Raw genomic sequence first — 57,671 nt, forward strand, 5'->3', positions numbered from 1 at the left:
TTCCCGCCGGTGGCTCCCGTGGTGCATCACGCCGATGTGCAGAAGTGGGAGAGGCGGGCTTTGGACGATGAAATCGACTGGCAGCGGGACAAGAACCGATTCGTCGAGGATGTCGGCGACGGCGAACTGCCGGTGACCTCTGAAAACGGCGCCCGGCTCCTCGCCGGGCCACTGGTCAACCAGTTCGTCTCCCTGACCAGGGCGTTGCTGGATTCCGGTTCGATCGCGGCGGTACTCGAACGGGTGGTCTTCGCGACGCGTGATCTGGTGCCGGGTGCGGATCTGGTCAGCGTCACCCTCCTCGATCCCGACGGCGGGTTCCACACGCCGATGGGGACCGACGAGATCGCCGGCGAACTGGACCAGTTGCAGTATCAGTACGGCGAGGGTGCCTGTGTCGAAGCGGCGCGGGTTTCGGGACCGGCGGCCGCCTTCAGCGACAACCTCGCGGAAGACGCCCGATGGCCGCGTTTCGGCCCGGCCGCCGCGGCGCTCGGGTTCCACTCGCTGGTGTCGACGGCCTTGTTGCCGGAAGCGTCGAGTTCGCAGGTGTCCGGCGCTTTGAACGTCTACTCGCGCCGTCCGCACGGCATCGCCAGGGCCGACCGCGACGTGCTGCTGCTTCTGGCGACGCACGCGTCGCTGGCTTTGGCGACGACGCACGCCGTCACGCGCGGGCAGCTCCAGGAGGAGCAGCTCCAGCAGGCGCTGGACAGCAGGGACGCGATCGGTCAGGCCAAGGGCATCCTCATGGCACGGCGCGGGATCGACGCCGCGGAGGCGTTCGAGGTGCTGCGGCATACGTCGCAGAACATGAACGTCAAACTCCGGGAACTGGCGGAGATGCTGTCCAAACGGCATACGGAACTGCAATTGCCCGACTGAGCGGACGGCCGCCACTACGATCGCGATCATGGGTTTCGGCGAGCTGGAGTTGTCGCGGACGTTCGAGTGGCGGGGCCGTTCGGTGGCGTGGGAGCGTCTCGGCGAAGGCGCCCCGGTGGTGCTGTGTCACGGGACACCGTGGTCGGCGCAACTGTGGGCGCCTTTCGCGCGAGCGCTCAGCGAGGAGTTCGCCGTCCACGTGTGGGACATGCCGGGATACGGTCGTTCGTCGAAGGAGCCCGGCCACGCCGTCGATCTCGGCACGCAGGGCGAGCTTTTCGTCGACCTGCTCACGTATTGGGGGCTGACCGCCCCGCACGTGATCGCCCACGACTACGGCGGAGCCGTTTCGTTGCGTGCGAAGCTGCTGCACGGCGCGGAGTACGCCTCGCTCGCACTGGTGGACGTCGTCGCGCTGCGGCCGTGGGGTTCGGAGTTCTTCCGGCTCGTCGCCGAGAACGCCGAGGTCTTCCAGGCGCAGCCCCCGACGGTGCACAGGGGTGCGCTCGAGTCCTACATCGGGACTGCCTCCCATCGTGGTCTCACCGGCGCGCAACTGGCCACGCTGACCGGACCTTGGCTGGACGAGAAGGGGCAACGCGCCTTCTACCGGCAGATCGCCGAGGCGGACGTCCGGTTCACCGACGAGATCCAGGACCGCTACCCGGAACTCGAGCTGCCGGTGAAGGTGATCTGGGGCGCGGACGACACGTGGATCCCGGTGGATCGCGCGGAGCAGCTCGCCGACGCGATTCCCGGTGCCCTCCTGGACGTCATCTCCGATGCCGGGCATCTGATCCAGTACGACGCGCCGGTCGAACTGGCCTTTTCCCTGCATCGGTGGCTCACCGCGGAGGTGGGCCGGTGGGGACCAGCCGGGAGCGGACGCTGAAAGGCGCCGCCAAGATCAACATCGTCGCATTCGGATATCAGAAGTCGTCTACGTGATATCCGGCGACGTAGGCGCTCGAAAGCAGGGCGCCGTGACATTCCGCGGTCGACGGGCCGAAACCGATCGGCACCCAATGGCCGACGGTGTACCAAAAGGAGGATCCGGACGCGCAGTGGGCGACCACCCGGTACGTTTCCGAGTGTCTCGGCAGCGAGAAGCAGGTCATCGAAATACCTTCGCCGAAGAGGATTCCGTAGCGATTGCTGTCGCATCCGTAGGGCGGGAACTGGCCTTCGGTCGCCGCGGCGGCCGGCGAGGCGGCCAGGAATCCGGCCACCGAAAAGGCGGCCATGACTAAAGCGGCGATTTTCTTCTTCATTGTTTCTCCCGCGTCTTGTTCCCAGTGGAAAGGCCAGATTAGCCGCACGGAAGAATTGTCGTGAATTCATCGGGCAGGTGAAACGAGAACGCGTGCGGTGAACCGCGTTGCTCCGAAAGGGCGTCGCCACCCCTCTTCTGAGTTCCCGGCTCCCCTTTTGGCCTAGCGCCGCCGGTACTGTGCCGGAGACGTGCTGGTGGACCGGTCCTCATAGGATCCGGCCTTGCCGCGGTCGACGTGGAACGTCGTCAGCGTGCTCACCGGGGAACGCGGATCGCGCCGGTCGCCGATCACCCGCATGTGCGTGCTCCAGCGGCGTGGTGTGACCTCGTAGACGTCGTAGCCGTACCGGTCGCCTTCGAAGTACTTGAGGTGCGGGTTCGCCGCGCCCATCTTCGGTCCGTTCGTGGCGTTCCACTCGGGGGAGTAGGCGCCGGAGGTGACCGAATGCGCGGTGAACTCCGTGCCGATGACCGGCGTGGCAGGGTCCGCGAAGTCCGGGCGGATGTCGTCGACGAACGCGGAATGCCAGTCGCCGGTGATCACCACCAGGTCTTCGAGGCCGCTCTGTGCCACGTGGGTCAGCACCTCCTTGCGTTCGGCGAGGAAGCCGTCCCACTGGTCCGTGAACATGTAGCCGCCGCCGGGTTTCGCCAGCTGGCTCAGCATGATCGAGTTCACCCAGCAGTGCCAGGCCTCGCCCGCCCCGGTCACCTGGTCCTTGAGCCACGCCTTCTGGTCCGCGCCGAGGATCGTGCCGTCGGGCAGGTTCTGCGCCGAGCGGTACTGCCGCAGGTCCAAAATGGACAGGTCGAGGAGGTCGCCCCAGCGGCGCTGCCGGTGGATCCTCGGCGTCGAGGGGTGGTCCGGGCGCACCGGCATATGCTCGAACCAGGCCTGATACGCCGCCGAGCGTCGCGCCCGTAACGACGGGGTGGTGCCGCTGTAGTCGTTGACGACCTCGTGATCGTCCCAGGTGATGAACCAGGGGTGGGCCGCGTGGGCGTCCCGCAACGAGGGGTCGGATTTGTAGAGCGCGTGCCGCCGCCGGTACGCCGGCAGGGTCAGCACCTCGGGACCCTCGTGGTCGCGCAGCGGGTTGCCGCCGACCTGACCGTGCTCGTAGACGTAGTCGCCGAGGTGGACGACGAAGTCCAGCTCCTCCCGCGCGATCCCGGCGTGCGCCGCGTAGAACCCGTCGTGGAACGCCTGGCAGTTCGCCGAGGCGAACCGCACCCGCCGGACCGGCCCGACCGGTGCGGTGCGGGTGCGGCCGATCCGGCTGACCTTGCCGAGCGCGGTGAAGCGGTAGTAGTACTGCGAGCCCGGCTCCAGCCCGGACACCGGCACGTGCACGCTGTGCCCGAGCCCGGCGGTGGCGGCCGCCGTCCCGCGCGCCACGCGGCGGCGGAACCCGCGGTCGGTGGCCACCTCCCAGCCGACCTCGACGGTGTCGTCGAGCGGCTGCTCGAACTCCATCGGTTTCGGCGCGAGCCTGGTCCAGAGCGCGACGCCGTACGGGACCGGGTCGCCGGACGCGACGCCGAGCGTGAACGGCGCCTCGTCCCAGGTCGCGCCCAGCGCGACGGCGGCCTCCTCGGCCTGCGCGACCGTCATCCGCGAACTCAACGGCCAGGCCAGCCCCAGCGCACCGGCGGTGGCGGCGCCTCGCAACAGGTCCCGGCGGTTGACGGACATCGGTGGTCTCCTCGGCGCTCGGCGGATCGCTCTCCGACACCGAACACCGTCGAGATGACCGGAGACCGACGCGGGGGAGAACATCAGATGGTGATGACGACCTTGCCGCTCGTATGCCCTTCGCGCACGTAGCGGACGGCTTCGGGCGCCTCGGCCAGCGAATAGGAACGGTCGATCACCGGCGTGACCTTCCCAGCCTCGATGAGCGCGCGCAGCGTCTGCAGATCGTCCTGGTTCTCCGTGGAAATCAGGCCGCGGAGCTTCTGCTTCACGAACGGCCCGAGCACCAGCGCCCGCAGAGTGCGGCCCACCGCGCCGATCCATTTCCCTTCGGTCTCCCCGCCGACGAGGACGAGAGTGCCTCGCGGAGTCAGGGACTTCCGCAGCGAGGTCAGCGACCGGTTGCCGGCGGTGTCGACGATGAGGTCGTAGCCGCCGCCGAAGTCCTCGCGGGTGTAGTCGAAGACCTGGGCCGCGCCGAGCGAGCGCACCAGATCGACCTTGCCCGTGCCGCATACGCCGTCCACCTCGGCGCCGAACGCCTTGGCGATCTGCACCGCGAAGGTGCCCACGCCGCCGCCCGCGCCGATGACCAGGACCTTCTGCCGGGGCGCGACCCGGCCCCGGTCCCGGAGTGCCTGGAGCGCGGTGAAAGCCGAGATGGGGACGGCGGCCGCTTCGTCGAAGCCGAGCCGCTCCGGTTTCCGGGCGATGCTGTCCACTGTGGTCAGTGCGTACTCGGCGAAGGAACCCTGACAGGTACCGAAAACCTCGTCGCCGGGCTGGAATCTTGTCACTTCGCCGCCGACGGCGTGCACGACACCGGCGAAGTCCATCCCGCGAACGCGGGCCTTCGGTCTCCGTACCCCGAAACCCATCAGCCGCACCAGATACGGCGAGCCTTCCATGAGGTGCCAGACGCCAGGATCGACGCCCGCCGCCCGGATTCGCACGACCACACCGTCCGATCCTGTTTCGGGTTCGGGCAGGTCGGCGGGCTTCAGGACGTCGGCGGTGCCGTACTCGTTCTGGACGATCGCCTTCACGGCGGCCTCATTTCCTAGTCTGGGTACTGGAAAACATCGTCGAGCCCGACGCCGAACGCCCGGGCTATCTGGAACGCCATCTCCAGCGACGGCGAGTAGCGGCCTTGCTCGATCGCGATGACCGTCTGGCGCGTCACGCCGATCCGGTTCGCGAGTTCGGCCTGGGTCATCTCGCCCTTGGCGAACCGCAGGGCGCGGATGGAGTTCGTGACTTTGGTCGGTTTCACCACGTCTGGAATCCCTCGCGGTACGCGGCGATCTTCGCGAGCGAGCCGAGCAGGGACGAGCACACGAAGGCGAGGTAGACGGTGTTGGCGATCCAGAAGTGGTCCAGTTCCGCCATCGCCATGACGAGCGCCGCGACGCCGCCGATCACGACGAACGACTGTCCGATGTGGTCACTGAACCGGCCTATCTCACGGTCTCGCTGGTCTTTGCGGTCGTCGTCACGCGGCGCGGCGATCGTCACGGCGATGTTCAGCACGATCGTGGCCGCGATGGCCGCCCCGATCGTCCACAGCAGCGTCGCCACGTAGGGGACGTCGACGAGCGGGCCGGAGCCCGCTCGGCTGAGGACGACGATCAGATACGCCACGTAAGCGCACATCGTGACCACCGCGGTGATCCACGCGCGTTTCTCTTCCAGTGCCACGAAACCAAGGTAAAGAGTTCTAGACATCATGTCAAACATTCTTGACTTCGACACCGAGAACTAGTTCGTGATACAAATAGTGCGTACTACGAACTTAAGGAGTGGTGATGGCGCTGTTCGGATTCGGCCTCGAGACCGGCGTCGGCGAGGTGGACGACCTTCTGCGGCACGCCGAACAGGCCGACCGCGCGGGACTCGACCTGGTCAGCTTGTCCGATCACCCGTATTTCGCCGACCGGCTGGACGCCTACGCGGCGCTGGGTGTGATCCTCGGCAGGACGTCACGTGTGACGGCCGCCGTCAACGTCACCAACCTGCCGAGTCGTCCCGCGCCGATGCTGGCGAGGACGATCACGTCGCTTTCGGCGCTCTCGGGTGGTCGCGTCGCGCTCGGGATCGGCGCGGGTGGGCTCTGGCGGGAGATCGCCAAGCTCGGGGTGGAGCACCGGACGCCCGCCGAGGCGGTCCGGGCGATGGGCGAGGCGATCGCTCTGGTCAAGGCGCTTTCCGGAGGCGGGGCGCCGGTGACGTTCGAGGGGGAGTTCTACTCCGTCGACGGCTTGGTGCCTGCCGCCGCGGCCGCGCCGCCGGTTTGGACGGGTGCGGTCGGGCCCAAATCCCTCGCGGTCACCGGGAAACTGGCCGACGGCTGGATCCCGGGACATGCCGCGGACTGGCTCAGCCCTCGGTTCGCCGAATCCCGTCCGGTGATCGACCAGGCGGCCGTCGACGCGGGCCGGGACCCCGGTGAGATCGCGACCATCTACAACTTCCCCGGCCGCATAACGGAAAACCCGGTGGCGTCCCCGCGTGACGACGACGGGCGATGGGTCGGTGGGTCGCCGGAACAGTGGGTCGGGGAACTGGTCTCGGCGGTGCGTGACCACGGCGCGGCGGGGTTCATCTACTTCCCGGTCGAGGACGGAACCTCCACCGACAGCGCGCTCCGCCGCTGGGGGAACGAAGTCGTCCCCGCGGTTCGCGAGGAGCTGGCGCGGGGTTGACCACGATCGCCTCGTGAGTGGCAAGGATGGTTCTAACCGTCCTCGTCACTCACGAGGCGTCAGGCGTTGATGGTGAGGGTCTCTTCGAGGGTCGCCCGGTGCGTCGGCTTCGCCTCTTCGTAGCGGCGACGGCCCTCGTCGGTCACGACGACGAAGATCCCGCGCCGGTCCGATTCGCAGAGCGCGCGCTGGACGAGGCCCTCGCGCTCGAGACGGGCGACGAGCCGTGAGGTGGCGCTCTGGCTCAGGTGCACGACCTCGGTCAGGTCGGCCGCGCGACATTTGCCGACCACGCAGGTGACCAGCCGTTCGAGGGCTTCGAACTCGGTGACCCCGAGCCCGTGGCGCTCCTGCAGCCGGCACTCGAGCCGACCGAAGACCGCCGCATGCCGGGCGGACAGGTCGTGCCACTCCCGCAGCAGGTCTTCTTCGGCGACGTCGCTCACGCGGCCCAAGATAGCATGCACGTGAATTTTATGCAAAGTCATTAAATGCACTTGCATTAGATGCGTGTGCATGTACTGTACGGATCATGAGTTCTTCCGTGCAGCTGTCCACCAGCTCGACAAGGTGGGACGCGCGCCTCTGGGGTGTCCTGCTCACTGTGTCCGTTGTCGTCGGCCTCGACGCGCTCGACGTGTCGATGGTCGCCGTCGCCCTCCCGTCCATCCAGGCCGACATCGGCCTCTCCACCGGCGCCTTGCAGTGGATCATCAGCGCCTACGTGCTCGGCTACGGTGGCCTGCTGCTCCTCGGCGGCCGCACCGCCGACCTGCTCGGCAGGCGCCGGGTCTTCCTCGTCGCCGTCGCGGTCTTCGCGCTCGCTTCCCTGCTCGGCGGTCTCGTCGACGACGGCGCGCTGCTGATCGCCACCCGCTTCATCAAGGGTCTGGCCGCCGCGTTCACCGCACCGGCCGCGTTGTCCATCATCACCACGACCTTCCACGAAGGCCCCGCCCGCAACCGGGCGATCAGCATCTTCGCCGTCTTCGGTGCCAGCGGTTACTCCGCGGGCCTCGTCTTCTCCGGTCTGCTCACCGAGGTGGGCTGGCGCTGGACGTTCCTGCTGCCGGTGCCGATCGCGATCGCCGCGCTGGTCGCCGCGATCAAGCTGATCCCGTCCTACGAGCCGCAGACGGGCGGCGGCTACGACTTCCCCGGCGCGATCACCGGTGCCGCCGGTTCGCTCCTGCTGGTCTTCGCCGTGGTCGAAGCGCCGGAGATCGGCTGGGCCGCGCCGCGGACGCTGATCTCGTTCGCCCTCGCGCTCGCCCTGCTCGCCACCTTCGTGTTCATCGAGAAGCGCAGCAAGCACCCGCTGCTCCGGCTCGGCATCCTGCGTTCGGGCCCGCTGGCCCGCGCCAACCTCGGTGGCGCGACGTTCTTCGGCGCCTACATCGGTTTCCAGTTCGTGGTCATGCTGTACCTGCAGAACGTGCTGCACTGGTCCGCGCTGCAGACCGCGCTCGGATTCCTGCCCGCCGCGCTGATCGTGGCCTTCGGTTCGCCTCGGATCGAGCCGCTGATCGACCGGCTCGGCACCCCGCGCACGATCCTCGCCGGTGTCGTCGCCCACGTCATCGGGTACGCGCTGTTCCTGCGGATCGACGAAAGCTCCAGCTACGCCGGCTCGGTGCTGCCGAGCATGATCCTGCTGGGCATCGGCTTCATGCTGGCCTTCTCGTCGCTGAACATCCAGGCGACCAACGGCATCTCCGACGACGAGCAGGGGCTCGCCGGTGGACTCCTGAACACGTCGATCCAGGTCGGCGGCGCGATCGGGCTCGCCGTGGTGACCGCGGTCCTGACCGGCAACTCCGGCGGTGCCACCGGCCCGGCGGCGCTGCTGAACGGTCTGGCGCCCGCGCTGACCGTCGTCACCGGCATCGCCGTGATCAGTGTCCTGGTGGCGCTGTCCGGAGTCGTCGGCCTGCGCAAGGCCGAAGCCCGCTCCGCCATCGCCGAGCCGGAGTACGCCGCGGCCGAATGATCAGGGGGTGAGGTGCCCCTTCCCGCGCTCGGGGGCGGGAAGGGGCCCTTCGCTACCAGCGGATCGGCAGGGATTTCAGCCCGTTCTGGAAGTTCGACCGCAACCGCACCGGTTCACCGGCGAGTTCGGCCTCGCCGAGCAGGTCGAGGACCGCTTCGAACATCGCGCGCAGCTGCACCCGCGCCAGCTGGGCGCCGAGACAGAAATGCGGACCGTGTCCGAAGGTCAGGTGATCGTTGGGCGTGCGGCCGATGTCGAAGCGGTCCGGGTCCGCGAAGACGGTCTCGTCGCGATTCGCGGCGGAGAACCAGACGACCACCTTCTCGCCCGCGCGGATGTCCACATCGGACAGAACAACGTCCTCGGTCGCGGTCCGGCGGAAGTGCATGACCGGCGTCCAGAAGCGCAACATCTCTTCCACCGCACCGGGAAGCAGTGAACGGTCGGCCAGCAGCCGCCGGTACTGATCCGGATGCGACAGCAACGACAGCATCCCGCCGGGGATGCCGTTGCGCAGCGTTTCGTTGCCCGCCACGGAAAACAGCCAGAACAGGTTCTCGAACTCCGCGATGGACACCCGGCCGCCGTCTTCCACGTGCCCCATCAGGTTGCTCATCACGTCTTCGCCGGGATGCCGGCGTTTGTACTCGCCGAGTGCGGTGGCGTACGCGTAGAGATCCGGCATCCCGGCCCGCGTGCGCGGATCGGGCATCGCGCCGTCCGGTCCCGGAACCGGACGCACCGCCAGCGCCGCCCGCGCGAGATCGGTGACGTCGCCCGCGTCGACCGTCGCGCTCACCGCGTAATCGGCGTCCTGGTAGCCGATCACGCGATTGCTCCAGTCGTACATCAGCCGCCGGTCCTGTTCGGGAATTCCGAAGACCTCGGCGAGCGTCAGCAACGGGAGATCGGCGGCGAGGGCGGCGAAGTCGCACTCACCGTCGTCCCGGACCCCGGCGATCAGCTCCCTGGCCCAGCCCTGGATCCGCTCGGTCAGCCTGCCGACCGCGCGCGGCGTGAACGCCTTCGTGAGCAGACCACGCAGCCGGGCGTGCTCGGGCGGGTCCATGTTGAGCATCATCCGCCGGACGTAACCCAGATCCTGCTCGGTCGCTGGATCCCGGATCTGTGTCCCGCCGAGGTGCGACGAGAACTGCTTCGGGTTCTTCAGCACGTGCTTGACGTCCGAATGCCGCAGCACGGCCCAGAAATCGTCCACGCGCACGACCGGCGACTCCCGGCGCAGCGCCGCGAGATGCTCGTACGGCACGCCCCGCGTGTAGACGTCCGGATCGGTGATCACGGCCCCGAGACTAGCCCGCGCACCGGGGACTGAGGAAAGATCCGTCCGGTGGACAAGCTGAAGATGCGCACCGCCGGAACCGAAGGCCCCGCCGTGCTCCTGCTGCACGGCCTCGGCGCGACGGGCGCGGTCTGGGACGGCCTGATGCTGCAACCCGGCTACCGCTGGTTGGCGCCCGACCTCCCGGGGCACGGGGCTTCACCGCACTCGACGCATTACTCCTTCGGCGGTCTGGCGGGGGCGGTCGCCGACGCGCTCCCGGAACGCGGTCCGCTGCTGGTGATCGGTCACTCCCTGGGCGGCGTGGTCGGGCTCGCGCTGGCCAGCGGGTGGTTCGGGCTCCGGGTCGACGGGTTGCTCGCGGTGGGTGTCAAGGTCGACTGGAGCGAGTCCGACCTCGCGAAGGCCGCCGACATGGCGGCGAAACCGCCCAGGGTGTTCCCTGCCCGCGAGGACGCCGAACGAGCGTTCCTCAAGATCGCCGGCTTGACCGGTCTCACCGAAGCGGACCCCGACGGCATCGTCGAAACCGAAGGCGGGTGGCGGCTGGCCCTGGACCCCCGAGCGTTCGCCGTCGGCGCTCCCGACATGCCCGGACTGCTCGGCGCGGCGCGCTGCCCGGTCGCCCTCGCCGCCGGCGAGCACGACCCCATGAGCCGCCCCGAACAGCTTCGGGCGCTCAACGAGGCTTCCGTCGAACTTCCCGGGCTGGGCCACAACGCCCACGTCGAAGACCCGGCCGTGCTCCTGGCCTTCCTCGGGCAATTCGTCCTCTGAATGCGGTGGTTCGCCGTCGAACCACCGCATTCAGAGGACGAAACGCGTGGGGTGGCTAGCGCCTGATCTTGCCCAGGACGGCGATGCCCTCGGCGATGTCGCTCGCCGGGCTCGCCCCGTAACCGAGGACGAGGCCGGGTTTCATCGGCCGCTGACAGTGCCACGAGAGCGGCTGCACCTTCACCCCTTGCTCCAGCGCGGCGGCGGCGAAGTCGAGATCGGAGAACTCGCCGTCGAAGGTGATCGTCAGATGCAGCCCGGCGGCGGCGCCGTGCACCACGGCGTCCGGGAGATGCGTCCGGAGCGCGTCGATCATCGCGTCCCGGCGGCGGCGATGCCGCTTGCGCACGAACCGCAGCTGCCGTTCCATCTCGCCGGATTCCATGAGATGCGCCAGCACCAGCTGCGGGAGGACGGCGTTGCCGAGGTCGGCGAACCGTTTGGCCGCGACCACCTCGTCCCGGTATCGCGGCGGCACCAGCATCCAGCCGACCCGGAGTGCGGGCGCGAGCCACTTCGACACACTGCCGGCGTAACAGACCTGCTCGGCGAGCATCGAGCGGAGCGCGGGGACCGGCGGGCGGTCGTAGCGGTGCTCGGCGTCGTAGTCGTCCTCGATGATCAGCCCGCCGTCCGCGGCCCAGCGCATCAGCTCGCGGCGGCGTTCCCCGCCGAGCACGACACCGGTCGGGAACTGGTGCGCGGGTGTGAGCAGTACGGCGGGCGCGCCGCTGCGCACGAGTTCGTCGACGTCGATCCCGTCTTCGTCGACCCGGATCGGCGGTGTCGCCAGCCGCCGGTCGTGCAGATGCTGCCGCGCGCCCAGTGAACTCGGATCCTCGATGGCGATCTCGGTCATCCCGTTGTCGCGCAGCACTTGCGCCAGCAAACCGAGCCCCTGCGCGACACCGGCGACGATCAGCACGTCGTCGGCGTCGGCGGTGATGCCCCGGGTACGGGCGATCCAGTGCGCGATGGCCAGCCGCAACGCGGGCGCGCCCCGCGGGTCGCCGTAGCCGAAGGCCGCCGCCGAGAGGTCGTTGAGCACGGTGCGTTCCGCGCGTAACCAGGCGGTCCGCGGGAACGCCGTCAGATCCGGCACGCCGGGGGACAGGTCGATCCTCGCCGGGGTCGACCGCAGCGAGTCGAAAACGCCGATCCCGGGAGCGGGCTGGAAGATCGTGCCCGCCGCCGGGGGACCGGGTGCCGCGTGCTCCTTCGTCCGAGCGGGCGCCGCGACGACCACCGTGCCCGCGCGGCCGCGACCGGCGACGTGACCGTCTTCGACCAGCCGTTGGTAGGCCTCGGTGACCACACCGCGCGAGACCCGCAGGTCCGCGGCCAGCGCCCTGGTCGCGGGCAGCCTGCTGCCGACCGGCAGGCGGCCGTCGGAGATGGCGTGCCGCAACCGCGACGCCAGCCAGTCCGACCGGCGCCCCGGCGGTGCGTCCCCGATGTCCAGCTGCAGGAAGTCCGAGCCCTCGGCAGTCACGCGGTCATTGTGTCATTCGGGATCGTAGGCGAGGTTCGGGCGGAGCCACTGTTCCACAGTGGACAGTTCGAGGCCGCGACGGACCGCGTAGTCCTCGATCTGGTCCTTGCCCAGCCGTCCGACGGTGAAGTACCGCGAAGCGGGGTGGGCGAAGATCAGCCCGCTGACGCTCGCCGCCGGTGTCATCGCGAACGACTCCGTCAGTGCCATGCCGAAACTGCCCGCGCCGAGCAGGTCGAACAGCTCCTGCTTCTCGCTGTGATCCGGGCTCGCCGGGTAACCCAGCGCCGGGCGGATGCCGCGGAACTTCTCGGCGTGCAGGTCTTCGAGCTTCGGATCGGCGTCCGGTTCGAACCAGTCCCGCCGCGCCTGGAGGTGCAGGTGCTCGGCGAACGCCTCGGCGAGCCGGTCCGCGAGCGCCTTCACCATGATGGCGCGATAGTCGTCCTGCTTCGCCTCGAACTCGGCCGCGAACTCCTCGGCACCGAGGATGGTGACCGCGAAGCCGCCGAGGTGATCGCCCGCGCCCGCCGGGGCGATGTAGTCGGACAGGCAGCGATTCGGCCGCTCCAGCGGCTTCTTGGTCTGCTGGCGCAGCATCGGGAACTTGACGCCCGACTCGAGGATGATGTCGTCACCCTCGGAGTGCGCGGGCCAGAACGCGTACGCGCCCTTGGCCTGGAACCGTTCCTCGGCGATGATCTGGTCCAGCAGGGTGTTCGCGTCGTCGAACAGCTCGCGCGCCACCGGGTTGTCCAGGATCGCCGGGTACTTGCCCTTCAGCTCCCAGGCCAGGAACAGGAAGGTCCAGTCGATCATCTCGCGCAGCTCGGTGAGCGACGGCGAGACGTACCGGACACCGGTGAACGCGGGCGTCGGGATGTCGTCGAAGGAGACCTTCTCCGGGTTGGCCCTGGCCTGCTCGACCGTCAGCAACGGCGTGCGCTGCTTGTTCGCGTGCTGCACGCGCAGCTCTTCCTGGTCCTCGCGGTTCTTCTTGTCGAGGATTTCGGCGCGGTCCGCGTCGAGCAGGTCGCCGACGACGCCGACGACGCGGGAAGCGTCCAGGACGTGCACTGTCGTGTGTTCGTACGCCGGGGCGATGCGGACCGCGGTGTGCTGGCGCGAGGTGGTCGCGCCGCCGATCAGCAACGGCAGTTTCAGGCCGCGCCGCTCCATTTCGGTGGCGACGTTGACCATTTCGTCCAGCGACGGCGTGATCAGGCCGGAAAGCCCGATGGCGTCGGCACCCTCGGAGATGGCCGTGTCGAGGATGACCGAAGCGGGGACCATCACACCGAGGTCGATCACCTCGTAGTTGTTGCAGCCGAGGACGACGCCGACGATGTTCTTGCCGATGTCGTGCACGTCGCCCTTGACCGTCGCCAGGACGACCTTTCCGTTACCCTGACGGGTTTCGACCCGGCCTTCGAGGCGCGCCTTCTCTTTCTCGGCCTCCATGAACGGTTCGAGGTAGGCCACCGACCGCTTCATCACGCGCGCGCTCTTGACCACCTGCGGCAGGAACATCTTCCCGGAGCCGAACAGGTCACCGACGATCTTCATGCCGTCCATCAGGGGGCCTTCGATGACCTCGAGCGGCCTCGGCAGCTTCTGACGCGCTTCCTCGGTGTCCTCTTCGATGTAGTCGACGATGCCGTGCACCAGCGCGTGGCTGAGACGTGCCTCGACCGGGTTCTCGCGCCAGGAGAGGTCGACCGTGCGCTTGGTTCCCTTGCCGCTGACCGTTTCCGCGAACGTGACCAGCCTGTCGGTGGCGTCCTCGCGGCGGTCGAAGAGCACGTCCTCGACCAGTTCCAGCAGATCCTTGGGGATGTCCTCGTAGACCGCGAGCTGCCCGGCGTTGACGATGCCCATGTCCAGCCCCGCGCGCACGGCGTGCAACAGGAAGGCCGAGTGCATCGCCTCGCGCACGACGTTGTTGCCGCGGAAGGAGAACGAGAGGTTCGAGATACCGCCGCTGATGTGCACGCCGGGGCAGCGTTCCTTGATCCGCGGCAACGCGTCGATGAACGCCTTGGCATATCCGTTGTGCTCGGAGATACCGGTGGCGACGGCGAGCACGTTCGGGTCGAAGATGATGTCCTCGGCGGCGAAACCGGCTTGCTGGGTGAGCAGGTCGTAGGCGCGGGCGCAGATCTCGACCTTGCGGTCGGCGGTGTCGGCCTGGCCTTCCTCGTCGAAGGCCATCACGACCACGCCGGCGCCGTAATCGCGGATGCGGCGGGCCTGCTGGAGGAACTGCTCCTCGCCTTCCTTGAGGCTGATGGAGTTGACGACTCCCTTGCCCTGCACGCATTTCAGCCCGGCTTCGAGGACCGTCCAGCGGGAGCTGTCGATCATGATCGGCAGCCGGGCGACCTCGGGTTCGGTGGCGATGAGGTTCAGGAACGTGGTCATCGCCTTTTCGCTGTCGAGCAGGTCGGCGTCCATGTTGACGTCCAGCAGGTTCGCCCCGCCGCGGACCTGCTCCAGCGCGACGTCGACGGCGGCCTGGTGGTCGTCGGCCTCGATCAGCTTGCGGAACTTGGCGGAACCGGTGACGTTGGTCCGCTCGCCGATCATGACGAACCCGGTGTCCTTGCCGATCTCGAACGGCTCGAGCCCGCTGAACCGGGTGTGCGCCTTCGGATCCGGGACGGTCCGCGGCGCCATCCCACGGACGGCGTCGGCGATCTCCTTGATATGCGCGGGGGTCGTGCCGCAACAACCGCCGACGACGTTGACCATCCCGGCCGTGGCGAAGTCGCCGAGCAGCCCGCCGGTCTCCTCGGGCGTCTGGTCGTACCCGCCGAACGCGTTCGGCAGGCCGGCGTTGGGATGACAGGCCGTGTACGTGCCCGCGAGGCGGGACAGTTCGGCGATGTGCGGGCGCATCTCTTCGGCGCCCAGCGAACAGTTGACGCCGACGAGCAGCGGATCCGCGTGCTCGATGGAGCTCCAGAATGCCTCGACGGTCTGTCCGGACAGCGTCCGGCCGCTCAGGTCGACGATCGTCACCGAGATCCACAGCGGCAGATGCGGTGCGACGTCACGGGCCGCGGCGATCGCGGCCTTGCAGTTGAGGGTGTCGAAGATCGTCTCGATGAGCAGCAGGTCGACGCCGCCCTCGGCGAGCGCCTTGATCTGGTCGGCGTACGCGGCGTACACCTCGTCGAAGGTCACCGCGCGGAACGCCGGGTCCTCGACCTTGGGGGACAGCGACAACGTGACGTTCAGCGGCCCGACCGACCCGGCGACGAACTTCCCGCCCGCCGCGTCCGCCGCCTCGCGCGCGATCTGGGCGCCGCGGAGGTTCATCTCGTAGGCGAGATGCTCGAGCCCGTAATCCGCCTGGCCGATGGTGGTGGCGGTGAACGTGTTCGTGGTCGTGATGTCCGCGCCGGCGTCCAGATACTGGCGGTGGATGTCGAGGACGACGTCCGGCCGGGTGATGTTCAGCAGGTCGGGGTCGCCGGTGATGTCACGAGGATGATCCTGGAACCGCTCGGTGCGGTAGTCCTCTGGCTTGAGGCCGGCGTTCTGGAGCATCGACCCCCACGCGCCGTCGAGCACCACGATGCGCTCATCCAGCAGCTTTCGCAGGGCGGTCGTTTCCATCCAGCGCTCCTCCCATGTCGTGGGAGGCGCCCTTGCGGTGAGGTCCGGGGCCGAGCGTGGCGGACCCCGCGGTCCGTTGCAGCGCCTCTCGACCTTGGCGACCAGAGTACCGGACCCGCACAAGGGTGATCCGCCCGAATCGCTCAGCCGCTGGCCAGGGCGGGTTCGGCTTCCCGGATCGTGGGACGGGCGATGACGGCCGCCACCTCTTGCAGGAGGCAGACGGAGCACGACCGCTCGCCGATGAACCGCATCGGCGGGGTGGAGAAGAGCCAGGCGAGCCTCGAAGCGGGCGAGACGACTTCAGCTCCTTCGCCCGTGACGTCGGAGAAAGGCAGTGATGCGTTCTATCGAGCTGCGCTCGGCTGACAACCGCTCGTATGGTGGTTCCACGGCAGCGGTACCCGAAAGTACGGATGGTCATGGCGGCAGTGATTCGACTCGGTGTCGAAAGTATCGAGCAAGGGCCTCAGGGGAAGGCCGTATGCGTTGCCCGGTGTCTTGGTGAGCAGGTCTCGGTCGGCGACTTTCTCTCCACCGCGATCTTCGAGGATGGCACGTCGACGAAGGTCGATCCGCGAATCGTCATGATCCTGCGTTACGAACGGCCGGTCGAGCTGCTGGACCCGCCGCACAGTGCGAAGATCGAACTGGCGGGCGTGGGTGGGCTCGAAGGAGTCCGGGAACTCCAAGGCTGCCTACCGTGAAACGGAATTCCCGGCGAACCGGCTGGATGTCGACGCTGATTTCCGTCATTGACGGAGGTTCGGACCGGATCGATCACCATCCGTGTCCGCGTTGCGAGAAGAACCGGTTGGAAATCAGGTATCTCGGCTATCCGGAGACCCGTCTCGCCACGGTCTATCTCTGGTGTGATGCGTGTCTGCACGGCATTCAGATCTCGCGTGCCCGCGCTCCGGAAGGGATGACGCTGTACCCGATCAAGGATCCGGCGTCGGCCGACGGGATTCCCGACTTCGTCCGGCATCAGCCCTGAGCGTGCTCGCTGAATTCGTGGAGGAGAGATCCCTGCGCTCCGGTCAGAAACCGACGGTCGCCTTCTGGATCTTCACCGGCTTCGCGGGCAGCCCATCGGCGGGGCCGTTCGGATCCGTCGGGATGATGCCGTTCGCCACGATCCGGTCCAGCACCTCCATGCCCCGCACGACCTTGCCCATCACCGAGTAGTTCTTCGGGATGTTCGCGAACGAGTGCACGATGAAGAACTCGCTGCCGTTGGTGCCGGGGCCCTGGTTGCCCATGGCGATGGTGCCGCGTTCGTAGGTCTCGGTGCCGTCGACCTCGTCGGGGAACTTGTAGCCCGGCCCGCCCTTTTCGGCTTCGTAGATGTCGCCGCACTGCAGGACGCCGAGGCGCGAGGAGTTCGTCAGGCGCCAGCACTGGCTGTGGTCGTAGAAGCGCTGCAGGGCCAGGCTCGCCAGGTTGTGGACGGCGCACGGGGCGGCGCCGGCGCGGTTCAGGCGCACGGTCACCGGGCCGTAGTTGAAGCGGAACGTGACGTCGACGGTGCCGCGGGTCAGGGCGAAGGGGAGCGGGCGCAGGACCGGGCGGGCCGCGGGGTTTTCCGGCGTCGGCGTGAACTCGCAGCGCACGATCGGCAGGGACGCCGTGGCGGGCGCGGCGGTGGCGACGCCGGGCAGGAACACGGCGGCGAGAGCGGAAACGACAGCGGTGACACCCCAGCGCAGCTTCATGAGGGGGAACCTAACCCAAAAGGCTGGTCGTCGGGTAGCCGTTCACGCGGGGGTGCCGTCCGGGTGGTCGTGAGTGGCGATTCGGGTTAGAACACGAATCGCCACTCACGACCACCTGCACCGAACGGTCACCGCACATGCTGAGCTCACTCACCGCCGCGTACCTCGCCCTCGCCGCCATCGTGCTCCCGCCCACCGAGATCCGGCCCGACCAGGTCGAACACGTAGCCCTGCCGTGCGTCCAAGCGGGCGTGTCCGCCGACGACAGCGACTCCGCCCAAAGCCTCAACCAGCAGCTCGCCACCAAGATGCGCGGCTACATGAACCCGTACAACACCTCGTGCGCCAGAGTGATCGTCGAGACCGTGCAGAGATCGGGGCTCAACGATCGCGCCGCGGCCATCGCGATCGCCACGGTGATCGTCGAGTCGAGTATCGCCAACCTCGACGGCGGCCTCGGTGACTCGGTCGGGCTCTTCCAGCAGCGCGCTAGCTGGGGATCCTTCGAACAGCGGACCGACCCGGTGTGGGCGACCGGCCGGTTCCTCGCCGTGATGCGGCAGTTCTTCCCGAACGACTCGTGGAACAACGTCGCCATCGGGGACGTCGCCGCGGCGATCCAGCGGCCGGCGGCGAAGTACCGGCATCGCTACGGGGTCGAGGCCGGCGACGCGGTCAAGATCGTCAACGAGCTGTGGGCCCAGAACGGCGAATGGCCCCTGCCCACGAAGGTGGACAGGGGCCATTGAGCCGTGAAGGAGCTACTTGCGCCAGGCCGTGCGCTGCTTGCGGATGTCGAGCACCAGCCCGAACATCATCAGCAGCGACAGGCCGATCAGCCACAGGTTCTCGGTCCAGCCGTGGTGGTTGCCGTACAGCATCACCAGCAGGATGATCGCGCTCAGCCAGCCCGCGATCCGCGTCGCCTTCGGGAAGGAACCGTGCCAGCCCCACTCGGCCGACGGCTCGTCGCGGGGGTCAACGGTGTCGACGCCCACCCGGCCGCGCTTTTCGACCGCTTTGCTCGCCACGATCAACTCCTCAAAACCCGATGGTTCGCTTGCCCGCGAATGATCCCACACCTGGCTGCACGCGCCCGACGGGCCCCAAGCGACAATGAGCCCCGATGACTACCTCGCGAAGTGTGCTCGTGCTCGGTTCGACCGGATCGGTCGGCGCCCAGGCCCTCGACGTCGCGGCCCGCAACCCGGAGCTGTTCCGGGTCGCCGGGATCGCCGCGGGCGGCTCCGACCCCGCCGCCCTGGCCGCCCAGGCCTTGGCGCACCAGGTCGACGCCGTCGCCATCAGCAGGCCGACGGCCGTCGAAGACCTGCAGCTCGCGCTGTACGCCGAGGCGCAGAAGCGCGGTTACTCCAGCGGCGACTTCAAGCTCCCGCGCATCTTCGCCGGGGCCGACGCGGTCGTCGAGATGATCGACGCCACCCCCGTCGACGTCGTGCTCAACGCGCTTCCCGGTTCCCAGGGCCTCCCGCCGACCCTGCGCGCGCTCGCCACCGGCGCCACGCTCGCGCTGGCCAACAAGGAGTCGCTGATCGCGGGCGGGCCGCTCGTGCTGGCCGCGGCCAAGCCCGGCCAGCTCGTCCCGGTGGATTCCGAGCACTCCGCGATCGCGCAGGCCCTGCGCGCCGGCCGCGAATCCGAGGTCGCCCGGCTGGTGCTCACCGCCTCCGGCGGGCCGTTCCGCGGGCGTAAGCGCGCGGAGTTGGCCGACGTCACGGTCGAGCAGGCGATGGCGCATCCGACCTGGTCGATGGGCCCGCTCATCACGATCAACTCGTCCACCTTGGTCAACAAGGGGCTGGAGCTGATCGAGGCGAAGCTCCTGTTCGACATCGAGACCGACCGCATCGACGTGGTCGTCCACCCGCAGTCGATCATCCACTCGATGGTGACCTTCGTGGACGGTTCGACGATCGCCCAGGCCAGCCCGCCCGACATGCGGCTGCCGATCGCGCTGGCCCTGCACTGGCCGGACCGCGTGCCCGGCGCCGCGGCCGCGTGCGTCTGGGACAAGCCCGCGAGCTGGACCTTCGAGCCGCTGGACAACGAGGCGTTCCCGGCCGTCGAGCTCGCGAGGCACGCCGGAACCGTGGGCGGCTGCGTCCCGGCGGTCTACAACGCGGCGAACGAGGAGCTGGTCGCGGCCTTCCTGGCACAGAACACCGGCTTCACCTCGATTGTGGACACTATTGCCCAGGTGGTGGAAGCCGCCGACGAATGGCGTCGTGAACCTCGCGACGTGGATGACGTACTAGCTGCCGAGCGCTGGGCTCGCGCGCGTGCCGGTGCGCTGATCGGTAAGGGGAAGTAGCGCGTGCTCTGGTTCATTCTCGGGATCGTGCTGTTCGCGCTGGGTATCTGCCTGTCCGTCGCCCTGCACGAAGCCGGTCACATGTGGGCGGCCAAGGCCTTCGGTATGAAGGTCCGGCGCTACTTCATCGGCTTCGGGCCGACGATCTTCTCCTTCCGCCGCGGTGAGACCGAGTACGGCGTGAAGTGGATCCCGCTCGGCGGGTTCTGCGACATCGCGGGCATGACCGCGCTCGACGAGGTCACCCCGGAAGAGTCGAAGCGCGCGATGTGGCGCTTCAAGACCTGGAAGCGCACCGTCGTCATGTCGGCGGGCTCGGCGATGCACTTCATCCTCGGTTTCGTCATCCTCTATCTGATGGCCGTCACCATGGGCCTGCCGAACCCGGCCGCGCAGGCCGCTCCCACCGAAGCCGTGATCAGCGCCACGTCCTGCGCCCGCGCGGCCACCACGGTGGAGCAGCTGAACGACACCACCTGCCCGCCTAACGCCCCGACCCCCGCGAAGACGGCCGGCCTCCAGGCGGGCGACAAGGTCGTCTCCGTGGCGGGCAAGCCGATCAAGACCTGGCGCGAGATGCTCGCGGCCGTCCAGGTCGCCAGCGGCCCGACGCCGTTCGTGGTCGAACGGAACGGGCAGCGGCTGAACCTGACCGTCGACGTGCCGCGCGTGCAGCGGCTGGTCGCCGACGGTTCCAACAACACCACGGTCAAGGACGTCGGCATGATCGGCGCTTCGCCGATCCAGAACACCGCACCGCCGCTGCTCACCTACGGCCCGGTCGACGCCATCGGCGGGACGCTCAGCTTCACCGGCACGATGTTCTCCGAGACCGCCAAGCGGCTGATCGAGTTCCCGTCGCGGATCCCCGCGGTGGTGGATTCCATCTTCGGCGGCGAGCGCGACCCGAACACCCCGGTCAGCGTCGTCGGCGCCAGCCGGATCGGTGGCGAGGCGGCCGAGCGCGGCCTGTGGGAGATCTTCGTGCTCCTGCTGGCGAGCCTGAACTTCTTCATCGGCGTGTTCAACCTGCTGCCGCTGCTCCCGCTCGACGGCGGGCATATCGCGGTCGTCTGGTACGAGCGGGTGCGCGACTGGATCCGGAAGCTGCGCGGCAAGGCGGCGGGCGGACCGGTCGACTACACGAAGCTGTCCGCGGTCACGATGGTGCTCGTCTTCATCGGCGGTGCCGTGACCCTGCTCACCGTCACCGCCGACATCGTGAACCCGGTCAAGCTGTTTCAGTGACGCGAGAGGACGGCGACGGAGCGCGCTGTCAGCATCATTGGGCTGCCCAGGTAATGCTGCTCACCGTGACGGCTGACGTCGTGGATGTCCGCCGATCGGGGTAGGTACGCTTGACGGCGTGACTGTCGCTCTTGGTATGCCAGCGCTTCCTCCTCCCGTCCTCTCCGAGCGTCGCAAGACCCGACAGCTGCAGGTCGGGCCGGTGGGCGTCGGCAGCGAGCACCCGATTTCGGTGCAGTCGATGACCACCACGCTCACTTCCGACGTCAACGCGACCCTGCAGCAGATCGCCGAGCTCACCGCTGCGGGCTGTGACATCGTGCGCGTCGCGTGCCCGTCCGCGGACGACGCCGAAGCGCTGCCCGCGATCGCGAAGAAGTCGCAGATCCCGGTGATCGCCGACATCCACTTCCAGCCGAAGTACGTCTTCGCCGCGATCGAGGCGGGTTGCGCGGCGGTCCGGGTGAACCCGGGCAACATCCGCAAGTTCGACGACCAGGTCAAGGAGATCGCGAAGGCCGCGAAGGATCACGGCACCCCGATCCGGATCGGCGTCAACGCGGGTTCGCTGGACAAGCGGATCATGGACAAGTACGGCAAGGCGACCCCGGAGGCGCTGGCCGAGTCGGCGCTGTGGGAGGCGTCGCTGTTCGCCGAGCACGACTTCTACGACGTGAAGATCTCCGTGAAGCACAACGACCCGGTGGTCATGGTGCGCGCGTACGAGATCCTCGCCGAGCAGTGCGACTACCCGCTGCACCTCGGGGTCACCGAGGCGGGCCCGGCGTTCCAGGGCACCATCAAATCGGCCGTCGCGTTCGGCGCGCTGCTGCGGCAGGGCATCGGCGACACGATCCGCGTCTCGCTGTCGGCGCCGCCGGTGGAAGAGGTCAAGGTCGGGATCCAGATCCTGCAGTCGCTGAACCTCAAGGAGCGCAAGCTCGAGATCGTCTCGTGCCCCTCGTGCGGCCGCGCGCAGGTGGACGTCTACACGCTCGCCGAGCAGGTCACCGCCGGTCTGGAGGGCATGGAGGTCCCGCTGCGCGTCGCGGTCATGGGCTGCGTCGTCAACGGTCCCGGTGAGGCGCGCGAGGCCGACCTCGGTGTCGCGTCGGGTAACGGCAAGGGCCAGATCTTCGTCAAGGGCGAGGTCATCAAGACCGTGCCCGAGCACGCGATCGTCGAGACGCTGATCGAAGAAGCCATGCGGATCGCCGAGGAGTCGGGCCAGACGATCGGTGAGGGAGAGCCCACCGTCACCGTCGGCTGACTGGTCGAGACCACGCCAGGAACGGTCCTTTCCTCGCAAATTTTGCGAGGAAAGGACCTTTCCTTGCACTTGGCGGCCCCGACCTGCCGAAGTTCTCTCAGCGTGTCGTGAAGCTCGCGTTCCGTTTACGCCGCTCATCTGGCACCCTGGAGTGGTGTTGCGGCTTGCAGGAGCACGGCTGCTCGATGATCGGGACTATCCCGCGGTCCGTGCCGCGCTCGCCACAGACCCGGTCGGCAGCTGCATGGTGAGTGCCAGGGTGGAGACCGCGGGTCTCGACCCCTGGCGGCTCGGTGGTGAGCTCTGGGCCGCCGATTCCCGTCCGGTCCGGGCGGGCAGGCTTCAGGGGCTGTGCTTCTCCGGGCCGAATCTGATCCCGTTGCGCGGCAACGCCTCCGCTCTGCGTTCCTTCGCCGATCGCGCCCTGCGCCGTCAGCGGAGCTGCTCGTCGCTCGTCGGCCCGGCCGAGCAGGTACTGGGGCTGTGGGACGAACTCGAGCCGGAATGGGGCCCCGCCAGGGAAGTCCGGCACGATCAGCCGCTGATGGCGCTCGACGGGATTCCGTCCGTCGCCGCCGATCCGCTGGTCCGCGCGGTGCGCCCGGAGGAACTCGACCGCTATCTCCCGGCCGCGATCGCCATGTTCGTCGAGGAGGTCGGCGTCGACCCCCGCACCGGTGACGGTGGCGCCGGGTATCGCGCCCGCGTCGCGGAGCTGATCGCCGGCGGCCGGGCGTTCGCGCGCTTCGAAGACGGCGAGGTCGTCTTCAAGGCCGAGATCGGCGCGATGTCCTCCACGGTCGGCCAGATCCAGGGGGTCTGGGTGCATCCGGAACGCCGCGGCGGCGGTCTCGGCACCGCCGGGACGGCGTCCGTGGTGACCAGGCTCGTCCGCGGGATGGGCCGCACGGCCAGCCTGTACGTCAACGCCTACAACAGCCCCGCGCTCGCCGCCTACCGCAAGATCGGCTTCCAGCAGGTCGGGCAGTACGCGACGGTTCTGTTCTAGATCGGCGTTGCGCCAGGGTGGACAGTGCCCGGACTGGCAGGATCCGGGGCATGCAAGCAGGTCGTCGTGTCGCCGTCGTCGTGCTCGCGGGGGTGGTGGGCCTCTCGGCCGCCGGGTGCGGGCTCTTCGCCGATTCCGGTCCGGAGGACGCGATCACGGGTTTCCTCGACGGGCTCGCCTCCGGTGACGTCGCCGCCGCGGCCTTCTTCACCGATTCGCCGGACGCCGCGCGGTCTTCGGTGGAGATGACGCGGAAGGCGCTTTCCCCCGAGTCGATCAAGGTCGCGGCCGACGAGGTCCGGCACTCGTCCGGCGCGGACAACGCGACGGCGACCTACCGGCTCACCTGGAACCTCCCGCGCGGCCGGGTCTGGACGTACAAGGCCGACGCGCAGCTCCATTCCACCCAGGACGGCTGGAAGGTGCGCTGGCTGCCGACCGTCCTGCACCCGCAGCTGGCCGCGCAGCAGAGCATCGCGCTGAAGGCCGATCCGCCGGCCCTCGCGCCGGTGCTGGACCGCGACGGGACACCGTTGCTGCGCCCGCAGACCGTCGTCAGCGTCGTGCTCGACCCGGCGAAGGCGGGCGACCTGGTGGCCGTCACCGACAAGCTTGGCGCGGCACTCAACCGGTTCGAGGCGTCGGTGACCGGTCAGTCGATCCGCGACGGTGTGAAGACGCTCAAACCCGGCTCCGGCTATCCGGTGGTGAGCCTGCGGGCGAACAGCTACCAAGAGGTGAAACCCGAGATCTACGACCTGCCCGGGGTCCGGTTCAGCCAGCAGGAAAGGCTGCTCCCGGACGACAAGAACTTCGGCAAGCAGGTGCTGCCCGCGGTCCGGACGCTCGTCGAGGATCAGGTGGAGGGCTCGGCGGGCTGGCGCGTCGTCACCCTCGACACGGGCGGCGGCGAGATCGTCGACCTGCACTCCGAACACCCCAAACCGGCCCCCGCGGTCGTCAGCACGCTCAGCGTGAAGGCGCAGGGTTCGGCGGAACGGGCGCTCGCCCCGGTCCCGACGGCGGCCGCGCTGGTGGCGATCCAGCCGTCGACCGGCGAACTGCTGGCGGTGGCGCAGAACGCCCCGGCCGATCCGCAGGGCGCGATCGCGCTCACCGGCCGCTTCCCGCCGGGCTCCACGTTCAAGATGGCCACCGCCGTCGCGGCGCTGTCCGCGGGCTCGGTGCGGGCGGACAGCCCGGTGGACTGCCCCGGCACGGCCACCTTCGAGAACCGGACGGTGCCGAACGAGGGCAAGTTCGCCCTCGGCGTCGTCCCGCTCTCCACGGCGTTCGCCAAGTCCTGCAACACGACGTTCGCGAAGCTCTCGACCGATCTGCCTCCCGCCGCGCTGACCGACGCCGCGCGCGACCTCGGCGTCGGCGCCGACTTCGTGATCCCGGGCCTGACGACGATCACCGGTTCGTCGCCGCCGGCGAACACCGTCGCGCAGCGGGCGGAGAACGGGTTCGGCCAGGGGACCGTCGTGGCGAGCCCGTTCGGGCTGGCGGTCGCCACCGCGACGGTCCAGTCGGGGAAGGTGCCGGTGCCGACGCTGGTGCGGGGGATGGCCACCACGTCGTCCGGGCTCGGCAAACCGATCAAGCCGGAGGTGCTCGACGCGCTGCGCGGGATGATGCGCGAGGTCGTCACCGACGGCACGGCGACACTGCTCAAGCCCTTGCCGGACGTCCGGGGCAAGACCGGGACGGCGCAGTTCGGCGACGGCACGCATGCGCACGGCTGGTTCGTCGGCTACACCGGGGACCTGGCCTTCGCGGTGCTGACGACCGACGCGGGGACGTCCAGGCCCGCGGTCGAGGCCGCGCAGCGCTTCCTGACGGGGCTCGGTTAGCCGCCAGGTCGTAGGCTGGGCTCATGTCCGTTCGCTCCCCCTTGAAGCCCGGCGTCCAGACGCCGAGGCGAGTCGTCCCCGCCAGCATCGCCCGTCCCGAGTACGTCGACCGGCCGGCGCCGAAACGCGACACGGGCAACGGGGTCCGCACGCCCGAGGTGATCGAGGCGATGCGGGTCGCGGGCCGGATCGCGGCGCAGGCGCTGGAGGAGGGCGGCAAGGCCGTCAAGCCCGGTGCGACCACCGACGACATCGACAAGGTGATCCACGAGTTCCTGCTGGACAACCACGCGTACCCGTCGACGCTCGGCTACCGCGCGTTCCCGAAGTCGTGCTGCACCTCGCTCAACGAGGTCATCTGCCACGGCATCCCGGATTCGACGGTGATCGAGGACGGCGACATCTGCAACATCGACGTCACCGCGTTCATCGGCGGCGTCCACGGCGACACCAACGCGACGTTCCTGGCGGGCGACGTCTCGGAGGAGGCACGGCTGCTGGTCGAGCGCACACGCGAGGCGACCATGCGCGCCATCAAGGCCGTCCGCCCCGGCAGGCAGCTCAACGTCATCGGCCGCGTCATCGAGTCGTACGCGAAGCGGTTCGGCTACGGGGTCGTGCGCGACTTCACCGGCCACGGTGTCGGGCCCGCATTCCACACCGCGCCGACCGTCCTGCACTACGAGGAGCCGTCCGTCGAGACGGTCATCGAGCAGGGCATGACCTTCACGATCGAGCCGATGATCACCCTCGGCACCATCGACTACGACATCTGGGCCGACGACTGGACCGTCACCACCAAGGACAAGAAGTGGACGGCCCAGTTCGAGCACACCCTCGTGGTGACCGAGGACGGCGCCGAGATCCTCACGCTGCCGTAAGTACATGAAGGCCCCCTTCCTTGTGCCAGGCGCAAGGAAGGGGGCCTTCATGTACTTCAGGGTCAGGCGTCGTCCTGCTCCACCCTGGCCAGGAGTTCGTCCAGGAAACCGCACGCCTCGGTGGCGGCACGGTCGGCGTCGCGGTCGGCGATGGCCTCGGCGAGGCCTTCATGCCCTATCTCCGGCAGATACTCGCGCCCCGGCGTCACATTCGACGTGGCGGCCACGCTGGCCGTGATCACCTCGGTGAGCCCGCGGTACATCTCGGTCAACAGGGTGTTATGTCCACTTTGGACGACCGCGAAGTGGAATTCCGCGTCGAGGCGGGCGAAGTCCTCCCAATGGCCGTCGCGCAGCTCGGCGTTGCGGCGTTCGAGCAGGGACCGCAGCTCGACGACCTCATCCTCGGTCCGCGACACGGCCGCGAGCCGGGCGCCCTCGACCTCGAGGATGCGCCGCACCTGCAGCACCTCGCGCAGTTCGGAACCGCAGAGCCGCCGGATGGCGCCCGAGACCTCGCTCGTCGCCCGCACGTAGGTTCCGTCGCCCTGGCGGACCTCGAGCAGCCCCGTGTGCGCGAGCGCGCGAACGGCCTCGCGGACGGTGTTGCGCCCGACGCCGAGTTGCCCGGCCAGCTCGGGTTCCGTCGGAATCCGCTGACCGATGGGCCATTCTCCCTGCGTGACGGCGTCACGCAGCTGCTCGATGACCTGATCGACCAGGCCGGCACGGCGCGTGGTGGCCAATGGCACAGCGTTGTCCCTTCATCCAATCATCCTATGTATGTGATACTAGCCGACGTGCGTGTCGACTCTCGAGAATCCGTGGCCCCGTTCGACGAAAGCCTTGAACTCGAAGGCTCGATCGAAACGGAGTGGCGGCCGGGAGTGATCACCGGCGGCGTTCTGCTCGGTGTCGCGGTGATCCTGGTGGCCCTCAATCTGCGGCCCGCGATCACCAGTATCGGCCCCATGCTCGGCGAAATGCGCGACGACCTCGGCGCCACGGCGACCTGGGCCGGCGTGCTCACCACGCTCCCCGGCCTCTGTTTCGCCGCCGCCGGACTCGCCGCGCCACTGCTGGCCCGCCGGTTCGGCATCGGCGCGGCCATCGCGTCCGCGCTTTCGGTGCTGGCCGTCGGCCTGGTGCTGCGCGTGATCGACGGACCGTACGTCGTGCTCGGGGGAACCCTGGTCGCCACGGCGGGAATCGCCTTGGCGAACGTACTGATCCCGGTCGTCATCAAGGACTCCTTCCCGGCACGTGTCGGCATGATGACCGGCGTGTACACCGCCGCTCTGCAGGGCGGGGGCGCCCTGGGGTCCGCGCTCACCCCTCCCTTGGAGAACGCGTTCGGCGGCTGGCGCCAAGGTCTCGGCGCCTGGTCGGTACTGGCGGTGCTCGCACTCCTCGTCTGGATTCTCGCAGCCCGCGGTGCGGGACGTGCGCCCGTTGCCGAGGCAGGCAAGCAGGGTAGCGGGCGATCGCTCCTGCGTAGCCCCCTTGCGTGGATGGTCACGCTTTTCTTCGGCACTCAGGCCTTTTTGGCCTACGTCGTGATGGGCTGGCTGCCGGAAGTGATGATCGACGCGGGGGTGAGCAAGGGGGATTCCGGGCTGTTGCTCGGGTTGATCTCGCTCATCGCCGTCCCGATCAGTCTCGTGGTGGCGCCGATGGCCGCCCGGCACAAGAGCCAGAGCCCGTGGATCGTCGGACTGGGCGTTCCCGGCTTCGTCGGCATGGTCGGCATGATGGTCGCGCCCGCCGCCTCGCCGCTGCTCTGGTGCCTCCTCATCGGGCTCGGGATGAGCGTCTTCTCGCTCGCGCTGACGGTGATCGCGCTGCGGGCCCGCACCGGCGAGGACACCGCGCGGCTGTCGGGGATGGCGCAGGGCATCGGCTACCTGATGGCGGCCGTCGGGCCGTTCCTCTTCGGGCTGCTTCACGACCTCACCCACGGCTGGACCGTCCCCTGGATCATGATGCTCGCGGTCTTCGCCGCCCAGATGACCTTCGGTGCCTTCGCCGGTCGTCGCCGCTTCGTCTGAACGCGTTCAAAAAACTTCTTGACCCGTCCCGGGGCGGAGCCATAGCCTGAGCGAGTTGAACCTGTTCAAAAAACTCGGTCCTGGGGGTCGGCGTGGTGGAGGGACTGGCGTACGGCTCGGCTCTGGCGTGTTTCGCCGCGGTGTGCATCGCCGTGGTGCCGGAGCGGGCACCCGCGGTGCTCTCGCCGCACGAGTTCTACCGTGCCGTCGACCGGGTGTGCGTACAGGTGTGGAAGGACAGTGGCGCCGAGATCCAGCGCTACTGGCCGGATCCGGAGGGGGAGGCCGCGACGGAGCTGCGCAAGTGGCAGCACTACGTCGCGGTGAAGGTGGACGACGCCAAGGACGTCCTCAAGGGGGCGACGGGGGTCCGCACGGTGCCAGGAGGGGCGGCATCGGCGCGGGAGGAGTTCTTGGCGGCGATCCGCCGGTACGTCGAGGCGGGTGAGCGGTTCTCGGGGGAGGGGGCCCGCTCGCCCGCCCTGATGGCCGTCTCGGACACCACGGGCAACGCCGTCGGCGAGCTGGCGGCGCGGAACGGGGCCCGCGCCTGCGACCGCGTCGTCTGACCGGCGCATTTAGTCCTCTGAACGCGCCCGGGGTAAGGCGCATTCAGAGGACTAAATGCGGCGGGGTCAGTCCAGGGGCAGGTTCAGCAGCGCGTTCTCGACCAGTTCCGGCATCGCCGGGTGGATCCAGTACTGCCCGCGCGCCATGCTCTTCGCGTCCAGCCCGAAGCTCATCGCCTGGATCAGCGGCTGGATCACCGAAGACGCCTGCGGACCGATGATGTGCGCGCCCAGCAGCTGCCCGGTGGCCGGGTCGGCGAGCAGCTTCGCGAAGCCGGTCGTGTCCTCCATCGCCCAGCCGTACGCGATGCCGGCGTAGTCCTGATGCGACGTCACGTACGACACGCCACGCTCGCGTGCCTCGCGTTCGGTCAGCCCGACGGAGGCGACCTGCGGCGAGGTGAACACCGCGTGCGGGACGAACCGGTGGTCGGCTTCGATCCGCTCGTCCGGGTGCAGCAGGTTGTGCTGCACCACGCGCTGCTCGTGGTTCGCGACGTGCTTCAGCTCGAAGACCGACGAGATGTCGCCGAGCGTGTAGATCCCGTCGACCACGGTCTGCTGGTACTCGTCGACCACGACGTGCCCGCGCTCGCCCGTGGTCACGCCGGTGGCGGCGACGTCCAGGAGGTCGGAGTTCGGCGTGCGGCCGGTCGCGACCAGCAGCACGTCGGCCTCGACGGTTTCGGCGCCCTCCGGGCCTTCGAGGTCCAGGGCGACCCCCGACGCGGTCTTGCGCGCGCGGACGGTCTTGCGGTCGAGCCGGACGTCGAACCGCTGCGCGGCCAGCTCGGTGAACCGGGCGCTGACGTCGTCGTCCTCGGACCGCAGCAGCGCGCCGGAGCGGTTGACCACGGTCACGTCCACCCCGAACGAGGCGAAGACGTGCGCGAACTCGGCCGCGATGTACCCGCCGCCGAGGATCACGATGCTCGACGGCAGCTCGTCGAGCCGCATCACCGTGTCGGAGGTGTGGTAGCCGGTCTCGGCGAGGCCGGGGATGTCCGGGATCACCGGCCGCCCGCCGGCGGCGAGCACGAACTTGTCGGCGGTGATCGTCTCGGCCGGGCGGCCGTCGGAGTAGCTGACCCGAAGTTCCTTGTGCCCGGTGAAGCGGCCTTCGCCCTCGTACACGGTGACGTTCTTGTTGTCCTCGTGCTGGACGCGGTACTCCCGGCCGCCCTCGGCGATCGGGTCGATCCGGCCGAAGATCCGGTCGCGCACGTCGCGCCAGCGGACACCGGTCAGCTCCTCGTCGACGCCGAACTTCGACGACGTGGCGGGGGTGGCCGCGACGTTGGCGGCGTGCACGAACATCTTCGTCGGGATGCAGCCCACGTTCAGGCAGGTGCCGCCGAACGTGCCCTTCTCCACGATCGCCGTGTTCCAGTCCGCGAAACGCGGGTCGAGGATCGAGTTGCCCGATCCGGTACCGACGATCACCAGGTCGTAGTGGGGCACGCTGTCTTCCTTTGCGGCGGGAGCGGGGGTGGTTCCGACTCTAGCCAACTTGTCACGGCGGCCGGTTGTTCCCGGTTCAGCGGCCGGTGGAGCTGAAGTGCATCCGGTCCGTCGGCGTCGTCCAGGAGCCGCCCCACGTCCAGCCGATCGCGGTGAAGGCGGCCACCGTCGGATCGCCGGCGGTGATCATCCCCGGCCGCCGGTTTCCCCGGTCGAGGTACGCCGACGCGAGTTCGGGCAGGACGAGGTCGCCCTTGGTGTACGGATTGCAGAACGGGTCGACGTCGATCGCGAGCCCGTAGGCGTGCGCCGACCAGTTCGTCAGGCCGCGGGCCGGACGGCAGACGAAGGCGGTGGTGTTGTTCCCGTCACCCGTCGGGGGAGCGGTGAGTTCGGCGGGAGCGGTCACGCGCATTTCCTCGATCGGGAATTTCGCGGCGAACAACCGCCCGAACACGGTGACGACGGCGTTCGCCACCGACGCGTTCACGAGCATTTCCCCGGTGTGCGCGCGGCCGTCGAAACCCCAGAACGACAACGTGAGATAGCGAAGTTCGCCTGCCTTGACCGGGCAGGCGGGCTGCCACGTGCTGCGCGCGAGAACCCCTGCGGGAACGGGATTCACCGTGCCCGTGAACCGGTTCCCGGCGGGCGGGGGCAGCAGATCGGCGGTCGGCAGGGAACGGTTCGCCAGTACCGGAGGAGTCGGGAGGATCTGCCCGAAACCGTCACGGCGCAAGGGAAGCGGCTTCGCGCCGACCTGCCAGACCGGTGTGGGAGGCGGGGCCGATGTGGCCGGAGTCGTTGCCGCTGAAGAGGTTTCCGCGGGAGGGCCGGGAACTGGGCTGGGCGGCGCGGGGTTCGCACACGAAGAAAGCAGAAGGGCCGTAGCCGCCAGAACCGTCGCCGTAGCCCGCACGACGTCCAGGGTGACAGATGCGTTCGGTGAGCACAGTTCCACCCGTTTCAGTGACACCGCATCGGGCTTTCTCCGATTAGGGTATTCGCGATCGCTCGTGTACGCGCTGGAGTCGAATGACTTCCCAGGGTTTGACCGTACGTACGCCCCGGTGAAGGGACAGAACATGCCCAAGAAGTCACGCCGCACGCTGCTGCTCGCGGTCGGAGCGGTCCTCGCGACGGCGGTGATGGTGCCGGTCGCGGTCAACAGCGCGTCCGCGGACGACAGCGCGGTGAGCGGCCCGGATCAGGCCGCCCAGCCGCGGATCGTGGGTGGTGGCAAGGCTTCGGTTTCGCAATACCCATACGCGGTCTACTTGGCCGATCGCGGCGGCAACCAGTACTGCGGCGCGGTGATCGTCAGCTCCACGACGGTCGCGACGGCGGCGCACTGCGCGGTCGCGGTCAAACGCGCCGACGTCCGCGTGGTCGCGGGGCGCGAGGACAAGCGTTCGCGCGACGGCATCGAGCTGCGGGTCTCGCGGATCTGGGTCAGCCCCGACTACAGCGGCGATCCCGGCAAGGGCGACGACATCGCGGTGATGACGGTCAGCGGTCAGCTGCCGTACCGGCCCGCGAAGGTCGCGGACAACGGCAACGCCGACCTGTACCAGGAAGGCACGAAGGCGACGGTCCTCGGCTGGGGCCGGGTCGCCGACGGCGGGGCGCGGTCGGACTACCTGCGCAGCGCGGTCGTCCCCGTGGTCAGCGACAAGACCTGCCGCACCGCGTACTCGGGCTACGACCCGAGCGACATGGTGTGCGCCGGCTACGACGAAGGTGGCGTCGACGCCTGCCAGGGCGATTCGGGCGGACCGCTCATGGTGGGCGACACGCTGATCGGGATCGTGTCCTTCGGCGAAGGCTGCGCGAAGGCGGGCAAACCCGGCGTGTACACCCGCGTCTCCCACTTCGCGAACGAGATCTCCCAGCAGAAGAACCGGGGCCTGATCGGCTGATCGGTGCCTTCTTCACGCCCGATGTGCTAACAAGTGGGCGTGAGCACCGACACCCCGATCATCGAGACCTCGTCGTTCCCGCTGTCCGTCGCCGGTGACGAGATCACCGCCGCACAGCTGCACGGCATCCTCCGCCTGCGCGTGGACGTGTTCGTCGTCGAGCAGGACTGCGCCTATCACGAGATCGACGGACGCGACCTCCTGCCCGGCACGCGGCACCTCTGGATCGGCGGTTCCGTCGCCGTCGACTCGTACCTGCGGGTGCTGCAGGACGCCGGCGGCACCTTTCGCATCGGCCGGGTGTGCACGGCCGTCCGCTCACGCGGCAAGGGGCTCGCGGGACGGCTGATGGAGACCGCTCTCGCGGGGATCGGGGACGCGCCGTGCGTCCTCGACGCGCAGACGTACGCGACGAAGTTCTACGCCAAGTACGGCTTCGTGGTGGAGGGCGAGGAGTTCATGGAGGACGGCATCCCGCACCTCACGATGTGGCGCCGGGAGGCGCCGCGGCCGTGATCACCCCGACCGCGCGGTCCACGTCGGCCTCGGTGAGGTCGGCCCGCGCGGTCAGGCGCAGGCGGGAGATGCCGTCCGGCACGGACGGCGGCCGGAAGCAGCCGACGCGCACGCCCTGATCGGCGCACGCGGCCGCCCACGCGACGGCGGCCTCCGGCGACGGCGCCTGCACCGAGATCACCGCGGCGTCCGGGAGACCGACCCGGAAACCCGCCGATTTCAGTTGCATCGCAAGGTTTCCCGCGACTTCGGTCACCTTGGTGGCCAGCTCCGGCTCGGCCTTCAGCGCGGTGAGGGCGGCCAGCGCGGCGGCGGCACTGGCGGGCGCGAGCCCGGTGTCGAAGATGAAACTGCGCGCGGTGTCCACGAGATGTTTGATCACGCGACGCGGCCCGAGCACCGCTCCGCCTTGCGCCCCAAGGGATTTCGACAGCGTGATCGTGGTGACGACGTCCGGCGCGCCGGAGAGCCCGGCCGCGTGGACGGCGCCGCGGCCGCCCTCGCCGAGGACGCCGAAGCCGTGCGCGTCGTCGACGAGCAGCGACGCGCCGTGCTCCCGGCAGACACCGGCGAGCTGCTCCAAGGGGGCGATGTCGCCGTCGACGGAGAACACGGAATCGGTGACGACGAGCGCGCGCGGTTTGCGGCGGGTCGCCAGCGCGTGCTTGAAGGCGTTCGGGTCGCTGTGCGCGACGGCGGCGATGTCCGACCGGGACAGGCGGCAGCCCTCGATCAGCGAGGCGTGGATGTACTTGTCCGTGACGATCGCGGAATCCGCGCCGGACAGGGCCGTGACGGCGCCGAGGTTCGCGGTGAACCCGGACGAGAAGACCAGCGCGGCCTGCGTGCCGCAGAAGCGGGCGAGTTCGTGCTCGAGTTCGGCGTGGACCTCGGTGGTGCCGGAGACGAGCCGGGAGCCAGTGGCCCCGGCGCCCCAGCGCAGCGCGGCCGCGGCCGCCGCGCCGGCGACACGTTTGTCCCTGGCGAGCCCGAGGTAGTCGTTTCCGGCGAGGTCCAGCTCCGGCTCCTGCGCCTGCCGGATGCGCAGCTTGCGCACCAGCCCGGCCTCGGCCCGCTTCTCAGCCTCTACGTCGAGCCAGTCGAAGACCTGGTCGGGCGGGAGGTTCTGGGAGGCGGGGCCGGGAGAAGTCACGTCCCGCAGTCTCCCATCCGCCGTTTCCCGATGGACGTGGTGGTCCCCACTCCGAACGCAATGAACGGTCCGTTCCTTGCGAAATTTGCAAGGAACGGACCGTTCATGGCACTAGCCGCCGGAGGAACCGGCTTCAGTCACTTCAGCTGTCGTAGCTGCGACGCGGGCGTCCGCCCGGACGCTGCGGACGGCCGTTGCCGCCACCGCCCTCGCCACGACGCGGGCGGCCGCGGAAGCCACCGGGACGGCCGCCTTCGCGGTGACCGTGACCCTCGCGCGAGCCCTGGTAACCGCGGTCGCCGCCACCGTAGCCGCGGCCACCGCCACGACGCGGGGACTCACGACGGCGCTCGACGACCGGCTCGCCGCTGGGCTGCCGCGCACCGGTGATACGGGCGAGCTCGGCGTCACCCGGGCGGATCGTGGTCTGCTCGGCGCGGACGCCGGCGCGGTCGGTCATCCGGCGCACCATGCGGCGCTGGTCGTGGGTGACCAGCGTGACCACGACACCGGACGCCCCGGCGCGCGCGGTGCGGCCGGCGCGGTGCAGGTAGTCCTTGTGGTCGGCGGCCGGGTCGACGTGCAGCACCAGCGAGATGTCGTCGACGTGGATACCGCGCGCGGCGACGTCCGTGGCGACGAGGACGGGCGCGTAGCCCTCCTTGAAGTCCGCGAGGACGCGGTTGCGCTGGCCCTGGGTCTTGCCGCCGTGCAGGGCGGCCGCGTGGACGCCCTTCTCGCGCAGGCGCTCGGTCAGGCGGTCCACGTGGTGCTTGGTGCGGACGAACATGATCGTGCGGCCCTCACGGGCGCCGATCTCGGTGATGATGTCCTGCTTGTCCTGGTGCGACACCTGGAACACGTGGTGGTCCATGGTGGTGACGCTCGCGGTCGACGGGGCGACCGAGTGCGTGACCGGGTCGGTCAGGTACGCGCGGACCAGCCGGTCGACGTCGCCGTCGAGGGTGGCCGAGAACAGCAGGCGCTGGCCGCGGGCCGGGGTCAGGTCGAGGATCTCGCGGACCTGCGGCATGAAGCCCATGTCGGCCATCTGGTCGGCCTCGTCGAGCGCGACGAAGTTGACGTCGGACAGCGACGCGGTGCCCTGGCGGACGTGGTCCGACAGCCGGCCGGGGGTGGCGATCAGCAGATCGACGCCGCGGGACAGCGCGTCGGCCTGGCGGGTGAAGGCCATGCCGCCGACGGCGGTGCGGCACCACAGGCCGAGGGCCTTGGCCAGCGGGGTCAGCGAGTCGGCGACCTGCATGGCCAGCTCGCGGGTCGGGACCAGGATCAGCGCGCGGGGGTGCTTCGGCCGGGCGCGGCCGCCGTTGAGCCGGGTCAGCATCGCGAGGCCGAAGGCCAGGGTCTTGCCGGAACCGGTCTGGGCGCGGCCGAGCACGTCGCGACCGGCGAGGGCGTCGGGGATGGTCGCCGACTGGATCGGGAACGGGGTGGTGATACCGGCGTCGGCCAGCGCCCGCAGCAGCGGGTCGGGAAGGCCGAGTTCCGCCCAGGTCTTCGCCTTGACCGTCTCGACGGCGTCTTCGCGCAGCATCGCGTCACCCGCGGGGCGGGTGCGCGGCTTGCGGTGCTGACGCGCCGACGGTGAGACGTGGCCGGAGTTGAACGTGACTGTCACAAATGCCTCTCGGACGTGGCACGTCGCAAGGAGGCCCGGGCTGCCCGCACGCAGGCAGGGCAAGATGGTGTGCACAGATGGGCGTTCACAGGGACGAACCCGGCACACCGCGTCTGCGTGACACCGCGCGCCAATGGATTGATACGGATACCGCGAGCCATTCGGTTGGCTTTGGAGGCGACGGACACCAACTCATCCACGCCGCCGGTTGCGGTCTGTCACTACTGTACCGGACCGTTATCCGGCCTCCCAACTGGAGGGAGCGATTGTGGGCAGGGTCTCCACGGCGGGGTCTTCCCCGGCGTGATCGTGCCGGGAAAGACCCCTTCGAGACACTGTGGACGGTCAGCGGAGGCCCGCGATCTCCTGCAGCTCCTCGATCAGCTCCGGCACCGCCGTGAGCCGCTCCGGCAATCCCCGCGAGTGGAACCACGTCGCGATGTTCCGCACGTCCCGCGCGAGGAACTCCAGCCCGCCGGGATTGGCCACGATGTCGACCACCTGGGGGAGGTCGATCACCATGATCCGTTCGCGGTGCACGAGCAGGTTGTACGCCGAGAGGTCACCGTGCGCGAGCCCCTGCGACGCCAGCAGCTCCAGCATCGCCGAGGTCTGGAACCACAGTTCCCGCAACTGGTCGGGCTCCGGCCGGACCTGCGCCAGCCGCGGCGCGGCCGTCTCGCCCTCGCCCAGGAATTCCAGCAGCAGTTCGGTGCCGTCGCGCTGCACCGGGTACGGCACGGGCGCGCCGACCGACCAGAGCCTGCTCAGCGCGCCGAACTCCGCGACGGCCCACTGTTCGGCGATGAGGTTGCGGCCGAAGCTGCTGCGCGACTCCATCGCCCGCATCTCCCGCGAACGCCGCATCCGCCTGCCTTCGAGGTAGCCGGCGTCACGATGGAACAGCCGGTGCTCGCCGCTGCGGTACCGCTTGGCGGCGAGCACGGTGCCTTCGGTACCGGGCAGGTTGCGCCGGACGAGGTGGACGTCCGCCTCCTTGCCGGTTTTGAGGATGCCGAGCTCGGTGTCGACCGCCGCCAGTTCGGTGATCACCCAGTCCGGGCGCGGCAACGGTCCTTGCTCCGCTTCTCCCCAGGTGCTCCAGCGGTCGGCGCCGTCGGGGATGGCGGTCTCGGTGTAGGCGTCCTCCCGCAACCGGGCGAGGCGGACGCGTTCGGCTTCGGTGAGCCGTCCGCCTCGGGTGGGTTCGGGTTCGTCGTCGAAACGGGCACGACGGGTACGGCGAGGACGTTGTTCGTAAGACTCTTCGAGATCGTGCTTGCGCACTGGTGGGTTCTCCTAGATCAGGGATGCCCCACCGGGCGAGCGTCGTGGCTCCGCGCTCAGCCGCGAGGGGCGAGTGGATGGGGGCGGCCAAGGCCCCGGACAGTCATCAGCACGAGGCACCTCCCTGTCGCATCCACCGGCTCCCTGCCGGATCGCGGACGATCATCCCCGACCCCCGCGGCCGTGCGCAACCGATTTAATTCCCGGCGCGGCCAAGTACATGAAGGCCCCCTTCCTTGCACCAGGCGCAAGGAAGGGGGCCTTCATGTACTTGGCAAGGTGTGAAGGTCGAGTTTCTTCGGCTGAGCCGCGGGAAGGGGGCCTTCACGCGCGGCCGTTGTGACCGGTGGTGCGCCCGGGGTACGCGTGGCGATTCCCAAGTCCGTGAAGGCCTCCTTACCTACCCTGAAGGTAGTGAAGGGGGCCTTCACGGACCTCGGTACGCGCATCCGAGCGGCTAGGCCGACCGCAGCCCCGCCAGCTCACTCCGTGACCGCACCTTCAGCTTCCGCAGCACGCTCGCGACGTGCTGTTCCACCGTGCGCCGGGACAGGAACAGCACCTCGGCGATCTCCCGGTTGGTGTGCCCCGCGGCCAGCAGGCGGGCGACGTCGCGCTCCCGTGGCGACAGTTCGTCGCCGTAACCCCGGCGGCCACGCCGCGAGGGGGCGACGGCGCCGGTGGACCGGAAGGCGTGGCGGCAACGCGCGGCGTCACGCGTCGCGCCGAGGTGGTCGAAAGTCTCCGCGAGCGACGCGAACGTCTCTGCGACGTCCTCGTTGCGGGCCAGACGGCAGCGCGCGGCCCGTTCGGCGACCAGCGCGGCGTGATAGGGCGCGGGGAGCGCCTCGAAGCGGGTCCGCGCCTGCTCGAAGGCCTCGATCGCCTCCGCGTGGTCGCCCCGGGACGCCGCGACGAGCCCGCGGTTCGCGGCGAGCGCGGCCCGGGTCGACGGTGCGTCGAGGTCGCCGACCTCGCGTTCGAACTCGTCGGCCAGCGCTTGCGCCTCGGCGTCCCGCCCCGTGGCGCAATACGCGTCGACGGCGGCCATGGCCAGATCGGCGCCCCAGGCCCAGACACCCTTGGCGCGCAAGAGTTCCAGTCCCTTCTCGGCCTGCGTCACGGCGGCCTCGCCGAGATCCTGCGCGAGCAGCATGCCCGACATCCCGGCGTGCGCGGCGATCGCGACCGGGGTGAACGCGTTCTCGGGCTGATCCGCCGCGGTACCGGCGAACCGGGCGGCGGCCTCGTCCCATTCGCCGCGGGCGGCGGCGAGCAGGCCCAGCACCAGGCACAGTTCGCTGGTCACCGGCAGGAGGTCGCGGTACTCGTCGATCAGCGCGCCCGCGCGTTCGGCGAGGCCGTCCCAGTTGCCGGTGAGCCAGTCGGTGTGGACGGCCGTCGCGCGGGCGGTGCTGACGACGTACGGCGCACCGCAGTCGGCGGCGAGCTGCATCCCGCTGCGCAGCAGGCTCCTGGCCCGCCGGTGGTGGCCGGTCCAGGCGCAGGCGTCGGCGCTGTTGCAGTGCAGCCGTGCCAGATGCCGCTGTTCGTCGGCGGAACCGACGGTGGTGGGCGCCCGGTCCAGCATGTCCCAGCCACGCGTGTCGCCGATGTGCAGCCGTGACGCCGCGTTGTTGGCCAGCAGGATGATCTTCAGCCGCCGGTCGGTGGCCCGGTCGATGAGCTCGTCCACCCGGTCCATCCAGCGCCGGTGCTCCCGCAGCGGCGTCGCGCCGACCCAGGGCTGGGCGAGGACACCCATCCCGCGGCCGGCCAGATCGGGCCGGTCGGAGAGGTCGTTGACGGCGATCTCGATCTCGGTCCGCGCCGCCTCCAGCCCGCCCGCCTGGCGTACCAGCAGGAGCCCGAGCCCCAGCCGGACCTCGCCGCTCAGGCGCCCGGACAGCCTGCCGTCGGTGAGCAGCCGCTCCAGCGCCGGGACGACTTCGGTCTGCGCGAGTCCGTTGCACGCCACCGAGCTGAACTTGACCGCGAGCCTGTCCACATCGGACGGTTGGAGGCCCGGTTCGTCGAGCAGGGTGCGGAGCAGATCGGTCGCGGTGGCGAGGTCGCCGACCGTCGACGCCTGATCCGCGGCGGCTTCGCCGTACTTCAGGGCACCGGCCCGGTCGCCAGCCTTCCGGCAGTGTTCGGCCAGCCGCACCAAGGACTGCGGGAGCCGGTCGCGCAGCAGGCGCGCGGCCCGCCGGTGCAGTTCCTGGCGGTCGGGACCGGGGATGGTGAGGTACGCAGCCTGGCGGGCGAACGCGTGCCGGAAGTCGTACAGACCTTCGCCGGACTCCACGAGGACGTTGCGTTCGAGCGCGAGGACGAGCGCGCGGCGGGCCCGTTCGGGGGTGAGCGCGGCCGCGGCGGCCAGCAGGTCCGAAGTGGACGGTGTGCCGAGGACGGCGGCGGCCTCGGTGATCCGCCGGGCGGCCGGTGGCAGCGCCATGAGGCGTTCGACCGTCGCTTCCCGCAGCAGCGCCGGGACTTCGACGGTGTCGAGCAGACGTCGCGCGGTCGCGCCGTCGGCGTGCACCGCGCCTTCGACGCCGCCGATCGCGTGCACGATCTCCTCGACCACGAACGGGATCCCCGCGGTCCGCTCGTGCAGCCGTGCGGCGAACTCGGCGGAGACGTTCGCTTCGCCGAGCAGCGCCGAAACCAGTGACTGGACGCCATCGCGGTCCAACGGCCGGAGGGTGACGAGCGCGTGGGCGGTGCCGGGGGAGGGCCGGTAGGCGCTGCCGAGCGGGATGCCGCCGGGAGTCTCCTCGCGCCGGTACGTGAGCAGGAGCGTCAGGCCCGCGGGCGGTTCGGTCATCAGGAACCGCAGCAGGCGGCGGGAACCGTCGTCCGCCCAGTGGAGGTCTTCGACGAGCAGGATGTGCGGGCCCAGCGAGCCGAGCAGTTCCCGGACGGCGCGGAAGAGCTGGTGACGTTCGGTCCTCGGGTCGGACGGCCGCGGCGGCGGCTGAGGCAGGAACGCCGCGAGTTCGGGCAGGTAGGGCGCGAGGACACCGGTCACCGGGCTGAGCTCACGCGCCGGCCGGACGTCCTTCAGCGCGTCGAAGACCACGCCGTACGGGAAAGGCTCCCGCAGCGGCTGGCAGGTCGCGGTGAGGACCGGCCGTCCGGCCAGTTCGGCGCAGGCCAACAGCTCGGTGGCGAGCCGGGTCTTGCCCACCCCCGCTTCGCCTTCGAGCATGATCACCGACGGCGAGCGCAACGCGCCGTCGAGGAGCTCGCGTAATTCCGCCTCACGGCCGACGAGCACCGGCGAACTCGTCCTGCGTCGGCAGCCACCGATCACCATGCCGGGTCACCCCCGCTTCACGAACCACACCGTTCGAGTGAACGCAGCTTAAGCGCGGTTTCGATGATCACGGAACCCGCACGGGCGGTCACCCGACTTTCGTAGGGACGGGGGATTTCGCCATTAGATACGTAGTCCTACGGACCGTTGCCTCGCTTGTTCGCGCAGGTCCCGCCACCCGAAAGTGATTCCAGCGTGACTGCACGTCACGGCGCCGGTCTGGACCTCCGCCGGCGCGAACCACCTGTTCGAGTGAACGGAGCTCAGGAAATGCGTGGAGAACTTCGACGTCACCGGATCGCGGGTGCGGTGCTGGCCGGGGCCTGTGCGGCGGCCACGGTGGCCTTCGCCGGACCGGCCACGGCCGCCGAGGGACAGATCCGCGGTGCCGGTGTGCCGGGGGCCGTCACGGACGGGTACATCGTCTCGCTCAAGAGCGGCGACGCGGGCCTCGCGGCCAAGTACGGCGGCCAGGTGAAGGCGACCTACACCGCCGCGCTGAACGGCTTCTCGGCGAAGATGACCGAGGCGCAGGCCAAACGCCTCGCCGCCGACCCGAACGTCGACTTCGTCCAGCAGGACGCGGTCGCGCACCTGCTCGGCACCCAGACCAACCCGACCTGGGGCCTGGACCGGATCGACCAGAAGAACCTGCCGCTGGACAAGAAGTACACCTACCCGAACACCGGTTCCGGGGCGACGGTCTACGTCCTCGACACCGGGGTCGACTACCGCCAGACCGAATTCGGCGGCCGCGCGACCAGCGGGTACGACTTCATCGACAACGACAGCGACGCCCGCGACTGCCAGGGACACGGCACGCACGTTGCCGGCACGGTCGGCAGCGCCACCTACGGCGTGGCCAAGGGCGCCAAGATCGTCTCGGTCCGCGTGCTGAACTGCCAGGGCAGCGGTCAGTACTCGCAGATCATCTCCGGGATCGACTGGGTGGTGAAGAACGCGAAGGGCCCGTCGGTGCTCACGATGAGCCTCGGTGGCCCGGCCGACTCCGGGGTGGACTCCGCGGTGCGCCGCGCGGTCGCGGCGGGCATCACGAACACCGTGGCCTCCGGCAATTCCAACACCGACGCCTGCTCCACCAGCCCGGCCCGGGTCCGTGAGGCCATCACGGTCAACGCCACCCAGAGCGACGACCGCCGGTCCTCGTTCTCGAACTACGGCAGCTGCACCGACATCTTCGCGCCGGGCACCAGCATCACCTCCCTGCGCAACGGTGGCGGCACGCAGCAGATGAGCGGTACCTCGATGGCGACGCCGCACGTCGCCGGCGCGGCCGCGATCTACCTGACGTCGAACCCGTCGGCGACCCCCGCCGCCGTGGCCTCCGGTCTCGCGAACGCCGCCACCAACGGCGTCGTGACGAGCCCGGGCTCCGGTTCGACCAACAAGCTGCTGAACGTGGCGGGTCTCTGATGCGCCGCGGCGTGCGCGCCGGTGTGGTGGCCTTCGCGGCCACCGCGCTGGCCGCGCTCGCCGCGGGCAACGCCCTCGCCGCTCCGGCGGAAGGCGTTGTCGTGCAGGCGAAACAGCACTACGGCGATCAGTACATCGTCGTGCTCCACGATGTCGGCACCCTGGCGGTCGAGCAGTCCTCGGCCGCGCTGACCGGCCGCTACGGCGGCGAGGTCCGGTCGGCGTACAAGAACGTGCTCCGCGGGTTCTCCGTCAAGGGCATGTCCGAACAGCAGGCCCGGCGGCTCGCGGCCGATCCGGCGGTCAAGGCGGTCTACCAGGACGGCACCGCGCGTGCCGTCGGCACGCAGGCCAACCCGACCTGGGGCCTCGACCGCGTCGATCAGAAGAACCTGCCGCTGGACAAGAGTTTCACCTACCCGAACACGGGCGAGGGCGTCACCGCGTACGACCTCGACACCGGGATCAACCCGGAGAACCCGGAGTACGAGGGGCGCGCGTCCATCGGCAAGGATTTCGTGGGCGGCAACGGGAAGGACTGCAACGGGCACGGCAGTCACACCGCGGGCACCATCGGCAGCAAGACCTACGGCGTGGCCAAGAAGGTCAAGCTGGTCGGGCTGAAGGTGCTGGGCAACGACTGCTCGGGCAACGGCCCGGACTCCGCCATCGTCGACGCGGCCGAATGGCTGACCTCGAACGGCACCAAACCGGCGGTGGCGAACCTGAGCCTGCGGATGGACCAGGTCGGGCTCGGCGACGACGTCATCAAGAAGTCCATCGCGGCGGGCTTCGTCTACGTGGTGGCGGCGGGCAACGAGAACCAGAACGCCTGCAACGTCAGCCCCGCCCGCATCCCCGAGGCGATCACGGTCGGCGCCTCGGACAGCGGCGACAACAAGTCCTCGTTCTCCAACCACAGTTCGTGCGTGGACATCTTCGCCCCTGGCAGCAACATCACGTCGCTGTCCACGTCCAACGGTGGTTCGGCGAACATGAGCGGGACGTCGATGGCCACGCCGCACGTGGCCGGGGCGGCGGCGCTGTACCTCGCCGCGAATTCCGGTGCCACCGCGCAGCAGACGCGGGACGCGCTGGTGAACAACGCCTCCGACGGCGTGCTCAAGGGACTGCCGTCCGGCACGGTCAACAAGCTGCTGAACGTGTCGTTCATCGGCGGCGGTGGCCCCACCCCGGCGTGCGGGGCCAAATCCAACACGACACCGGTGTCCATTCCGGACGCGGGTGACGCGGTGACCAGTTCGGTGACGCAGGAAGGCTGCGACGGCAAGGCGTCGGCGACGCTGCCGGTCAAGGTCGACATCGCGCACACCTACACCGGTGACCTGGCGATCGACCTGATCGGGCCGAGCGGTGCGGTGTTCGGCCTCAAGCAGGCGGGAGGGATCGGCGAGGCGGGCGGCGTGCACACGTCGTACACGGTGAACGCCTCGTCCGAACCGGCGAACGGGACCTGGAAACTGCGGGTCCGTGACGTCTACCGGTTCGACAGCGGGACGATCGAAGGCTTCTCCATCACCTTCTGAGTCCTTGCGAACGGCGGTGCGCCGCGGTCACGATGGCCGCGGCGCACTGTCGTTTCGCTGGGAGGTCTTGGATGGAGTCCTACGATGCCGTGATCGTCGGCGGCGGGCACAACGGCCTGGTGGCGGCGGCCTATCTGGCCAGGGCCGGCCGCTCGGTGCTGGTGCTGGAACGGCGCGACGAGGTCGGCGGCGCGGCGGTCTCCTTCCGGGCGTTCCCCGGCGTCGACGTCCGGCTGTCGCGGTACTCGTATCTGGTGAGCCTGCTGCCCCGCAAGATCATCGCGGAACTCGGGCTCGGACTCGATCTCCGCCGCCGCCGGATGTCGTCGTACACGCCGGTCGGCGACGGCGGTCTCCTTGTCGACACGGGCGACGACGGCCGGACCGCGGCGTCGTTCTCCGCGCTCACCGGGTCCACAAAGGACTTCGAGGCGTGGCGACGGTTCTACGAGATGACGTCCCAGGTCGCGAAGCGGACTTTCCCAACCCTGACCGAACCTCTGGTCTCCAGGGAGGAGCTGCGCTCGGGTATCGAGCCCGGGGCGTGGGACGCGCTGTTCGAACGGCCGATCTCGGAAACGCTCACCGGGATGTTCGGCGACGACACCGTCCGCGGCGTCGTCCTGACCGACGCGCTGATCGGCACTTTCGCCGGGGCCGGTGATTTCCGGCAGAACCTTTGCCTGCTCTACCACGTGATCGGCAACGAGACCGGCGACTGGGACGTGCCGGTGGGCGGGATGGGCGCGGTGACCGGGGCGCTCGCGTCGGCCGCGTCTTCCGCCGGGGCTCGGCTGGTGACCGGCGCCGAGGTGTTGTCGATCGACCCGGGCGGCTCAGTGCGCTATCGGCTCGGTGACGACGAGTTCGTGGTGCGTGGCGGCCATGTACTGGCGAATGTCGCGCCGCGGACGCTCGCGCGGCTGCTGGGGGAGGAGCCACCGGAGGCGCCGGAAGGCGCGCAGCTCAAGGTGAACATGGTGCTCTCACGGCTGCCGCGGCTCCGTGATTCGAGTGTCGATCCGCGAGAGGCGTTCGGCGGGACGTTCCATGTCAACGAAGGCTACGAGCAGTTGGCGACGGCCTATGCCGAGGCCGCCGCGGGCCGGATCCCGTCGTTGCCGCCGTGCGAGATCTACTGCCACTCGCTGACCGATCCGTCGATCCTCGGCCCGGCCGAACAGGCCGCCGGGGTGCAGACGCTGACGTTGTTCGGGCTGCACATGCCCGCCCGGCTCTTCGAGGGCCGCAATGACGCGGCGCGCGACGAGGCGTTGCGTGCGACGTTGTCCTCTTTGGACAGTGTGCTGGCCGAGCCGATCGAGGACTGTGTGCTGCGGGCGCCGGACGGCCGGTTGTGCGTCGAGGCGAAGACGCCGCTGGATCTCGAAGCAGAGCTGGGGTTGCCCGCGGGACACATCTTCCATCGTGATCTTTCGTGGCCTTATGCCGCGGATGCCGATCAGGTCGGGCTTTGGGGCGTCGAGACGGCACATGAGCGGGTGCTGGTGTGCGGCGCCGGGGCCGTTCGGGGCGGTGGGGTGTCGGGTATCCCTGGGCACAACGCGGCCATGGCGGTGCTTGCCCGATCCTGAAACGTCATGAAAGGGCCGTTCAGGACGAAATATGTCCTGAACGGCCCTTTCATGACACTCGCTACTGGACGGTGAGGGTGTAGGTGGCGGTGGCGGTCTTGCCGGCCGAGTCCTTCGCGGTGACGGTCACCGGATACGTGCCCCGTTGGAAGGGCGCGACCACCTGCATGGTCGAACTGCCGCCGCTCGAGATCGTCTGCGGGTTGAAGAACGGGGCGAACGGCAGTCCCTGCCCGGACGCCGACAGCGTGATCGTGCCCGTGCCTCCGGTGGCGGAAACCGTGACGTTGCTGAAGAAACCGGGTTGCGCTGTCCCGCTGGCCGGGCTCAGGCCCACCTTGAGGTCGCCGGGCTGCGGTCCGCCCGCGCCGACGGTCAGTGTCAGGTTCGTGGTCGCGGTGTCGGTGGTGCCCTTGCCCGAGATCGTGACCGCGTAATCCTTCTCGGCCGTCCCGGCGGGAACCTCGATGGTCACCTTCGCCGATTCACCCGAGGTGATGGACGAGGGCTGGAACGTCGCCGTCGCGCCTTGCGGCAGCCCCGAAGCGCTGAGATCGACCTTCTCCGCGCCGTTCTTGCCCGGCTTGCTGGTCACCGTGGCCGAAACGTACTTGCCCGGCTCGACCTTGAGCGAGGACGGCGTCACCGCGAGCGAGAACGTCTCCGGGTTCTGCGGCTCGCCGATCTGCTGCTTGACCCAGTCGCCCATGTCGTTGTTGAGCCTGCCGTAGACGCTGTACCACTTGAAGTCGCTGCGGCTCCACGACGCGACGCCGACGATCTTGCCGTCCACCACGAGCGGCCCGCCGCTGTCGCCCGGCAGGATGGTGACGTGGCCGTCGCTGTAGCCGCTGCAGATCATCGTGGCTTCCTTGAAGCCGGCACCGACACCGTTGCAGTTGCTGCCCTGCACGATCGGCAGGGTGAACTTGTGCAGTTCGACGTTGCGGGTGTCGTCGTTGAAGTCCTTCTTGCCGTAGCCGAGCCCCAGCCCGGACTTGCCCGGCTTGTTCAAGTCCGTGTCGGCCGACGTCGCGACCTTCGCGTACTGGCCGCCGGGCACCGGGATGTCGGCGTCCGTGGTGACCACCGCGACGTCGTAGCCCTGGTCGAAGTTGACGTACTTCGGGTGCTTTTCATAGCTGACGACGCCGATCCGCGTTCCGCCACCGGCGTTCAGATCGTCGAGCCCGTAGAGGAAGGACTTCTCACCGGCCGCGTCCTTGCAGTGCGCGGCGATCAGGATCTTGCGCGGCGCGACGACCGACCCGGTGCAGGTCTGCCCCTGCGGTCGCGTCCCGCCTTCGCGCAGGCCCGCGATGATGAACGGATAGTCCGTGACCGAGGCGGGCGTGCCGCCGATGGAGTTCGTATGCGGTCCGGAGGGGACGACCGCTTGGTCCGTCGGGGTGACCGCGGTCAGGTCCGCGGCGGCCGCCGGCGCGGGCAGGAGGACCGAGAGGCAGCCGAGGGTGGCGGTGGCGATCCCCAGTAGCCGTTTTCTTCTGTTCACGGTGGTTCCTTTCCAGGTGGCTGGAAATCACTTTCCGCATCCGCGCCTGGTGGAACAACCGAGGAAGAAGCCCGTAGGGGTACGGAACTAATGCGCTCCGTCGCCGGTCAAGAGCTCGATACTGTGGTCACCGGTCCGTTCGACGTCGAGGCCCGCCTTGGACAGCACGCGCATCAGCTGCTCCACAGTGGACGGTTCGCTGCGAGACTTGACCAGCTCCGCGGCCAGCCGTCCCTTGTACGCCTTGTTGAAGTGACTCACCGTGGTCCGGTTGCCCTTCGCGTCCTCGGTCACGACGCGGACGGTCACCGCGTCCGGGCGGAGCTTCGCCAGCGCCGAATAGGTTCCGGAACGCAGATCGACGACGAGACCGTCGATGCCCTGGAGCACCGGTTCGAGGACCGGCTTCCACACGCTGCGGACGGTCCCCAGCGACGGGAGCGCGTTGCCGCCGGAAAGCCGGTACGCGGGGATCGGGTCGGTCGCCGCGACCACTCCGAACAGCGCCGAAGCCACGGCGAGGCGCTTCTCGGCCTTCGCGAGCGTCGCCTTGGTGAAGGACTTCACGTCGAGCGCGTCGTAGAGGACCCCGGTGTAGCGGCGCAGCGCGGGCATCGTGGACGAGGTCCACAGTTCGGCGTTGCGGGCGACCTCGTCGGCCTGCCGTGGCGTGATGCCGAGCGCGGCGACACTGGCCGGGACGTCACCCGCGAGTTCGACCAGCGCGTCGGCCAGCTTCGCGCGGGCCGGGTTCAGTTCCGGGAACGACAGCGCGCCGAGGTCCAGTGGCGCGCCGGTGCCGCCGGCGGCCTTGGTTTCGGAAGGGGGGAGCAGCACGAGCACCACGGAAGCGTAACTAAATGGAGTGCGTCACCCCGAGGCGCGGGCTTAGCCTCGTCCGCATGAGCCTGACCTGGCGCCCGCTGACCATGGACGACATGCCGCGACTGGCCGAGACCTTCGCCGAGGCGGAGCGTGTCGAGCCGATCGAGGAGCACTACAGCGCGGAGGATCTCGCCGAAGAGATCGGTACGCCGACCGTCGACCTGCCGACCGCGTCGACCAGCGCTTGGGACGGCGACACGCTGGTCGCCTACGGTCTGCTCCGCAAACGCGACGCGGCGGATCCGGTGCACATGATGCGGGTCGAGACGCTCGTCCATCCCGCTTATCGCGACGAAGCGATCGCCGCGCACCTCACCGGCTGGTTCGAGGAGGCGGGCAAGAAGCTCCACGCGAAGTCCCATCCGGACGTACCGCTGGAGCTGCACGCGGCGGCCAACACCAAGCAGCGCTGGCTCTCCGAGGTACTCGTGGCCGCCGGGTACGAGCACGCTCGCTGGTTCGTCGACATGCGAGCCGACCTCGGCTCGATCCCGCCGGCGAAACCGCTGCCGGAAGAGTTCCCGCTCGTCGCGTACGAGGAGAAGTACGAGGCGCTCACGCTGCGGTCCCGCAACGAGACCTTCGCGGATCACTGGGGGAGCACCGAGCAGTCGCCGGAAGCGTGGCGGCATCTGGTGGTCGGCGGGAAGGACTTCCAGTCGGACCTGTCGTTCCTGCTGCTGAGCCCGGAGCGGGACAGGGTGGTCGCGATGGTGCTGAGCGCGTTCTTCGCCTCCGACGAGGCGGCCACGGGCGTGAAGGAGCTGTACGTCAGCCACGTCGCGACCGACGCGAGCCTTCGCGGACGCGGGATCGCGGGCGCGCTGCTCGGGCACACGCTCGTCCAGGCCAAGGCCAAGGGTTTCCAGCGGGCTTCGCTCAACGTCGACCAGGACAACAGTCACCGTGCTCTCGGGGTTTACGAGCGGGTCGGGTTCAGCGAGTTCCAGCGCTGGGCCGGGTACGTGAAACCTGTTCCGACCTGACCGGTTGTCACCTGAAAGGGTGGATTTCGGTACAGTCGATCTTCTCGGAGAGATCGCTGGGGGTGGTAGGGCGTTGCCGGTTTCCGCACGCCTCGGCTGGCACGACCTCCCTTCGGCGACGCGTGACGCCGTCGAGCGTGAGCTCGGGTCGGTGGTCCGTCGTTCGTTGTGGCAGACCCCGGAATTCGACGGCGGTGTCTCGGCGCGGCTCGAACTCGAACGCGGTCATCGCTGGGTCTTCCTGAAGGCGATCCCGGCGGGCAGCCCGCGCGCGGGCGGCTACCGGACGGAGGCCGACATCGCGCGACGGCTTCCCCCGGAGGCGCCCACGCCGAAGCTCTTGTCCTTTGTGGACGGTGAATGGCTGGTGCTCGTGTTCGCCGACTTCGACGGCACCAGGCCGAATCTGCGCCCGGGATCGCCGGACCTCTCGGCGGTGCTGGCCACCTTCGGCGCGCTCGGGCGCACACTCACGCCATGTCCGCTGCCCGACGTGCCGGACGCGCTCGACGATCTCGGCCCGCTCCTGCGCGGCTGGCACGAACTCGCGAAGGAACGCCCCGACGACCTCGACGCGTGGGCCGTCCGCAATCTCGACCGGCTCGTCCAGCTGGAGACGTCGTGGCATCCCTGGTCGGCCGGGGACACGTTGCTGCACAACGACATCCAGCCCGAATACCTGGTGCGGACCGGGCCGGGCCGGGTGCTCGTCACCAACTGGCGCTACCCGGCGAGGGGTGCGGGCTGGCTCGATCTGGTCGCGCTCGTGCCGTACCTGCTCGACGCGGGGCACGAGCCCGCCGACGTCGACCGGCTGCTCCGGCGCCGCCCCGTGCTGGCCGGCGTCCCGGTCTGGGCGGTCACCGCGTTCGGCGTCGCACTGGCCGGGCACGCCGAACGCGCTTGCCGGTTGCCGGAACCGCCCGCGACGACCGGGGTGCGCGCGGCGCAACGCCGCCTCGCGGGGGCGATGCGGGAGTGGCTCGCTTACCGGACCCACTGGCAGTAGCCACCCGGCTCGTGAGTGGCCCTGACGGTTCTAACCGTCCTTCCCGCTCACGAGGTTGAGTGGCTCGTCCCCGGCGGCGTACCGCCGCAGCTGCTCGGCGACCAGCCGTTTCGCGCGCGGGTAGAACGACGCCGACCCGCCTGCGATATGCGGCGTGATGATCACGCCCGGCGAACTCCACAGCGGATGCCCGGCGGGCAGCGGTTCCGGATCGACGACGTCCAGCGCGGCGCGCAACCGCCCGGAGACGGTCTCGGCCGTGAGCGCGCCGGTGTCGATCGCCGAGCCGCGCCCGACGTTCACCACCAGGGCGCCGTCCGGCAGCGCGGCGAGCTCCGCGGCGCCGAACAGGCCCATGGTCGCGGGCGTTTCGGGCAGGATCAGCACCACGATGTCGGCGGACGGCAGCAGCTCGGCCAGTTCGCCGACGCCGTGCACCCGCTCCGCGGGCCGGGCCGTGCTCGCCACCCTGGTCACGATCGCCTCGGCCGCGACCAGTTGCCGCTCGATGGCCTGGCCGATCGAGCCGTGGCCGACCAGCAGCACCCGGCTGTCGGCCAGCGAACGCGTGTGCTCGCGCTCCCACGACGCCGTCGCCTGCTGCGCGAACCAGCGCGGCAGATCCCGCTGCGAAGCGTGGATCAGCGCCAGCGCGTGCTCGGCCACGCTCAGGTCGTGCAGGCCGCGGCCGTTGGCCAGCTTCACTCCCGCGGGCACCAGCGGGATCAGCTTCTCCACTCCGGCGGACAACGACTGCACGAGCTTCAGGGAAGGAAGCCGGTCGATCAGCTTCATCGGCTCGGTGCCGGTGTCGTACGGCAGCACGTAGACCTCGACGTCATCGAGGCCGGTGTCGGGCAGCGGGCCCAAGCCGTCGTAGAGCCGCGCGCTCAGCCCTTCGGGCAGCTCGATGTCGGACCAGGGCAGGATGGCTCGCTCCGTCATGCCGCCATTCTGACCATCGTGACCGGCGTCAGCCCTCGTGGGTCGCGACGCAGAATTCGTTGCCGACGGGATCGGCCAGCACCGTCCAGGCGAAACCCGGCATCTCGTGCTCGTCCAGCTTCTTCGCGCCCAGTCCGATCAGACGCTCCACCTCCTTCTCCATGTCTTCGGTCCCGAAGTCCACGTGGACCCGGTTCTTGCTCACCCGCTCCTCCGGCACGCGCTGGAAGGCGAACACCGGCCCGTTCTCCTTCTTGGCGTGCAGGATCAGGAACTCGCCGCCGTGGTCCTGATCCACCTCGACCTCCAGCGCCTTCGTCCAGAACGCCGCGAGCCCGCGCGGATCCGCGCAGTCGATCGTGATCATGCCCAGTTCGATACCCATGGCGGCACGCTAGCGGCGCCCACCGACAAAACCGGGCGCCCGCGATAACCGGTTGAACCGGCCCGGGGCGGGGTGACTACGCTGCGCAGAACGTCTAAGCACGTAATTCCAGCGAGGAGCCCAGAAGTGATCACCAGGATGTCGTCGTTGTTCCTTCGCACCCTGCGTGAGGATCCGGCGGACGCCGAGGTACCGAGCCACCGGCTCCTGGTACGCGCCGGCTACGTCCGCCGGGTGGCCCCGGGTGGCTATTCCTGGCTGCCGCTGGGCCTGCGGGTGCTGCGCCGGATCGAGAACGTCGTCCGCGAAGAGATGAACGCGATCGGCGCGCAGGAGATCCAGTTCCCCGCGCTGCTGCCGAAGGAGCCTTACGAGGCCACCGGCCGTTGGACCGAGTACGGCGACGCGCTGTTCCGCCTCAAGGACCGCAAGGGCGCCGATTACCTCCTCGGCCCGACGCACGAAGAGCTCTTCGCGCTCACCGTGAAGGGTGAATACAGCTCGTACAAGGACTACCCGGTCGTCCTGTACCAAATCCAGACGAAGTACCGCGACGAGGCGCGTCCCCGAGCCGGAATCCTGCGCGGCCGCGAGTTCGTCATGAAGGACTCCTACTCCTTCGACCTCGACGACGAGGGCCTGAGCAAGTCGTACGAGCTGCACCGCCAGGCCTACACCAAGCTGTTCGACCGCCTCGGCATCGAGTACGTCGTCGTGAAGGCGACCTCCGGCGCGATGGGCGGTTCGGCCTCCGAGGAGTTCCTCGCCGTCGCCGAGACGGGTGAGGACACCTACGTCCGCAGCACCGAATCGGGTTACGCGGCCAACGTCGAAGCGGTCACCACGCCCGCTCCCGAGGCGAAGCCGATCGAGGGCCTGCCCGAGGCGAAGGTCCACCACACGCCGGACACCCCGACCATCGAGTCGCTGGTGAACTTCCTGAACAACGCCGATCTCGGCCGCACCTTCACCGCCGCGGACACACTCAAGAACGTCCTGGTGAAGACCCGCCAGCCGGGCGCGAAGGAGTGGGAGCTGCTGGCCATCGGCCTCCCCGGCGACCGCGAGGTCGACCCGAAGCGTCTCGAAGCGTCGCTCGAGCCCGCCGAGTTCGAACTGCTCGAAGAGGCCGACTTCGCGAAGAACCCCTTCCTCGTCAAGGGCTACATCGGCCCGAAGGCGCTGAAGGACAACGGCGTCCGCTACCTGCTCGACCCGCGCGTCGTCGACGGCACCGCCTGGGTCACCGGCGCCGACGAGCGCGACCACCACGTGGTCGACCTGGTCGCGGGCCGCGACTTCACCGGTGACGGCACGATCGAGGCCGCCGAGGTCCGCGAGGGTGACGCGTCGCCCGACGGCAAGGGCACCCTGGTCGCCGCGCGCGGTATCGAGATCGGGCACATCTTCCAGCTGGGCCGCAAGTACGCGGACGCGTTCGAACTCGACGCGCTGGGCCCGGACTCCAAGCCCATCCGCATCACCATGGGTTCGTACGGTGTCGGCGTCTCGCGGCTGGTCGGCGTGCTCGCCGAGCAGAACCACGACGACCTCGGCATCGTCTGGCCGCGCGAGGTCTCGCCGTTCGACGTGCACGTCGTCATCGCGGGCAAGGACGAGACGGTCGCCGCGGGCGCCGAGAAGCTCGCCGCCGAACTGGACGCCGCCGGGATCGAGGTCGTCCTCGACGACCGCAAGGCCACCCCTGGCGTGAAGTTCGCGGACGCCGAACTCGTCGGTGTGCCGACGATCCTCGTCGTCGGGCGCGGCCTGGCGAACGGTGTCGTCGAGGTCAAGGACCGCCGCACCGGCGACCGCGAGGAGATCGCCGTCGACGCGGTCGTGGAGCATCTGGTCAAGCTCGTCCGTTCGTAATGTTCGGCAAGAAGCGCGGGGATTCCCCGGGCTACGAGGACAACGCGGCGCTGGACGGGTTCGGGGGCTATCAGCCCTCGGACTCGTCCGGCTACACGCCCGCCTCCGAGACCCCGGCCCCTGAGCCAGAGCCGGAGAAATCCGCGAAGCAGCCGATGTCGCGGAGCGGACGTAGGGCCATGTACGGCTTCTTCGCGACGCTTGGCGTCATCGCGGTCGCCGCGCTCGCGAACAACGGCGACAGGTCGTCGGAGAGCAGCGCGCCCACGCCCAGGGCTCCGATCGTCTACACGCCTTCGCCTCAGGTCATCGCGCCGCCGGTGACCGAAGGCTGGCAGTCGGTGGCCGGGAAGGACGGCGTCTACGCCTACGACGTCCCGCCGAACTGGACGCCGAAACCCGGCACGATCCACGGCTGGGAGAAGGGCACCCAGGTCCCGGGCATCACCATGGTCGCCAGCGCCTTCGTCGGGGAAGGCTATTGCCCGCAGGAGAAGCGAAGCAGGCTCGGCGGAAGCGGGGTGGCGAACATCAAGCTCGCCGACCCCGGCGCCGCGGCGAAGAAGGCGGTCGACGACCTCGCCGTCAGCGCCTACAACCCCGAAGACGGCCCGCTGACGGCCAAGATCACCGCGGAACCGCCCCAGACCACCGAGTTCACGCTCGGTACCGGCAAGAAGGTCCCCGCGAGCATCGTCCTCGCGGAGGTCGTCACCCCGCCGGGAGCGTGCGGCGCCCACCGCGCCTTGGTCGGCGTGATCGCGCCCCAGCTGGGCGAAGCCTCGGCGGCCCTGGCCGTCTATTCGGGCCAGGACGCGCCAGGCGGAGCGGATCGCGAGCTGATCCTGAAGATCCTCAAGACCTACCGCGGTGTCCCGGAGGCCGACCGCAAGACCATCACGCCGCCGCCTTCGACCCTGCGCTGAGGCTTCTTGCCCGACCGCGCGAGCTTCGCCAGCCGCAGCAGCCCGGTGTTCGGCAGGTAGGCCCGGCCGAGCGCGATCCCGATCCGTGGCAGATCCGCCTCGTCGCGGAACGCGAGGTACAGCGGCACGTGACGCGGCTGGAACTTCGCCTTGAACGCGTGCAGCGAACGGAAACCGTAGAACGGCTCCATCATCGTGCCGAGCGCGTCGAGCACCCGCTCGACGGCGTGCGCGGGTTCGCCGGAGCTCGCCAGGGGAGCGCCGGACAGCGAAACGAACTTCGCGCCTTCTTCGCGGAAGGCCAGGCAAGACGACGCGATCAAGAACTCCATCGACGGACGGAACCCGTCGGCGCGTTTGCGCATGACGTCGAGCGTCCAGCCGCCGATCGCGCCCGCGCCGGTGTACACCGGCAGCCACGACGTCACGCCGTGCACCACGCCGTCGGCGTCGACCGCGAGCCCCACACGCGTCTCGGGATCCATCGCCTCGTCGACCCCGCCGAGGGTGAAGCCCATTTCCGGCATGCCCTTGTCGCCGATCCACTCCTCGGAGATCGCGCGGACCTGCGAGATCACCGCGCGCGGCTGGTCGGCGAGCCGGACGAGCCGGAACTCGATGCCGTCCTTCTTGGCGCGGTTGAGCGCGGTCCGCACGTCCTGCCAGCGCTTGCCGCGGAATTCCAGCGTGTCCAGTTCGATCAGGGTGTCCTCGGCGACCTGGACCTGCTTCCAGCCGAGCTCCCCGGTTTTGGCGATGGTGTCGCCGGTGGCGGAGAACAGACACGGGACGAGGCCGGTGTTCTCGCACATCGTGATGAACTCGGCGATCGTCCGGTCGGCGGCACCGTCCGGGGCGATCGGGTCGCCGAGGGCGATGGCCACCCCGGCGTGGCGCCGGTAGGCGAGATAGGACTTGCCGTCCGCGGCGACGAAATACGAGTTCTGCGGCCAGGTCGTCATCCACGAAAGCGTGCTTCCGCCGTGACGGCTGAGCAGGGTGCGCGCCAGCGCGGGGTTGCCCATCCGGCCGAGACGGCGGCGCTTCCGCCGCGACGGCACGCGGAAAGCGCCGCGCGAGGAGACCAGCAGCGCGAATTCGACCGTCCACAGCAGGTTGTCCACGAAGAACAGCGGCGGATCCATCAGGTCGGCGTCCTCGCCGAAGATCTCCGCGAGCGTGAGCACCCCGCCGTAGACCATCACCTGCAGGATGACGAACGAGGTCAGGATCATCGCGCACCACCAGGCGACCTGGCTGCCCTTGCGCAGGCCGTTCATGATCGGCACCACGATCAGGCACAGGACGACGACTTCCCAGGTGGACAGCGAAAGCTCTTCGGAGGAGCCGAAGGGACCGTTGCCCGGCACGAAGGACATCACCAGTTCGGCGACCGTCAGCACCAGCAGGCCGGCCATCACGTAGAACCGCCACTCGCGCAGGCTCGGTCGCCGTTCGCGCGAGGATTCCTTGGCACCGACGAACTTCCGCCCGAACGGCAGCGCGAGGACGAGGGCGAAGAAGTGCACGAGATCGGCGAGTGTGCCGACGAAGATGATGGCGACCCCGGCGTAGACACAGAGCCCGGCGCGCAGGCGCAAACGCCACGGCGGGCGCAGGGTGGCGCTGGCGACCGCGACCGCGGCGAGCGCGCCGCCGGAGAATCCGACGTCGAGGCTGCCCGCGACGCGTTCCGCCCATTCCCAGCCGGAATTGCGGCTCAGTGCCAGGAACTGGACCGCGACCAGCACGCTGACGAACTGGCCGCCGATGGCGACGGCCATCGCCCGGCGCGTGCCGAGGCGCCATTCGGCGAATCCGGCGAACAACGCGAAGCTGAGCACCATCGGCAGGTAGTACAGCGGGACGACCGCGAACAGCGGTCCGGTGAACAAGGTCCACCACCGGCCTGCTTCGAGCGACGGCAGCCCATACGCGATGTACGGGTACACCGCGCGGTCCTCGGCGGCCGACCAGAGCGCGCCCGTGGCCAAGGCGAGCGCGAGCATGGTCAGCGTGACGAGGCTGGTGAAAGGCAGCCGGTGCCTCAGCACCGTGGCGATCTTGTGCGTCCGGCCCGGCGCGGCCGTCCCGCTTCCCCCTTTTGGCATGGAACTCAAATTAGGGGCGGGAGGTGCCCGGACACATCCGGCACGGGACCCATATTTCCCTTAGGGGAGTGCTACTCGCGACGGATGCTCTCACCCATCTTGAGGACGACGCCGCCGGCTATCGCACCGGGGATCCCCTGGTCCGCCAGTACCAGGAGGACGTGGTAGCGGCCGGATCCGGGCAGCGCGCGCAGCGGGAGGGCGATCGCGGTGATCGAGACGGAAGGCGCCGGGCACGGTCCGTCCGGGGCGGGGACGACGGTGGTGGTCACGGCGGTCGCGGTCGTCCCGCCGTCCAGGACGGGCACCGATCCGGCCTTGCCGATCTCCGTCTTCGGGCCGTGTCCGTATGCCGCTTCGGCCCAGCGGATCGTCGTTTCCTCGGCCGCCTGGGCGAGTCCGCCGACCTCGCCCTCGTCGATGGTGGTGAACCCCGCCATCGCGCGGGCCGAGAGATCGGAGCCAGGGCAGAAGGCACGCCGGTACCGCGCGACACCCTGCAGGGTGACGAGGTCACCGGACGGGGTCTCGTAGCCGATGGCGACGTCGGGCTCTTCGAGTTTCCAGTCCGGCGGGACGTCGTAGACGAGCGGGTGATCGTCGGACAGCACCGGCTGCCAGCCCGCGATCACGGGCTCGACGCGGGTGGCGGGCACCGGATCGGGCAGGACGAGATCGTGGGCGGACGGCGGCGGGGGCGCGGTCTTGGCCTGATAGGTGGCCGTCGTGCCGACGGCGAGGACGAGGATCAGCCCGAGGATCCCCAGTGTCGGCCTGAGGCGCAGGCGACGGCGGGAAGAAACGGTGTCCCGGATGACCGGGAGCGGACTCGTCCGTTCGGCCTCGGTTTCGAGCGGTTGCCCGGTGAGCGGATCGACGAACCACTGCCGAGGTTCGTCGATGCGCCCACCGGGGCCGGTCATTGCTGAGGCCTCAGACTCGCGAGGATCTTCTGGGCGTCCGCCTCGGTCAGCGCGTCCGGGGTGCCCTGGTCCATGGCCATGACGAAGCAGATGGTCTGGTCGCCGGATTTGAACGCGGCGGAGGTGACCTTCACGCTCGGGGCGCGGCATTCCTCGGTTTCGGCCGGGGTGAAGGTGCCGGTCGAGCTGACCGCCTGGATCGAGCCGCCCGCGATCGCCACCTGCGTGATGTCGGGCAAGGGGACGTCGGGCTTGCCGGTGGCGGCCTGGGTCCAGAGCCGGACGGCGCCACGGGCGGCGTTCTCGACCGGGATCTGGTCCGCGGTGGCGAAGCCGACGACACCGCGGTTCGAACCGCGGACCTCCGGGCAGGCGCCGAGTTTGTACGTCGACGCCTCGTGGATGACCATCTTGAATTCGCCCTCGTTGTAGCCGACGATCTGGCCCGGCTCGGTCTCCCAGCCCGACGAGGGCAGGTCGTAGGCGGTTTTGTCCTTGACCGACAGGATCCCCTGCCAGCCGGGCGTCGTCGAGGGCACTTTGTTGTCCTTCGGTGCGCCGCTGCTCGAAGACGGCGGTTTCGTCGCCGAGGACGACGGCGGCGCGGGCGCGGAGGAGGACGGCGGTGCCGCCTGGGGCTGCGGCTCGTCGCCGTCGCGCAGGACGAAGAAGAGCGTGGCACCGACGGCGATGACCAGGACGAGCGCGCCGAGGCCGATCCACAAGGCCTTCTTGCCGCCCTTCGGCGGCTCGGGCGCGAAACCCTGGTACGACTGCTGCGGGAACTGCGGGAAGCCCTGCTGCTGGTAACCCTGGTACTGCTGCTGGGGATCCTGCGGATATCCCTGCTGCTGGGGGTACTGCGGATAGGGCTGCTGCGGTTGCTGCTCCGGCCAGCCGTTGCCGCCGCCTGGGTATGCCATGGACCGAGCTTAGTTGGCGCCCCCGAGCACGGCCGCACGTACCGCTACCAGGTCGGACAGGTCGCCGAGCACGGTGTGCGCGCCCGCGTCGGCCAGTTCCTCCGCGCTGAACTGCCCGGTCGCCACGGCCACCGCGACGGCGCCGTTGTCGAGCGCGGCACGGACGTCGTCCGGGGTGTCGCCGATGACGACGACCGACTCGGGCGCGAACTCGGTGCCGTGCTTCGCCGAAGCGTGGCCGACGGCGGCGGGCACCAGATCGGGCCGGTGCGCCGAGAGCGAGCCGTAGCCGCCGATCTCGAAGTCGACGTGCTCGTGCAGATCGAACGCGGTCAGCTTGTGCACCGAGATCTCCGGCAGATTCCCGGTGACCAGTGTCTGGACGATGCCGCCGTGCGTGGCGAAGGCGTTCAGCGCGTCTTTGGCGCCAGGGAGCGCCCTGCCGCTCGAAGACAGGGTCGGGGCGTGGCTTTCGGAGACCGCGATCAGCGCGAGCCACAGTTTGCGCACGTTCTCCTCGGTGGGCTCGACGCCGTGCGAGGTCAGGATGTCCGCGCTGATGGCGCGTTCGGTGCGGCCGCCGAAATTCGGCAAGGCCCGCAGTTCGACGCCGGCGACCTCGGCGAGCGCGGTCGTGTACCAGGCGG

52 protein-coding genes (1 of these 52 running past the window's edge) are annotated in these 57,671 nt (G+C 69.4%); 26 read left to right on the forward strand and 26 right to left on the reverse strand.

What is annotated here, in order from left to right; genetic code table 11:
- Positions 1 to 18 precede the first annotated feature (18 nt).
- Positions 19 to 885: a GAF and ANTAR domain-containing protein gene (locus tag ED92_RS24785; protein ID WP_051972396.1), complete on the forward strand. Its 867-nt coding sequence runs from the start codon at positions 19 to 21 to the stop codon at positions 883 to 885.
- Between the two features lie 28 nt (positions 886 to 913).
- Positions 914 to 1,777, forward strand: coding sequence for an alpha/beta fold hydrolase (locus tag ED92_RS24790; protein ID WP_037342337.1), 864 nt, complete (start codon positions 914 to 916; stop codon positions 1,775 to 1,777).
- 37 nt (positions 1,778 to 1,814) lie between these two features.
- Here ED92_RS24790 and ED92_RS24795 read toward each other — a convergent pair whose 3' ends face one another.
- The 5 genes from ED92_RS24795 to ED92_RS24815 all read right to left on the reverse strand — a co-directional run bounded on the left by ED92_RS24795 (position 1,815) and on the right by ED92_RS24815 (position 5,552).
- A complete protein-coding gene (locus tag ED92_RS24795; RefSeq protein ID WP_037342338.1) occupies positions 1,815 to 2,156 on the reverse strand; it encodes a hypothetical protein in 342 nt (113 codons plus the stop codon).
- 162 nt (positions 2,157 to 2,318) lie between these two features.
- On the reverse strand, positions 2,319 to 3,854 hold the full coding sequence (locus ED92_RS24800) for an alkaline phosphatase (protein WP_037342339.1): 1,536 nt from the start codon (positions 3,852 to 3,854) through the stop codon (positions 2,319 to 2,321).
- Positions 3,855 to 3,937: 83 nt separating this feature from the next.
- A complete protein-coding gene (locus ED92_RS24805; RefSeq protein WP_037342340.1) occupies positions 3,938 to 4,900 on the reverse strand; it encodes an NAD(P)-dependent alcohol dehydrogenase in 963 nt (320 codons plus the stop codon).
- Positions 4,901 to 4,914: 14 nt separating this feature from the next.
- Positions 4,915 to 5,130 (reverse strand): helix-turn-helix transcriptional regulator, encoded by a 216-nt coding sequence (locus tag ED92_RS24810; protein ID WP_037342341.1) that lies wholly within the window; start codon positions 5,128 to 5,130, stop codon positions 4,915 to 4,917.
- Complete coding sequence (locus tag ED92_RS24815) at positions 5,124 to 5,552, reverse strand: hypothetical protein (RefSeq protein WP_199755173.1); 429 nt, start codon at positions 5,550 to 5,552, stop codon at positions 5,124 to 5,126. The genes ED92_RS24810 and ED92_RS24815 overlap by 7 nt, the downstream gene beginning before the upstream one ends.
- 107 nt (positions 5,553 to 5,659) lie before the next feature.
- On the opposite strand from ED92_RS24815, the gene ED92_RS24820 reads away from it, so the two are divergent.
- On the forward strand, positions 5,660 to 6,556 hold the full coding sequence (locus ED92_RS24820; RefSeq protein ID WP_037342343.1) for an LLM class flavin-dependent oxidoreductase: 897 nt from the start codon (positions 5,660 to 5,662) through the stop codon (positions 6,554 to 6,556).
- A 59-nt stretch (positions 6,557 to 6,615) separates the two neighbouring features.
- Here ED92_RS24820 and ED92_RS24825 read toward each other — a convergent pair whose 3' ends face one another.
- Entirely contained in the window at positions 6,616 to 7,002 is a 387-nt protein-coding gene (locus tag ED92_RS24825) for a MarR family winged helix-turn-helix transcriptional regulator (RefSeq protein WP_037342344.1), read from the reverse strand.
- A gap of 86 nt (positions 7,003 to 7,088) precedes the next feature.
- Here ED92_RS24825 and ED92_RS24830 point away from each other — a divergent pair, with 86 nt between their 5' ends.
- A complete protein-coding gene (locus tag ED92_RS24830) occupies positions 7,089 to 8,546 on the forward strand; it encodes an MFS transporter (RefSeq protein ID WP_037342345.1) in 1,458 nt (485 codons plus the stop codon).
- 52 nt (positions 8,547 to 8,598) lie between these two features.
- On the opposite strand, the gene ED92_RS24835 is transcribed toward ED92_RS24830, so the two are convergent.
- The gene (locus tag ED92_RS24835) at positions 8,599 to 9,849 is read right to left on the reverse strand and encodes a cytochrome P450 (protein ID WP_037342346.1); all 1,251 of its coding nucleotides are present in this window, start codon (positions 9,847 to 9,849) and stop codon (positions 8,599 to 8,601) included.
- A gap of 48 nt (positions 9,850 to 9,897) precedes the next feature.
- Here ED92_RS24835 and ED92_RS24840 point away from each other — a divergent pair, with 48 nt between their 5' ends.
- A complete protein-coding gene (locus ED92_RS24840; protein WP_037342347.1) occupies positions 9,898 to 10,626 on the forward strand; it encodes an alpha/beta fold hydrolase in 729 nt (242 codons plus the stop codon).
- A gap of 55 nt (positions 10,627 to 10,681) precedes the next feature.
- Here ED92_RS24840 and ED92_RS24845 read toward each other — a convergent pair whose 3' ends face one another.
- Complete coding sequence (locus ED92_RS24845; RefSeq protein ID WP_037342348.1) at positions 10,682 to 12,118, reverse strand: PLP-dependent aminotransferase family protein; 1,437 nt, start codon at positions 12,116 to 12,118, stop codon at positions 10,682 to 10,684.
- Between the two features lie 12 nt (positions 12,119 to 12,130).
- On the reverse strand, positions 12,131 to 15,739 hold the full coding sequence (metH, locus tag ED92_RS24850) for a methionine synthase (RefSeq protein WP_037342349.1): 3,609 nt from the start codon (positions 15,737 to 15,739) through the stop codon (positions 12,131 to 12,133).
- 192 nt (positions 15,740 to 15,931) lie between these two features.
- Between metH and ED92_RS42915 the strand changes: the two genes are divergently transcribed.
- The 3 genes from ED92_RS42915 to ED92_RS24860 are packed head-to-tail and all read left to right on the forward strand — an operon-like array spanning position 15,932 to position 16,736.
- Positions 15,932 to 16,108 (forward strand): hypothetical protein, encoded by a 177-nt coding sequence (locus ED92_RS42915; RefSeq protein ID WP_162483738.1) that lies wholly within the window; start codon positions 15,932 to 15,934, stop codon positions 16,106 to 16,108.
- 53 nt (positions 16,109 to 16,161) lie between these two features.
- A complete protein-coding gene (locus ED92_RS24855; RefSeq protein WP_152610994.1) occupies positions 16,162 to 16,446 on the forward strand; it encodes a hypothetical protein in 285 nt (94 codons plus the stop codon).
- Between the two features lie 26 nt (positions 16,447 to 16,472).
- Positions 16,473 to 16,736: a hypothetical protein gene (locus tag ED92_RS24860; protein WP_152610995.1), complete on the forward strand. Its 264-nt coding sequence runs from the start codon at positions 16,473 to 16,475 to the stop codon at positions 16,734 to 16,736.
- A 43-nt stretch (positions 16,737 to 16,779) separates the two neighbouring features.
- Here the strand turns inward: ED92_RS24860 and ED92_RS24865 are convergent, their stop codons facing one another.
- Positions 16,780 to 17,454, reverse strand: coding sequence for a peptidylprolyl isomerase (locus tag ED92_RS24865; RefSeq protein ID WP_037342351.1), 675 nt, complete (start codon positions 17,452 to 17,454; stop codon positions 16,780 to 16,782).
- A 137-nt stretch (positions 17,455 to 17,591) separates the two neighbouring features.
- On the opposite strand from ED92_RS24865, the gene ED92_RS24870 reads away from it, so the two are divergent.
- Complete coding sequence (locus ED92_RS24870; protein WP_037342352.1) at positions 17,592 to 18,203, forward strand: hypothetical protein; 612 nt, start codon at positions 17,592 to 17,594, stop codon at positions 18,201 to 18,203.
- A 12-nt stretch (positions 18,204 to 18,215) separates the two neighbouring features.
- Here the strand turns inward: ED92_RS24870 and ED92_RS24875 are convergent, their stop codons facing one another.
- On the reverse strand, positions 18,216 to 18,485 hold the full coding sequence (locus tag ED92_RS24875; RefSeq protein WP_037342353.1) for a DUF2631 domain-containing protein: 270 nt from the start codon (positions 18,483 to 18,485) through the stop codon (positions 18,216 to 18,218).
- 95 nt (positions 18,486 to 18,580) lie between these two features.
- Between ED92_RS24875 and dxr the strand changes: the two genes are divergently transcribed.
- The 6 genes from dxr (at position 18,581) to map (ending at position 26,050) form a co-directional block, all read left to right on the forward strand.
- The gene (gene dxr / locus ED92_RS24880; protein ID WP_037342354.1) at positions 18,581 to 19,786 is read left to right on the forward strand and encodes a 1-deoxy-D-xylulose-5-phosphate reductoisomerase; all 1,206 of its coding nucleotides are present in this window, start codon (positions 18,581 to 18,583) and stop codon (positions 19,784 to 19,786) included.
- A gap of 3 nt (positions 19,787 to 19,789) precedes the next feature.
- Positions 19,790 to 21,034 carry an RIP metalloprotease gene (locus ED92_RS24885; RefSeq protein WP_037342355.1) on the forward strand — a complete coding sequence of 415 codons (1,245 nt, stop codon included), beginning with the start codon at positions 19,790 to 19,792 and terminating at the stop codon, positions 21,032 to 21,034.
- A 118-nt stretch (positions 21,035 to 21,152) separates the two neighbouring features.
- Positions 21,153 to 22,304: a flavodoxin-dependent (E)-4-hydroxy-3-methylbut-2-enyl-diphosphate synthase gene (gene ispG / locus ED92_RS24890; RefSeq protein WP_073849032.1), complete on the forward strand. Its 1,152-nt coding sequence runs from the start codon at positions 21,153 to 21,155 to the stop codon at positions 22,302 to 22,304.
- Between the two features lie 154 nt (positions 22,305 to 22,458).
- Entirely contained in the window at positions 22,459 to 23,313 is an 855-nt protein-coding gene (locus ED92_RS24895; protein WP_037342357.1) for a GNAT family N-acetyltransferase, read from the forward strand.
- Between the two features lie 50 nt (positions 23,314 to 23,363).
- Complete coding sequence (locus ED92_RS24900; protein ID WP_037342358.1) at positions 23,364 to 25,169, forward strand: penicillin-binding transpeptidase domain-containing protein; 1,806 nt, start codon at positions 23,364 to 23,366, stop codon at positions 25,167 to 25,169.
- 23 nt (positions 25,170 to 25,192) lie between these two features.
- Positions 25,193 to 26,050: a type I methionyl aminopeptidase gene (map, locus tag ED92_RS24905; RefSeq protein WP_037342359.1), complete on the forward strand. Its 858-nt coding sequence runs from the start codon at positions 25,193 to 25,195 to the stop codon at positions 26,048 to 26,050.
- Between the two features lie 62 nt (positions 26,051 to 26,112).
- Here the strand turns inward: map and ED92_RS24910 are convergent, their stop codons facing one another.
- Positions 26,113 to 26,802, reverse strand: a complete 690-nt coding sequence (locus ED92_RS24910) for a FadR/GntR family transcriptional regulator (protein WP_037342360.1) — start codon at positions 26,800 to 26,802, stop codon at positions 26,113 to 26,115.
- Positions 26,803 to 26,850: 48 nt separating this feature from the next.
- Here ED92_RS24910 and ED92_RS24915 point away from each other — a divergent pair, with 48 nt between their 5' ends.
- Positions 26,851 to 28,098: an MFS transporter gene (locus ED92_RS24915; protein ID WP_052120832.1), complete on the forward strand. Its 1,248-nt coding sequence runs from the start codon at positions 26,851 to 26,853 to the stop codon at positions 28,096 to 28,098.
- A gap of 92 nt (positions 28,099 to 28,190) precedes the next feature.
- Positions 28,191 to 28,667 carry a hypothetical protein gene (locus ED92_RS24920; protein WP_037342362.1) on the forward strand — a complete coding sequence of 159 codons (477 nt, stop codon included), beginning with the start codon at positions 28,191 to 28,193 and terminating at the stop codon, positions 28,665 to 28,667.
- 66 nt (positions 28,668 to 28,733) lie between these two features.
- Here the strand turns inward: ED92_RS24920 and ED92_RS24925 are convergent, their stop codons facing one another.
- Together ED92_RS24925 and ED92_RS24930 are read right to left on the reverse strand one after the other, a co-directional pair.
- Positions 28,734 to 30,128 carry a mycothione reductase gene (locus ED92_RS24925; protein WP_037342363.1) on the reverse strand — a complete coding sequence of 465 codons (1,395 nt, stop codon included), beginning with the start codon at positions 30,126 to 30,128 and terminating at the stop codon, positions 28,734 to 28,736.
- Between the two features lie 76 nt (positions 30,129 to 30,204).
- Complete coding sequence (locus ED92_RS24930; RefSeq protein WP_037342364.1) at positions 30,205 to 30,867, reverse strand: M15 family metallopeptidase; 663 nt, start codon at positions 30,865 to 30,867, stop codon at positions 30,205 to 30,207.
- A gap of 346 nt (positions 30,868 to 31,213) precedes the next feature.
- Between ED92_RS24930 and ED92_RS24935 the strand changes: the two genes are divergently transcribed.
- Positions 31,214 to 32,047, forward strand: a complete 834-nt coding sequence (locus tag ED92_RS24935) for a trypsin-like serine protease (RefSeq protein WP_037342644.1) — start codon at positions 31,214 to 31,216, stop codon at positions 32,045 to 32,047.
- A 33-nt stretch (positions 32,048 to 32,080) separates the two neighbouring features.
- Complete coding sequence (locus tag ED92_RS24940; protein WP_037342365.1) at positions 32,081 to 32,563, forward strand: GNAT family N-acetyltransferase; 483 nt, start codon at positions 32,081 to 32,083, stop codon at positions 32,561 to 32,563.
- Here the strand turns inward: ED92_RS24940 and ED92_RS24945 are convergent.
- The 4 genes from ED92_RS24945 to ED92_RS24960 form a co-directional block, all read right to left on the reverse strand.
- Positions 32,529 to 33,716, reverse strand: a complete 1,188-nt coding sequence (locus ED92_RS24945; protein ID WP_037342366.1) for an 8-amino-7-oxononanoate synthase — start codon at positions 33,714 to 33,716, stop codon at positions 32,529 to 32,531. The genes ED92_RS24940 and ED92_RS24945 overlap by 35 nt on opposite strands.
- A 142-nt stretch (positions 33,717 to 33,858) precedes the next feature.
- Entirely contained in the window at positions 33,859 to 35,358 is a 1,500-nt protein-coding gene (locus ED92_RS24950) for a DEAD/DEAH box helicase (RefSeq protein WP_037342367.1), read from the reverse strand.
- 345 nt (positions 35,359 to 35,703) lie between these two features.
- On the reverse strand, positions 35,704 to 36,645 hold the full coding sequence (locus tag ED92_RS24955; protein WP_037342368.1) for a serine protein kinase RIO: 942 nt from the start codon (positions 36,643 to 36,645) through the stop codon (positions 35,704 to 35,706).
- Positions 36,646 to 37,102: 457 nt separating this feature from the next.
- Entirely contained in the window at positions 37,103 to 39,928 is a 2,826-nt protein-coding gene (locus ED92_RS24960; protein ID WP_037342647.1) for an AAA family ATPase, read from the reverse strand.
- Between the two features lie 309 nt (positions 39,929 to 40,237).
- Between ED92_RS24960 and ED92_RS24965 the strand changes: the two genes are divergently transcribed.
- The 3 genes from ED92_RS24965 (at position 40,238) to ED92_RS24975 (ending at position 44,543) form a co-directional block, all read left to right on the forward strand.
- Positions 40,238 to 41,401 carry a S8 family peptidase gene (locus tag ED92_RS24965; RefSeq protein WP_037342369.1) on the forward strand — a complete coding sequence of 388 codons (1,164 nt, stop codon included), beginning with the start codon at positions 40,238 to 40,240 and terminating at the stop codon, positions 41,399 to 41,401.
- A complete protein-coding gene (locus ED92_RS24970; RefSeq protein WP_037342370.1) occupies positions 41,401 to 42,948 on the forward strand; it encodes a S8 family serine peptidase in 1,548 nt (515 codons plus the stop codon). Before ED92_RS24965 ends, ED92_RS24970 begins: the two co-directional genes overlap by 1 nt.
- 71 nt (positions 42,949 to 43,019) lie before the next feature.
- Positions 43,020 to 44,543 (forward strand): NAD(P)/FAD-dependent oxidoreductase, encoded by a 1,524-nt coding sequence (locus tag ED92_RS24975; protein ID WP_037342371.1) that lies wholly within the window; start codon positions 43,020 to 43,022, stop codon positions 44,541 to 44,543.
- Positions 44,544 to 44,604: 61 nt separating this feature from the next.
- Here ED92_RS24975 and ED92_RS24980 read toward each other — a convergent pair whose 3' ends face one another.
- Together ED92_RS24980 and yaaA are read right to left on the reverse strand one after the other, a co-directional pair.
- On the reverse strand, positions 44,605 to 46,056 hold the full coding sequence (locus ED92_RS24980; RefSeq protein ID WP_037342372.1) for a trypsin-like serine protease: 1,452 nt from the start codon (positions 46,054 to 46,056) through the stop codon (positions 44,605 to 44,607).
- Positions 46,057 to 46,143: 87 nt separating this feature from the next.
- Entirely contained in the window at positions 46,144 to 46,899 is a 756-nt protein-coding gene (yaaA, locus tag ED92_RS24985) for a peroxide stress protein YaaA (protein WP_037342648.1), read from the reverse strand.
- 59 nt (positions 46,900 to 46,958) lie between these two features.
- On the opposite strand from yaaA, the gene ED92_RS24990 reads away from it, so the two are divergent.
- Both ED92_RS24990 and ED92_RS24995 read left to right on the forward strand, forming a co-directional pair.
- Positions 46,959 to 47,927: a GNAT family N-acetyltransferase gene (locus ED92_RS24990; RefSeq protein WP_037342373.1), complete on the forward strand. Its 969-nt coding sequence runs from the start codon at positions 46,959 to 46,961 to the stop codon at positions 47,925 to 47,927.
- A gap of 73 nt (positions 47,928 to 48,000) precedes the next feature.
- On the forward strand, positions 48,001 to 48,936 hold the full coding sequence (locus tag ED92_RS24995; protein WP_037342374.1) for a hypothetical protein: 936 nt from the start codon (positions 48,001 to 48,003) through the stop codon (positions 48,934 to 48,936).
- 30 nt (positions 48,937 to 48,966) lie between these two features.
- On the opposite strand, the gene ED92_RS25000 is transcribed toward ED92_RS24995, so the two are convergent.
- Positions 48,967 to 49,881 (reverse strand): 2-hydroxyacid dehydrogenase, encoded by a 915-nt coding sequence (locus ED92_RS25000; protein WP_037342375.1) that lies wholly within the window; start codon positions 49,879 to 49,881, stop codon positions 48,967 to 48,969.
- Between the two features lie 28 nt (positions 49,882 to 49,909).
- Positions 49,910 to 50,266: a VOC family protein gene (locus ED92_RS25005; protein WP_037342376.1), complete on the reverse strand. Its 357-nt coding sequence runs from the start codon at positions 50,264 to 50,266 to the stop codon at positions 49,910 to 49,912.
- Positions 50,267 to 50,392: 126 nt separating this feature from the next.
- Between ED92_RS25005 and ED92_RS25010 the strand changes: the two genes are divergently transcribed.
- Entirely contained in the window at positions 50,393 to 52,141 is a 1,749-nt protein-coding gene (locus ED92_RS25010) for a proline--tRNA ligase (protein WP_037342377.1), read from the forward strand.
- Positions 52,141 to 53,067, forward strand: coding sequence for a hypothetical protein (locus tag ED92_RS25015; RefSeq protein ID WP_037342378.1), 927 nt, complete (start codon positions 52,141 to 52,143; stop codon positions 53,065 to 53,067). The genes ED92_RS25010 and ED92_RS25015 overlap by 1 nt, the downstream gene beginning before the upstream one ends.
- On the opposite strand, the gene ED92_RS25020 is transcribed toward ED92_RS25015, so the two are convergent.
- From ED92_RS25020 to ED92_RS25035, 4 genes are all read right to left on the reverse strand, one after another.
- Positions 53,004 to 55,178 (reverse strand): bifunctional lysylphosphatidylglycerol flippase/synthetase MprF, encoded by a 2,175-nt coding sequence (locus ED92_RS25020; RefSeq protein ID WP_148311488.1) that lies wholly within the window; start codon positions 55,176 to 55,178, stop codon positions 53,004 to 53,006. The genes ED92_RS25015 and ED92_RS25020 overlap by 64 nt on opposite strands.
- A 71-nt stretch (positions 55,179 to 55,249) precedes the next feature.
- Positions 55,250 to 56,101 carry a hypothetical protein gene (locus ED92_RS25025; RefSeq protein ID WP_037342380.1) on the reverse strand — a complete coding sequence of 284 codons (852 nt, stop codon included), beginning with the start codon at positions 56,099 to 56,101 and terminating at the stop codon, positions 55,250 to 55,252.
- The gene (locus ED92_RS25030; protein ID WP_037342381.1) at positions 56,098 to 57,024 is read right to left on the reverse strand and encodes a hypothetical protein; all 927 of its coding nucleotides are present in this window, start codon (positions 57,022 to 57,024) and stop codon (positions 56,098 to 56,100) included. The genes ED92_RS25025 and ED92_RS25030 overlap by 4 nt, the downstream gene beginning before the upstream one ends.
- Before the next feature lie 9 nt (positions 57,025 to 57,033).
- Positions 57,034 to 57,671: the 3' portion of an HAD hydrolase-like protein gene (locus ED92_RS25035; protein ID WP_016336147.1), read on the reverse strand. 49 nt of this gene lie beyond the right edge of the window; the window shows 638 of its 687 coding nt (coding positions 50-687); its start codon lies beyond the right edge, outside the window; the stop codon is at positions 57,034 to 57,036.

The sequence above is a fragment of the Amycolatopsis sp. MJM2582 genome (genome assembly GCF_000754115.1).
Taxonomy (GTDB): domain Bacteria; phylum Actinomycetota; class Actinomycetes; order Mycobacteriales; family Pseudonocardiaceae; genus Amycolatopsis; species Amycolatopsis japonica.

Coding starts and splice junctions, on each gene's coding strand:
- ED92_RS25020 (WP_148311488.1), bottom strand. CDS start 55,178: ATGCCAAAAGGGGGAAGCGGGACGGCCGCGCCGGGCCGGACGCACAAG.
- ED92_RS25015 (WP_037342378.1), top strand. CDS start 52,141: ATGTTCGGCAAGAAGCGCGGGGATTCCCCGGGCTACGAGGACAACGCG.
- ED92_RS24990 (WP_037342373.1), top strand. CDS start 46,959: ATGAGCCTGACCTGGCGCCCGCTGACCATGGACGACATGCCGCGACTG.
- metH (WP_037342349.1), bottom strand. CDS start 15,739: ATGGAAACGACCGCCCTGCGAAAGCTGCTGGATGAGCGCATCGTGGTG.
- ED92_RS24795 (WP_037342338.1), bottom strand. CDS start 2,156: ATGAAGAAGAAAATCGCCGCTTTAGTCATGGCCGCCTTTTCGGTGGCC.
- ED92_RS24935 (WP_037342644.1), top strand. CDS start 31,214: ATGCCCAAGAAGTCACGCCGCACGCTGCTGCTCGCGGTCGGAGCGGTC.
- ED92_RS25030 (WP_037342381.1), bottom strand. CDS start 57,024: ATGGCATACCCAGGCGGCGGCAACGGCTGGCCGGAGCAGCAACCGCAG.
- dxr (WP_037342354.1), top strand. CDS start 18,581: ATGACTACCTCGCGAAGTGTGCTCGTGCTCGGTTCGACCGGATCGGTC.
- ED92_RS24800 (WP_037342339.1), bottom strand. CDS start 3,854: ATGTCCGTCAACCGCCGGGACCTGTTGCGAGGCGCCGCCACCGCCGGT.
- ED92_RS25025 (WP_037342380.1), bottom strand. CDS start 56,101: ATGACCGGCCCCGGTGGGCGCATCGACGAACCTCGGCAGTGGTTCGTC.
- ED92_RS24860 (WP_152610995.1), top strand. CDS start 16,473: ATGTCGACGCTGATTTCCGTCATTGACGGAGGTTCGGACCGGATCGAT.
- ED92_RS24965 (WP_037342369.1), top strand. CDS start 40,238: ATGCGTGGAGAACTTCGACGTCACCGGATCGCGGGTGCGGTGCTGGCC.
- ED92_RS24970 (WP_037342370.1), top strand. CDS start 41,401: ATGCGCCGCGGCGTGCGCGCCGGTGTGGTGGCCTTCGCGGCCACCGCG.
- ED92_RS24790 (WP_037342337.1), top strand. CDS start 914: ATGGGTTTCGGCGAGCTGGAGTTGTCGCGGACGTTCGAGTGGCGGGGC.
- ED92_RS24870 (WP_037342352.1), top strand. CDS start 17,592: ATGCTGAGCTCACTCACCGCCGCGTACCTCGCCCTCGCCGCCATCGTG.
- ED92_RS24865 (WP_037342351.1), bottom strand. CDS start 17,454: ATGAAGCTGCGCTGGGGTGTCACCGCTGTCGTTTCCGCTCTCGCCGCC.
- ED92_RS24820 (WP_037342343.1), top strand. CDS start 5,660: ATGGCGCTGTTCGGATTCGGCCTCGAGACCGGCGTCGGCGAGGTGGAC.
- map (WP_037342359.1), top strand. CDS start 25,193: ATGTCCGTTCGCTCCCCCTTGAAGCCCGGCGTCCAGACGCCGAGGCGA.
- ED92_RS42915 (WP_162483738.1), top strand. CDS start 15,932: ATGACGGCCGCCACCTCTTGCAGGAGGCAGACGGAGCACGACCGCTCG.
- ED92_RS24855 (WP_152610994.1), top strand. CDS start 16,162: ATGGCGGCAGTGATTCGACTCGGTGTCGAAAGTATCGAGCAAGGGCCT.
- ED92_RS24830 (WP_037342345.1), top strand. CDS start 7,089: ATGAGTTCTTCCGTGCAGCTGTCCACCAGCTCGACAAGGTGGGACGCG.
- ED92_RS24975 (WP_037342371.1), top strand. CDS start 43,020: ATGGAGTCCTACGATGCCGTGATCGTCGGCGGCGGGCACAACGGCCTG.
- ED92_RS24900 (WP_037342358.1), top strand. CDS start 23,364: ATGCAAGCAGGTCGTCGTGTCGCCGTCGTCGTGCTCGCGGGGGTGGTG.
- ED92_RS25005 (WP_037342376.1), bottom strand. CDS start 50,266: ATGGGTATCGAACTGGGCATGATCACGATCGACTGCGCGGATCCGCGC.
- ED92_RS25000 (WP_037342375.1), bottom strand. CDS start 49,881: ATGACGGAGCGAGCCATCCTGCCCTGGTCCGACATCGAGCTGCCCGAA.